At 66.8% G+C, this 54,000-nt stretch carries 57 protein-coding genes (1 of these 57 only partly in view); 25 read left to right on the top strand and 32 right to left on the bottom strand.

Features of this window, described 5'->3' with window-relative positions; genetic code table 11:
- The 4 genes from L1088_RS06195 to L1088_RS06180 form a co-directional block, all read right to left on the bottom strand.
- A protein-coding gene (locus L1088_RS06195; protein WP_234554178.1) for an acyl-CoA dehydrogenase family protein crosses the window boundary here: on the bottom strand, positions 1-640 show its 5' portion. The gene continues 518 nt to the left of window position 1, outside the view; 640 of the gene's 1,158 nt are visible here — the first part of the coding sequence; the start codon lies at positions 638-640; the stop codon falls past the left edge of the window.
- Between the two features lie 68 nt (positions 641-708).
- On the bottom strand, positions 709-918 hold the full coding sequence (locus tag L1088_RS06190; protein ID WP_038045921.1) for a hypothetical protein: 210 nt from the start codon (positions 916-918) through the stop codon (positions 709-711).
- A gap of 4 nt (positions 919-922) precedes the next feature.
- Complete coding sequence (locus L1088_RS06185) at positions 923-1,348, bottom strand: DUF1999 family protein (protein ID WP_234554177.1); 426 nt, start codon at positions 1,346-1,348, stop codon at positions 923-925.
- Between the two features lie 7 nt (positions 1,349-1,355).
- Entirely contained in the window at positions 1,356-2,690 is a 1,335-nt protein-coding gene (locus tag L1088_RS06180; RefSeq protein WP_234554176.1) for a vWA domain-containing protein, read from the bottom strand.
- Positions 2,691-2,843: 153 nt separating this feature from the next.
- Between L1088_RS06180 and L1088_RS06175 the strand changes: the two genes are divergently transcribed.
- The 4 genes from L1088_RS06175 to secA are packed head-to-tail and all read left to right on the top strand — an operon-like array spanning position 2,844 to position 7,486.
- Positions 2,844-3,131, top strand: coding sequence for a ribbon-helix-helix domain-containing protein (locus tag L1088_RS06175; protein ID WP_038045925.1), 288 nt, complete (start codon positions 2,844-2,846; stop codon positions 3,129-3,131).
- A complete protein-coding gene (locus tag L1088_RS06170) occupies positions 3,097-3,477 on the top strand; it encodes a type II toxin-antitoxin system VapC family toxin (protein WP_234554175.1) in 381 nt (126 codons plus the stop codon). The genes L1088_RS06175 and L1088_RS06170 overlap by 35 nt, the downstream gene beginning before the upstream one ends.
- Positions 3,478-3,479: 2 nt before the next feature.
- Positions 3,480-4,451 (top strand): tRNA (adenosine(37)-N6)-threonylcarbamoyltransferase complex transferase subunit TsaD, encoded by a 972-nt coding sequence (tsaD, locus tag L1088_RS06165; protein WP_234554174.1) that lies wholly within the window; start codon positions 3,480-3,482, stop codon positions 4,449-4,451.
- Between the two features lie 38 nt (positions 4,452-4,489).
- Positions 4,490-7,486 (top strand): preprotein translocase subunit SecA, encoded by a 2,997-nt coding sequence (gene secA / locus L1088_RS06160; RefSeq protein ID WP_234554173.1) that lies wholly within the window; start codon positions 4,490-4,492, stop codon positions 7,484-7,486.
- Between the two features lie 44 nt (positions 7,487-7,530).
- Here the strand turns inward: secA and L1088_RS06155 are convergent, their stop codons facing one another.
- The 7 genes from L1088_RS06155 to L1088_RS06125 all read right to left on the bottom strand — a co-directional run bounded on the left by L1088_RS06155 (position 7,531) and on the right by L1088_RS06125 (position 15,170).
- Positions 7,531-8,265, bottom strand: a complete 735-nt coding sequence (locus L1088_RS06155) for a YebC/PmpR family DNA-binding transcriptional regulator (RefSeq protein WP_234554172.1) — start codon at positions 8,263-8,265, stop codon at positions 7,531-7,533.
- On the bottom strand, positions 8,252-9,787 hold the full coding sequence (locus L1088_RS06150) for a cation:proton antiporter domain-containing protein (protein ID WP_234554171.1): 1,536 nt from the start codon (positions 9,785-9,787) through the stop codon (positions 8,252-8,254). Before L1088_RS06150 ends, L1088_RS06155 begins: the two co-directional genes overlap by 14 nt.
- A 69-nt stretch (positions 9,788-9,856) precedes the next feature.
- On the bottom strand, positions 9,857-10,492 hold the full coding sequence (locus L1088_RS06145) for a DsbA family protein (RefSeq protein WP_234554170.1): 636 nt from the start codon (positions 10,490-10,492) through the stop codon (positions 9,857-9,859).
- 34 nt (positions 10,493-10,526) lie between these two features.
- Positions 10,527-11,471 carry a polyamine aminopropyltransferase gene (speE, locus tag L1088_RS06140; RefSeq protein WP_234554169.1) on the bottom strand — a complete coding sequence of 315 codons (945 nt, stop codon included), beginning with the start codon at positions 11,469-11,471 and terminating at the stop codon, positions 10,527-10,529.
- A gap of 2 nt (positions 11,472-11,473) precedes the next feature.
- Entirely contained in the window at positions 11,474-11,875 is a 402-nt protein-coding gene (gene speD, locus L1088_RS06135) for an S-adenosylmethionine decarboxylase (RefSeq protein ID WP_038045932.1), read from the bottom strand.
- Positions 11,876-11,897: 22 nt separating this feature from the next.
- A complete protein-coding gene (locus L1088_RS06130; RefSeq protein WP_234554168.1) occupies positions 11,898-14,537 on the bottom strand; it encodes a DNA translocase FtsK in 2,640 nt (879 codons plus the stop codon).
- Positions 14,538-14,678: 141 nt separating this feature from the next.
- A complete protein-coding gene (locus L1088_RS06125) occupies positions 14,679-15,170 on the bottom strand; it encodes an OmpH family outer membrane protein (RefSeq protein ID WP_234554167.1) in 492 nt (163 codons plus the stop codon).
- Positions 15,171-15,267: 97 nt separating this feature from the next.
- On the opposite strand from L1088_RS06125, the gene L1088_RS06120 reads away from it, so the two are divergent.
- The gene (locus L1088_RS06120) at positions 15,268-15,705 is read left to right on the top strand and encodes a hypothetical protein (RefSeq protein ID WP_234554166.1); all 438 of its coding nucleotides are present in this window, start codon (positions 15,268-15,270) and stop codon (positions 15,703-15,705) included.
- A 187-nt stretch (positions 15,706-15,892) separates the two neighbouring features.
- The gene (locus tag L1088_RS06115) at positions 15,893-16,525 is read left to right on the top strand and encodes a CBS and ACT domain-containing protein (protein WP_234554165.1); all 633 of its coding nucleotides are present in this window, start codon (positions 15,893-15,895) and stop codon (positions 16,523-16,525) included.
- Between the two features lie 96 nt (positions 16,526-16,621).
- Here the strand turns inward: L1088_RS06115 and pheA are convergent, their stop codons facing one another.
- Positions 16,622-17,443: a prephenate dehydratase gene (gene pheA, locus L1088_RS06110; RefSeq protein ID WP_234554164.1), complete on the bottom strand. Its 822-nt coding sequence runs from the start codon at positions 17,441-17,443 to the stop codon at positions 16,622-16,624.
- 63 nt (positions 17,444-17,506) lie between these two features.
- On the opposite strand from pheA, the gene L1088_RS06105 reads away from it, so the two are divergent.
- The 5 genes from L1088_RS06105 to L1088_RS06085 are packed head-to-tail and all read left to right on the top strand — an operon-like array spanning position 17,507 to position 21,701.
- Positions 17,507-18,256, top strand: a complete 750-nt coding sequence (locus L1088_RS06105; protein WP_234554163.1) for a response regulator — start codon at positions 17,507-17,509, stop codon at positions 18,254-18,256.
- 3 nt (positions 18,257-18,259) lie between these two features.
- The gene (locus tag L1088_RS06100) at positions 18,260-19,282 is read left to right on the top strand and encodes a lipid II:glycine glycyltransferase FemX (RefSeq protein WP_038045939.1); all 1,023 of its coding nucleotides are present in this window, start codon (positions 18,260-18,262) and stop codon (positions 19,280-19,282) included.
- Between the two features lie 45 nt (positions 19,283-19,327).
- A complete protein-coding gene (locus L1088_RS06095; RefSeq protein ID WP_234554162.1) occupies positions 19,328-19,888 on the top strand; it encodes a hypothetical protein in 561 nt (186 codons plus the stop codon).
- The gene (locus L1088_RS06090; protein WP_234554161.1) at positions 19,885-20,742 is read left to right on the top strand and encodes an LptA/OstA family protein; all 858 of its coding nucleotides are present in this window, start codon (positions 19,885-19,887) and stop codon (positions 20,740-20,742) included. The genes L1088_RS06095 and L1088_RS06090 overlap by 4 nt, the downstream gene beginning before the upstream one ends.
- Before the next feature lie 8 nt (positions 20,743-20,750).
- Positions 20,751-21,701 carry a hypothetical protein gene (locus tag L1088_RS06085; RefSeq protein WP_234554160.1) on the top strand — a complete coding sequence of 317 codons (951 nt, stop codon included), beginning with the start codon at positions 20,751-20,753 and terminating at the stop codon, positions 21,699-21,701.
- A 3-nt stretch (positions 21,702-21,704) separates the two neighbouring features.
- Here L1088_RS06085 and L1088_RS06080 read toward each other — a convergent pair whose 3' ends face one another.
- A complete protein-coding gene (locus tag L1088_RS06080; RefSeq protein WP_234554159.1) occupies positions 21,705-23,195 on the bottom strand; it encodes an ABC transporter ATP-binding protein in 1,491 nt (496 codons plus the stop codon).
- Positions 23,196-23,260: 65 nt separating this feature from the next.
- Positions 23,261-24,385: a BMP family lipoprotein gene (locus L1088_RS06075; RefSeq protein ID WP_234554158.1), complete on the bottom strand. Its 1,125-nt coding sequence runs from the start codon at positions 24,383-24,385 to the stop codon at positions 23,261-23,263.
- A gap of 60 nt (positions 24,386-24,445) precedes the next feature.
- On the opposite strand from L1088_RS06075, the gene ligA reads away from it, so the two are divergent.
- Positions 24,446-26,491 (top strand): NAD-dependent DNA ligase LigA, encoded by a 2,046-nt coding sequence (gene ligA / locus L1088_RS06070; RefSeq protein ID WP_234554157.1) that lies wholly within the window; start codon positions 24,446-24,448, stop codon positions 26,489-26,491.
- Positions 26,492-26,565: 74 nt separating this feature from the next.
- On the opposite strand, the gene thyX is transcribed toward ligA, so the two are convergent.
- Positions 26,566-27,378 carry an FAD-dependent thymidylate synthase gene (gene thyX / locus L1088_RS06065; RefSeq protein WP_234554156.1) on the bottom strand — a complete coding sequence of 271 codons (813 nt, stop codon included), beginning with the start codon at positions 27,376-27,378 and terminating at the stop codon, positions 26,566-26,568.
- A gap of 182 nt (positions 27,379-27,560) precedes the next feature.
- Between thyX and trpB the strand changes: the two genes are divergently transcribed.
- The 4 genes from trpB to L1088_RS06045 all read left to right on the top strand — a co-directional run bounded on the left by trpB (position 27,561) and on the right by L1088_RS06045 (position 31,265).
- Positions 27,561-28,778, top strand: coding sequence for a tryptophan synthase subunit beta (gene trpB, locus L1088_RS06060; protein ID WP_038045948.1), 1,218 nt, complete (start codon positions 27,561-27,563; stop codon positions 28,776-28,778).
- Complete coding sequence (gene trpA, locus L1088_RS06055; protein WP_234554155.1) at positions 28,775-29,554, top strand: tryptophan synthase subunit alpha; 780 nt, start codon at positions 28,775-28,777, stop codon at positions 29,552-29,554. Before trpB ends, trpA begins: the two co-directional genes overlap by 4 nt.
- A gap of 114 nt (positions 29,555-29,668) precedes the next feature.
- Entirely contained in the window at positions 29,669-30,448 is a 780-nt protein-coding gene (locus L1088_RS06050; protein ID WP_234554154.1) for an ABC transporter ATP-binding protein, read from the top strand.
- Positions 30,438-31,265, top strand: coding sequence for an ABC transporter permease (locus tag L1088_RS06045; protein WP_267961082.1), 828 nt, complete (start codon positions 30,438-30,440; stop codon positions 31,263-31,265). The genes L1088_RS06050 and L1088_RS06045 overlap by 11 nt, the downstream gene beginning before the upstream one ends.
- A 5-nt stretch (positions 31,266-31,270) precedes the next feature.
- On the opposite strand, the gene mqnC is transcribed toward L1088_RS06045, so the two are convergent.
- Complete coding sequence (gene mqnC, locus L1088_RS06040; protein WP_234554153.1) at positions 31,271-32,413, bottom strand: cyclic dehypoxanthinyl futalosine synthase; 1,143 nt, start codon at positions 32,411-32,413, stop codon at positions 31,271-31,273.
- Between the two features lie 55 nt (positions 32,414-32,468).
- On the opposite strand from mqnC, the gene L1088_RS06035 reads away from it, so the two are divergent.
- The 4 genes from L1088_RS06035 to metG all read left to right on the top strand — a co-directional run bounded on the left by L1088_RS06035 (position 32,469) and on the right by metG (position 36,190).
- Entirely contained in the window at positions 32,469-32,954 is a 486-nt protein-coding gene (locus tag L1088_RS06035) for an adenosine diphosphatase (protein WP_234554152.1), read from the top strand.
- Between the two features lie 21 nt (positions 32,955-32,975).
- Positions 32,976-33,452 (top strand): thioredoxin-dependent thiol peroxidase, encoded by a 477-nt coding sequence (gene bcp / locus L1088_RS06030; RefSeq protein ID WP_234554151.1) that lies wholly within the window; start codon positions 32,976-32,978, stop codon positions 33,450-33,452.
- Positions 33,452-34,135 (top strand): ribose-5-phosphate isomerase RpiA, encoded by a 684-nt coding sequence (gene rpiA / locus L1088_RS06025; protein WP_234554150.1) that lies wholly within the window; start codon positions 33,452-33,454, stop codon positions 34,133-34,135. Before bcp ends, rpiA begins: the two co-directional genes overlap by 1 nt.
- A gap of 165 nt (positions 34,136-34,300) precedes the next feature.
- Complete coding sequence (gene metG / locus L1088_RS06020; protein ID WP_038045955.1) at positions 34,301-36,190, top strand: methionine--tRNA ligase; 1,890 nt, start codon at positions 34,301-34,303, stop codon at positions 36,188-36,190.
- A 52-nt stretch (positions 36,191-36,242) separates the two neighbouring features.
- On the opposite strand, the gene L1088_RS06015 is transcribed toward metG, so the two are convergent.
- A complete protein-coding gene (locus tag L1088_RS06015; protein WP_038049370.1) occupies positions 36,243-37,565 on the bottom strand; it encodes a S41 family peptidase in 1,323 nt (440 codons plus the stop codon).
- 77 nt (positions 37,566-37,642) lie between these two features.
- Between L1088_RS06015 and L1088_RS06010 the strand changes: the two genes are divergently transcribed.
- Both L1088_RS06010 and hpf read left to right on the top strand, forming a co-directional pair.
- On the top strand, positions 37,643-38,371 hold the full coding sequence (locus tag L1088_RS06010) for a cell division ATP-binding protein FtsE (protein ID WP_038045956.1): 729 nt from the start codon (positions 37,643-37,645) through the stop codon (positions 38,369-38,371).
- Positions 38,368-38,928, top strand: a complete 561-nt coding sequence (hpf, locus tag L1088_RS06005; protein WP_038045957.1) for a ribosome hibernation-promoting factor, HPF/YfiA family — start codon at positions 38,368-38,370, stop codon at positions 38,926-38,928. The genes L1088_RS06010 and hpf overlap by 4 nt, the downstream gene beginning before the upstream one ends.
- A gap of 42 nt (positions 38,929-38,970) precedes the next feature.
- Here hpf and L1088_RS06000 read toward each other — a convergent pair whose 3' ends face one another.
- From L1088_RS06000 to L1088_RS05960, 9 genes are all read right to left on the bottom strand, one after another.
- A complete protein-coding gene (locus L1088_RS06000) occupies positions 38,971-40,251 on the bottom strand; it encodes a murein hydrolase activator EnvC family protein (protein ID WP_051913544.1) in 1,281 nt (426 codons plus the stop codon).
- Complete coding sequence (locus L1088_RS05995) at positions 40,251-41,105, bottom strand: cell division protein FtsX (protein WP_038045958.1); 855 nt, start codon at positions 41,103-41,105, stop codon at positions 40,251-40,253. The genes L1088_RS06000 and L1088_RS05995 overlap by 1 nt, the downstream gene beginning before the upstream one ends.
- A gap of 160 nt (positions 41,106-41,265) precedes the next feature.
- Positions 41,266-41,751: a peroxiredoxin gene (locus L1088_RS05990; RefSeq protein ID WP_234554149.1), complete on the bottom strand. Its 486-nt coding sequence runs from the start codon at positions 41,749-41,751 to the stop codon at positions 41,266-41,268.
- A 348-nt stretch (positions 41,752-42,099) separates the two neighbouring features.
- Complete coding sequence (locus L1088_RS05985) at positions 42,100-43,032, bottom strand: vWA domain-containing protein (protein ID WP_234554148.1); 933 nt, start codon at positions 43,030-43,032, stop codon at positions 42,100-42,102.
- On the bottom strand, positions 43,029-43,949 hold the full coding sequence (locus L1088_RS05980; RefSeq protein ID WP_234554147.1) for a vWA domain-containing protein: 921 nt from the start codon (positions 43,947-43,949) through the stop codon (positions 43,029-43,031). Before L1088_RS05980 ends, L1088_RS05985 begins: the two co-directional genes overlap by 4 nt.
- Positions 43,916-44,785: a DUF58 domain-containing protein gene (locus L1088_RS05975; protein ID WP_234554146.1), complete on the bottom strand. Its 870-nt coding sequence runs from the start codon at positions 44,783-44,785 to the stop codon at positions 43,916-43,918. The genes L1088_RS05980 and L1088_RS05975 overlap by 34 nt, the downstream gene beginning before the upstream one ends.
- Positions 44,745-45,782, bottom strand: coding sequence for an AAA family ATPase (locus L1088_RS05970; RefSeq protein WP_234554145.1), 1,038 nt, complete (start codon positions 45,780-45,782; stop codon positions 44,745-44,747). Before L1088_RS05970 ends, L1088_RS05975 begins: the two co-directional genes overlap by 41 nt.
- Before the next feature lie 58 nt (positions 45,783-45,840).
- Entirely contained in the window at positions 45,841-46,935 is a 1,095-nt protein-coding gene (locus L1088_RS05965; protein WP_234554144.1) for a zinc-dependent alcohol dehydrogenase, read from the bottom strand.
- Positions 46,932-47,993 carry a class II aldolase/adducin family protein gene (locus tag L1088_RS05960; RefSeq protein ID WP_234554143.1) on the bottom strand — a complete coding sequence of 354 codons (1,062 nt, stop codon included), beginning with the start codon at positions 47,991-47,993 and terminating at the stop codon, positions 46,932-46,934. The genes L1088_RS05965 and L1088_RS05960 overlap by 4 nt, the downstream gene beginning before the upstream one ends.
- Positions 47,994-48,037: 44 nt before the next feature.
- Between L1088_RS05960 and L1088_RS05955 the strand changes: the two genes are divergently transcribed.
- Positions 48,038-49,027 carry a P1 family peptidase gene (locus L1088_RS05955; protein ID WP_234554142.1) on the top strand — a complete coding sequence of 330 codons (990 nt, stop codon included), beginning with the start codon at positions 48,038-48,040 and terminating at the stop codon, positions 49,025-49,027.
- Between the two features lie 54 nt (positions 49,028-49,081).
- On the opposite strand, the gene L1088_RS05950 is transcribed toward L1088_RS05955, so the two are convergent.
- From L1088_RS05950 to L1088_RS05925, 6 genes are read right to left on the bottom strand one after another with little or no spacing between them, the layout of a single operon-like run.
- Positions 49,082-50,104, bottom strand: a complete 1,023-nt coding sequence (locus L1088_RS05950; RefSeq protein WP_234554141.1) for a S1C family serine protease — start codon at positions 50,102-50,104, stop codon at positions 49,082-49,084.
- Positions 50,105-50,159: 55 nt separating this feature from the next.
- Positions 50,160-51,257 (bottom strand): YwiC-like family protein, encoded by a 1,098-nt coding sequence (locus L1088_RS05945; protein WP_234554140.1) that lies wholly within the window; start codon positions 51,255-51,257, stop codon positions 50,160-50,162.
- Between the two features lie 31 nt (positions 51,258-51,288).
- A complete protein-coding gene (locus L1088_RS05940; protein ID WP_234554139.1) occupies positions 51,289-51,666 on the bottom strand; it encodes a hypothetical protein in 378 nt (125 codons plus the stop codon).
- Complete coding sequence (locus tag L1088_RS05935; protein WP_234554138.1) at positions 51,663-51,959, bottom strand: cupin domain-containing protein; 297 nt, start codon at positions 51,957-51,959, stop codon at positions 51,663-51,665. Before L1088_RS05935 ends, L1088_RS05940 begins: the two co-directional genes overlap by 4 nt.
- Positions 51,956-52,153, bottom strand: coding sequence for a DUF542 domain-containing protein (locus L1088_RS05930; protein WP_234554137.1), 198 nt, complete (start codon positions 52,151-52,153; stop codon positions 51,956-51,958). Before L1088_RS05930 ends, L1088_RS05935 begins: the two co-directional genes overlap by 4 nt.
- Positions 52,154-52,200: 47 nt before the next feature.
- Positions 52,201-52,626, bottom strand: coding sequence for an RrF2 family transcriptional regulator (locus L1088_RS05925; RefSeq protein WP_234554136.1), 426 nt, complete (start codon positions 52,624-52,626; stop codon positions 52,201-52,203).
- Positions 52,627-52,838: 212 nt separating this feature from the next.
- On the opposite strand from L1088_RS05925, the gene L1088_RS05920 reads away from it, so the two are divergent.
- The gene (locus L1088_RS05920; RefSeq protein ID WP_234554135.1) at positions 52,839-53,504 is read left to right on the top strand and encodes a c-type cytochrome; all 666 of its coding nucleotides are present in this window, start codon (positions 52,839-52,841) and stop codon (positions 53,502-53,504) included.
- Between the two features lie 10 nt (positions 53,505-53,514).
- Positions 53,515-53,946, top strand: coding sequence for a cbb3-type cytochrome c oxidase subunit I (locus L1088_RS05915; RefSeq protein ID WP_234554134.1), 432 nt, complete (start codon positions 53,515-53,517; stop codon positions 53,944-53,946).
- Positions 53,947-54,000 lie beyond the last annotated feature (54 nt).

The following is a 54,000-nucleotide window of genomic DNA, read 5'->3' as shown; positions in this document are numbered from 1 at the left end:
CGCTGGTGACCGAGGCCCTTAGGCTCATCTTGTGCTTCACCTCCCGGGCCTGGAAGCCCGGGGTGTCGGTGGGGACGATGAAGCCCAGAACCTGCCCCTCCTCGTCCTTGGCCCAAACGATGGCGATCTGGGCCAGGTTGCCGTTGGTGATCCACATCTTGGTGCCGTTTAGGACCCAGGTGTCCCCCTCCCGGCGGGCCTTGGTCTTCATGTTGCCGTAGGGGTCGGAGCCCCCGTCGGGCTCGGTGAGGCCGAAGCACCCCACCATCTCCCCCCGGGCCAGCTTGGGCAGGAACTCCCGCTTCTGCTCCTCGCTGCCAAAGGCGTAGATGGGGTACATGACCAAGGAGCTCTGCACGCTCACGAAGCTCCTGAGCCCCGAGTCCACCCTTTCCAGTTCGTAGGCGATGAGGCCGTAGGCGGCGCTGGAAACCCCTGCCCCCCCGTACTCCGGGGGCAGGGTGGGGCCTAGGAAGCCCAGCTCGGCGAACCTGGGGATGAGGTGGGTGGGGAAGACCCCTTCCTCCCACCACTCCCGGATATAGGGCAGGGCCTCCTTTTCCAGGAAGCGGCGGGCGGCCTTCCTAATCTCCTTCTCCTCCGGGGTGAGGAGGTCTTCTATGGCGTAGAAGTCCAGCATGGGGCACCTCGGGTACCAGTCTACCCTGCCCCAGGATCCCCACCGCGGCCTTGGACGCGGTGGGGCCTTTAGAGCATGCCCGCTAGGAAGCCCTCCTCCCGGATGGTGCGGATGAGGTCCATCACCGTGAGGGCCTGGGGGTCGTACTCCACCAGGAGCTGGGCGGGGCCGGTGGCCTGGGCGGTCTGCACCCCTTCCAGGCCCCTTAGGGCGGCCAGGATCCGCTCCATCCCCTCCGGGGTGGGTTCCCCCCGGATGCCGATCATCACGCGGTTCATGCCCCTATTCTAAGACCCCCCGGGTCTCCCCCCGCGCTCCCCGGCTTCCCAGGACCCGCACCGCCAGGACCAGGGGGCCGATGGCGAAGCCCTGGGCCCTTAGGGCCTCGGCCAGCGCCTTGCGCTCGGGGTCCAGGTGCAGGGCCACCTCGTAGACCCCGGCGTCGTAGGCGCTCTTCACCACCGCGGCCAGGAGGCCTTCCAAGGTGGCTTGGTCCTTGCCCTCGAGGCGGGTGATGAGGACCGTGGTGGCCTCCCCCTGCCACACCGCCTGGGCCAGGGCGAAGCCCAGGGGCTCCTCCCCCTCCTCGGCCAGGAAGGAGTGGCCGGTGCGAGCGAAGTGGCGCACGGCGCCAGGGCTCAAGGGGCGGCTTCCCGCCACCCGGTTCAGGAGGTCCAGGTCCAGCTCGGTAAAGGGACGGAAGCGCATGGGTCCATTATCCCTCGGGGGCGGGCTGGCCTCGGGGACGGAAGAGGAGGACCTCCAAAAGGAGCACCAGGGCCGCCAAAAGCGCCAGGAAGCGCCCGGCCCCCCCTGGGTTTCTGGGCAGGAAGCTGGCCTCCGGGGTGGGGAGGAGGGTTTCCCCGGGGGAGAGGAGGCCGCTGCGCACTTCCCGGTAAGGCTTGAGGAAGTTGTAGACCAGAAGGGGGAAGAGGGGCCGCTCCTGGACCGCCTCCAGGGGGGGCAGGTAAAGCCCTTTTTCCGTGAAGTAGAGGAGGCCTGCCCCCTCCTCCCCCTCCGCCAGGGCCTGCCAGGGGGCGGGGGGCCTGGGGGGCGGGGGGAGCTTCTCCCCCAGGAGGGCTACCCCTTCCAGGAGGGGGTGGGGGGCGGTGAGGAGGACGGGGGTGGGGGGGCCTCCGGTGGGGGCCAGGTAGAGGGTGGGGCGCTCCGGGGCTCCCTCCGGCACCCCGATCCGCACCCGCACCTCGGCCCCCGGCGCCGCCCCCAACAGGCGGAAGAGCCGTTCCAGGGCGGGGAGGGGAGGGTAGTCCACCCCCAGGCGGCGGAGGCCGAAGGCGGCCTCGTCGTCCAGGTCCAAGGCCCCTCCGTTCAGGAGGCGGGCGCTAAAGCTTGGGGGGAGGCCCTCGAGGCGGGCGAAGCCCCGGGGGGGCACCCTTACCTCCCGCACCTCCCCCGCCACCTCCACCCGGGCGGCGAGGGGGCGGCTGGCGCTATTCCCCAAGGCCAAAAACCCCTGGGCCACCGCCACGATGCCCAGGTTCTCCTGGGGGGTGCCCACCCCTATATACCCCTCCACCCCGGGAGGGGCGGGGCCGTCGGTGGCCACCACCACCGGGGCCCTGAGGAGCCTGCGGCCCAGGGCGATGGCCGCCTCCAGGTCCGCCTCCCGGTCCCCTGCCTCCATCTCCGAAAGCCTCCCCCGCAGGGCCACCCCGGGGGCGGGGCCAAAGGCCTGGGGCGTTTCCCCGGCCCGCACCAAGACCGCCTCCGGGGCCCGTTCCAGGAGGGGGAGGAGCCTCTCCTTGGCCAGGTCCAGCCGGGTCCTGGCTCCTTCCCGGGCGGCCATGCTGGCGGAGGCGTCCACCACGAAGACCATGGGGGAGGGCCCCAGGGGAGGGTCCTCGAGGGCCAGGACCATCAAGGCGGCGGCCAGGAGAAGGAGAAGAAGCCTCAGGTCCAACCGGGGCCGGAACCGCCTCCGCCTCCCCCTCTGCCAAAGCCACACGCCGGCCCAGGGGCGCACCTTGGGCCTCCTCGCTCGGTAGAGGAGGTAGACCAGGAGGAGCACCGGAAGGAGAAGCCAGAGCATTGCCCTTAGCCTAAGTACCCCGTCGCGGCTTGCGCCACGACGGGGGCCCCAAAGAGGCCACGAGCAAGCCGCTTTGGCTGATGGGGCAACCTTTGCGTGCGGATACGGAGTCCCTTCTTAAGGGTATCTGCTAGAGTAGCAGGAGGTGATACCATGCCCGGGGTGCTGGTGCACTTGAGGCTTCCGGAGGAACTGGTAAAGCGCCTGGACGAGGAGCGGAAAGGGCGTTCGCGAAGCGAGGTGGTGGCGGAGGCCCTGGAAGACTACCTCAAGCGGGTGCGGCTTCTTTCCCTGGTGGAGGAGGTGGCGGGTTCCGTGGGTTTTGAGGAGGCTCCCCACTGGGCCACGCCGGAGGATGTGGTGGGCTATGTCCGGACTTTGAGAGGGGAAGCGGAGGCCCGTTTGGATGCGTTATCTCCTGGACAGCACGGTGATCATTGACCTCTTTCGGGGCCATCCCCGGGTGGTGGCCTGGGTGCGGGGGAGTCTGGCCCAGGGGGCGACCCTATGGGTTACGCCCATTACGGTGGCGGAGGTGTTGGCGGGCGTTCCGGAGAGGGGATTGGAGGCCCAGCGCCGCTTTCTCCGGGAGCTGGGTTTTGCGCCTTTGGACTTCGCGGTCGCCGAGCGGGCCGCCAGGCTTTTTTGGGAGAGGAAGGTCCAGGGGGCTGGGCCTCCTTTAGCGGACCTATTGCAATGGGCAGCGGCGGAGGTGCACGGCCTCACCTTGGTCAGCTCTAATACCCGCCATTACCCGGGCCCGGTGCTGGATCCGAGGGAAGGATAGCCATGTGGATTTTGGGCATAGACACCTCCTGCGACGACACCGGGGTGGGCCTGGTGCGGGATGGGGAAGTGGTGGTCAACCTGGTGGCGGGCCAGGTGGCCTTGCACGAGGTCTACGGCGGGGTGGTGCCGGAGCTGGCGAGCCGCGAGCACCTGAAGGTCCTCCGCCCCCTGGCGGAAAGGGCCCTGGCCGAGGCGGGGATAGGGCCTAAGGACCTTTCCCTCATCGCCGCCACCCGGGGCCCGGGGCTCATCGGGGCCCTTTTGGTGGGCTACACCTTCGCCAAGGGCCTGGCTTGGGCCCTGGGGCGGCCCTTCAACGCGGTGCACCACCTCGAGGCCCACATCGCCGCCGCTTGGCCCGAGGGGCTAGAGCCTCCCTTCCTGGCCCTGGTGGCCTCGGGAGGGCACACCCACCTCTTTGAGGTTCGGGGCCTGGGAAAGTACCGCCTTCTGGGGGCCACCCGGGACGACGCCGCTGGGGAGGCCTTTGACAAGGTGGCGAGGCTTCTGGGCCTGGGCTTTCCTGGGGGACCCGAGATCGAGCGCCTGGCCCAGGAAGCCAGGGAGAAAGTGCCCTTCCCCGTCCCCCTCAAGGACCAGAAGGGGTACGAGTTCAGCTTCTCCGGCCTAAAGACGAAGGCGGTGCAGCTGGTGGAGGCTGGGCATCCCGCTCCAGCCTTGGCCAGGGGGTTTCAGGAGGCGGCGGTGGAGCACCTGGCCCAGGTGGTCATCCGGGCTGCCCAGGACACGGGCCACAGGGTGCTTCTGGTAGCGGGAGGTGTGGCCGCCAACCGGGCCCTGCAGGCTCGCTTCCAGGAGGCGGGGCTTACCGTGTACTTTCCTCCCAAAGGCCTTTCCCAGGACAACGGGGCCATGGTGGCCCTGGCGGCCTGGCGCCGTTACCAAGGAGGCTTTCCCCCCAGCTCCTTGTCGCTTGGGGCCACCGCCTACTGGCCCCTCGAGGAGGCCTGAAGGCTTTCTCATCCTGTAGGGGTACAATCGGCCTTAGGATGCTGGGCCTCATACGGAAGCTTTTCGACAACAATGAGCGGGAGATCGCCCGCTACTACAAGCAAGTGGTGGAGCCCACCAACCGGCTGGAGCCGGAGGTGGAGCGGATCGCCGACCTACAGGCGGCTTACGCCGAGCTAAGGGAGAAGCACGCGAGGGGTGCCAGCCTGGAAGAGCTCCTCCCCATGGCCTTTGCCCTCACCCGGGAGTCGGCCAAGCGCTACCTGGGCATGCGCCACTTCGACGTGCAGCTCATCGGCGGGGCGGTCCTCCACGAGGGTAAGATCGCCGAGATGAAGACCGGGGAGGGCAAGACCCTGGTGGCCACCTTGGCCGTGGCCCTCAACGCCCTCACCGGTAAGGGCGTGCACGTGGTCACGGTGAACGACTACCTGGCCCGGCGCGATGCGGAGTGGATGGGGCCCGTGTACCGCGGTCTTGGCCTCTCCGTGGGGGTCATCCAGCACAGCTCCACCCCCGAGGAGCGCCGCAGGGCCTACCTCTCGGACGTTACCTACGTGACCAACTCCGAGCTGGGCTTTGACTACCTCCGGGACAACATGGCCATCAGCCCGGACCAGCTGGTGCTCCGCCACGACACCCCCTTGCACTACGCCATCATCGACGAGGTGGACTCCATCCTGATCGACGAGGCCCGCACCCCCCTCATCATTTCCGGCCCGGCGGAAAAGGCCACGGACCTCTACTACAAGATGGCGGAGATTGCCAAGAAGCTGGAAAGGGGCCTTCCCCCGGAGCCTGGGGTGCGCAAGGAGCCCACAGGGGACTACACCATCGAGGAGAAGAACCGCTCCGTGCACCTCACCCTTCAGGGGATCGCCAAGGCGGAAAAGCTCCTGGGGGTGGAGGGGCTTTTCAGCCCGGAGAACATGGAGCTTGCTCACATGCTCATCCAGGCCATCCGGGCCAAGGAGCTCTACCACCGGGACCGGGACTACATCGTCCAGGATGGCCAGGTCATCATCGTGGACGAGTTCACGGGCCGCCTCATGCCGGGCCGCCGCTACGGGGAGGGCCTTCACCAAGCTATCGAGGCCAAGGAGGGGGTCAAGATCGAGCGGGAGAACCAGACCCTGGCCACCATCACCTACCAGAACTTCTTCCGCCTCTACGAGAAGCGGGCCGGGATGACCGGTACCGCCAAGACCGAGGAGAAGGAGTTCCAGGAGATCTACGGCATGGACGTGGTGGTGGTGCCCACCAACCGCCCCATGATCCGCCAGGACTTCCCCGACGTGGTCTACCGCACGGAAAAGGGGAAGTTCTACGCGGTGGTGGAGGAGATCGCCGAGAAGTACGAGCGGGGCCAGCCCGTATTGGTGGGCACCATCAGCATCGAGAAGTCGGAGAGGCTTTCCCAGATGCTCAAGGAGCCCCGCCTCTATCTGCCCCGGTTGGAGATGCGCCTGGAGCTTTTCAAGAAGGCCAGCCAGAAGCAACAGGGGGAGGAGTGGGAGCGCCTGAGGAAGCTTCTGGAAAAGCCCACCCAGCTCAAGGACGAGGACCTCGCCCCCTTTGAGGGCCTCATCCCCCCCAAGGGCAACTTGCGGGCTGCGTGGGAAGGCCTGAAGCGGGCGGTGCACACCCTGGGCATCCTGCGCCAGGGTATCCCCCACCAGGTGCTCAACGCCAAGCACCACGCCAAGGAGGCGGAGATCGTGGCCCAGGCGGGCCGGAGCAAGACCGTCACCATCGCCACCAACATGGCGGGCCGGGGCACGGACATCAAGCTGGGGGGGAACCCCGAGTACCTGGCGGCAGCCCTATTGGAGAAGGAGGGTTTTGACCGGTACGAGTGGAAGGTGGAGCTCTTCATCAAGAAGATGGTGGCAGGCCAGGAGGAGGAGGCCCGGGCCCTGGCCCAGGAGCTAGGCATAAAGGAAGAGCTCCAGGAAAAGATCCGCCAGATCCGGGAGGAGTGCAAGGCGGATGAGGAAAGGGTGCGGGCTTTGGGGGGCCTTTTCATCCTGGGCACCGAGCGGCACGAGTCCCGCCGCATCGACAACCAGCTTCGGGGCCGGGCTGGGCGCCAGGGGGACCCGGGGGGAAGCCGCTTCTACGTGAGCTTTGACGACGATCTCATGCGGCTTTTCGCCTCGGACCGGGTCATCGCCATGCTGGACCGCATGGGGTTTGACGACTCTGAGCCCATCGAACATCCCATGGTGACCCGCTCCATCGAGAGGGCGCAGAAGCGGGTGGAGGACCGCAACTTCGCCATCCGCAAGCAACTTCTCCAGTTTGACGACGTCATGGCCCGCCAGCGGGAGGTCATCTACGCCCAGCGCCGTCTGATCCTCCTGGGGAAGGACGAGGAGGTGCGGGAGGCCGCCCTGGGCATGGTGGAGGAGACCGTGGCAGGGATGGCGGAGAACTTCCTGAACCCCCAGGTGCACCCGGAGGATTGGGACCTCGAGGGCCTCAAGGCCGCCCTTCTGGACACCGCGCCCCAGCTGGCCGACTTCCCCTTTGAGGAGCTGAGGCGGCTGAAGCCCGAGGAGGGGGTGGAGCGCTTGGTGGCGGCGGCGCTGGAGGCCTACGAGGCCCGGGAGCAGGAACTTTCCCCTCCTTTGATGCGGGCGGTGGAGCGCTTTGTAATCCTCAACGTGGTGGACTCCGCCTGGAAGGAGCACCTGCACAACCTGGACGTGCTCCGCCAAGGCATCTTCCTGCGGGGCTATGGGCAGAAGGACCCCTTCCAGGAGTACAAGATCGAGGCCACCCGCCTCTTCAACGACATGGTGGGCTTCATCAAGGGGGAGGTGGCCAAGTTCCTCTTCCGCCTCAAGGTGGAGGCGGAGCCAGTCCGCCCGGTGCGGGAGGCGCCCTACGTGCCCGTTCCCCAGGCCCAGGCCGAGACCCCGCCCTTCGGGGTGGAGAGGAAGCGGCCCGCCACCCCGCCGCCCCAGCCCGGGCTTTCCCGCGCCGAGCGCCGGCGGCTAATGCGCGAGGAGAGGAAGCGCAAAAAGCAGTAGGAAAACCGGCCCAGGGCTAGCCCTGGGCCGGAAGGCTTGTGGAGCTAAGCTTCCACCTGCAGGCTAGCGGGGTCCAGGTTGGTGTAGACGTGTTGCACGTCGTCCAGGTCCTCCAGGGCCTCCACCAGGCGCATGACCTTGGCGGCCTCCTCAGGAGGCAGGGCCACGGTGTTCTGGGGATGCTGCACCACCTCCACCGCCTCCACGGGGATGCCCCGCGCCTTTAGCTCCTCGGCCATGCGGTAGGCCTCGGCGGGGTCGGTGTAGATGGTGAGGCTTTCCCCTTCCTCCTCGAGGTCCAAGGCCCCTAGTTCAATGGCTGCCTCTTGCGCCGCCTCGGAGTTCGCAGAGACGATCACCCCTTTGCGCTCAAACTGCCAGGCCACGCTGCCACTGGCCCCCAGGGAGCCCCCGTATTTGTTGAACACGTGGCGCACCTCTCCGGCGGTCCGGTTGCGGTTGTCGGTGAGGGCGTAGACCAAAAGGGCCACACCCCCTGGGGCGTATCCCTCGTAGACGATCTCCTCGTACTGCTCGGCCCCGTCCCCGCCGCCTTGCAGCTTTTGCAGGAGGCGCTCGATGTTTTCCATGGGGACATCGTCGGCGCGGGCGGCTTCAATGGCGTTGCGAAGCTGGACGTTGGCCTCCGGGTAGGGGCTTCCTCCCGCTCGCGCTGCCGCCTGGATGGCCCGTAGGTGCTTGGAGATGATCTTGCCGCGTTTGAGGTCGTTGGCGGCTTTTTTGCGCTTGATCTGTGCCCACTTGCTATGACCGGCCATGGCTCACCTCACCCATTATAGCGACCTCTTTCAGCACCCTTTCCGCCAGGCGCTCCCCCGCTTCCCGGAAGGGGTGGAAAAGAAGGGACACCCCGGCGGCCTTAAGGACGGGGTCTTCCTCCAGGTGGAAGCTGGTAGCGGCGAGGATGCCGGAAAAGCCCCTTTCCTTCAGCCAGCGGGCGGCCAGGAGTTTGGCCTCGAGGTCCGGCAGGGCCAGGACCACCGCCTTGAGGCCCCTTAGGTCCAGCCGCTCCCAAAGCTCAGGGTCCTCGGCATCTCCGTAGAGCACCCGCCTGCCCTTGGCCCGGTGGCGCTCCACCTTCTCCGGGTCGGCATCCAGACCAAAGGGCCTCTCCCCGTTCTCCTCCAGCACCCGGTAGACGGCACCCCCCGTACGGCCCATGCCCACGATCAGGACCGTGGCCCCTTCCAGGCGCTCGGGTTCCTGGTCGGGGTGTGTGCCCCGGCGCTCCAGCCGCAGGAGCCGGGGCTCTAAGCGCTTATACAAGGTGTGGCTGTACCGGGCCAGGGGGGCGGATAAGGCCATGGAGAGGGCCACGGTCAGGGCCAGGCTGGTCAGGTTCACGGGGAGGTGGCCTGCCCGCTCCAGGACCACCCCCACGATGAGGGCGAACTCCGAGTAGTTGCCCAGGTGCATTCCGGCCACGAAACCGGTCCGGGCCCGTAGGCCCAGGAGCAGGAAGAGGGCGAAAAAGAGGGGAGCCTTGAGCCCCAAGAGGAGGAGAAGGCCTCCCACCACGCCCGCCTCCACACCGCGGATACCTTCCCTCAGGCCGATGTCCAGGAAGAAGGCCACCAGAAAGGCCTCTTTGAGGGCCCACAGGGCCTTGGCCATCTCCGGACCTTTGGCGTGCCCGGAGAGCAGGGCGCCCGTGAGGAGGGCTCCCAGCTCGGGGGAAAGACCCACCTGCCGGAAGGTCTCTCCGCCCAAGAGGGCGAGGCCCAGGCCAAATAGCACCAGAAGCTCTTCGTGTCCGCTCTTTTCCAGGAGCCAGGCAACCCCTTGCCGCACCAGGGGGAAGAGGAGGAGGAGGACGGCCCACGGGCTCGGCGTCCCGCCCCCGTAGAGGCTGATTAGACCCACGGCCACTAGATCCTGGAGGACCAGGATGCCGATGGCAAGGCGGCCGTGGTAGGTGGTGAGCTCCTTCTTGCCCTCGAGGACCTTCGCCACCAGCACCGTGCTGGAAAAGGCCAAGGCCATGGCCAGAGGAAGGTTGCGCAGGAGGAGGAAGGCCAGGAGGGAGAAGAGCAGGAGGTGGAGCCCCCCCGCCACCAGGACTCGAGGCTCCAACAGGTCCTGGAAGCGGAGCTTTAAGCCCACGGTGAAGAGCATAAGGAGCACGCCGATCTCCGCCGCATAGTGCAGGAACTCGGTTTCCCTCAGCCCCAGTCCGTGAAGGGCAAAGCCTGCCCCCAAATAGCCCACCAAGGGGGGAAGCCCCAGGCGGCTGGCCAGTAGACCCAGGGCGAAGGCGGCGGCCACCCAAAGGGCTTCCATGGGTTCCAGGGTAGCAAAGAACCCAAAACACGGCGAGCTTTACCCTGCCGTGTTTCTACACCTACCCCTTCACTTTTGCTCGGCCAAGGCTTTATCCAGGAGGTTTTTCCACTCCTCGTAGCTCAGAAAACCGGTGTGCTTTTCCCCACCGATGAAGAAGGTGGGGGTACCGGTGAGGCCCAGGTCCGTGGCCAGCTTCTGGTCGGCTAGGACCCCCTCGCGGTGCTTATTCGAGGAGAGGCACTGGCTAAAGGCGTTCTCATCCAGCCCCATCTGCCCCGCCAGGTCCGCCAAATAGCGGTCCAGCACGCTCCCCTGGAGGTTCCCCCAGCTGGAGGCGGCCCGGAAGAGAACCTCGTGGTACTCGTAGTAACGCCCTTGGTCGGCGGCACAGGCGGCGGCCTCGCTGGCCCGGATCACGTGGGCCTGGCCGGGGAAAGGGAAGTCGCGGAAGAGGTAGCGCACCTTTCCGGTGTCCATGTACTCGGCTTTAAGCCGGGGGAGGACGTTTAGGGCGTGGTTTTGGCAATGGGGGCAGAGGTAGTTGGAAAAGTCCACCACCACCACGGGGGCGTCCTCGGGGCCCAGGGCAAAGCGGGCTCCTTGGGCAGGGTCCAGGCCCGCCTTGCCCTTGGGGCCCAGAAGGATCCAGCCCAGGCCCAAAAGGGCCAGGACCACCACTACGAGAACTATAGCGCGCGGCATGGGCCTACTCTACCACGCTCCAGGTGAGAAGTCCTTAGCCCCGGTAGGGGGCCTGCCGGGCCTCGCCCTCAGGGGTGAGGTAGAAGGGGTTTTCGTCGGTGGACACCATGGTCTCTTCTTCCACCGCCTCCTGGATATCCTTGGGCAGGACGAACATGGCCTCCAGGTAGGGGGCGGAGAGGTGGCGCAGGGCCAGGTTCCGCTCCCGGATGCGGGCCTCGATGACCCCTTCGGAGAAGGCGGCGGGGTCAAAGGCGTCCGAGGCCAGGAGGAAGCCGAAGTTCAGGAAGAAGCCCGGGATGTGGTTCTTGTAGCTCCGCACGTAGCGGAAGGCCTCCCGCACGGTGCGGTGGACCACCGGGTGCACCCGGTGGTGGGTGAGCATGATCATCCCTGCCTGCATGCCCATCACCCCCCCTGGGTTCAGGTGGGCCTTCACCAGGCGGTAGAACTCCACGGTGTAGAGCAGCCTTGCGGGGTTGTCCTCCCCCACGGGGTCGGTGAGGTCGATCAGGACCACATCGTAGGTGTCCTGGGTGCGTTCCAGGTAGGCCCGGGCGTCATCGATGAGGAGGACCGTGCGGGGGTCGTCAAAGGCCCCCTGGTGCCACTCAGGCATGTGGGCCTTGGCCAGCTCCACCAGCTCCCCGTCGATGTCCACCATGACCGCCCGTTCCACGCTGGGGTGCTTGAGGACCTCCCGCAGGGTGGCCCCTTCCCCTCCGCCCACGATGAGCACGGTCTTGGGCTCGGGGTGGGAGAGCATGGCGGGGTGGACCAGGGTTTCGTGGTAAACGTACTCGTCCTTCTCCGTGCTCTGCACGTCCTTGTCCAGGACCAGGACCTTACCGAAGCCTTGGGTTTCGAAGAGGAAGTAGTCCTGGTAGCGGGTGCGTCCTGAAGCGATGACCCGCTCCATGCGCCGCACCATGGTCTCGTAGGGGGTGATGTGTTCAAAGAAGTACATGCCGTAGTCCATACCTAACCTCCTTGTCCTGCGCTAAAAGCGCGCCGCCGGATGGCGTGTTCCGTGCCCCGCCAGTAGCGGAAGGCGGACTCCTCCTTGGCCCCGAAGGCCCGGGAGAGGCCTTGGAGCACCTCCTCGGGGTTTACCCCGTCCCGGTAGAAGTAGAGGTCCAAGGTGGCGGAGGCGTTGTCCTCGGGCCAGGTGTGGATCATCACCGCGGCCACCGGGCTCACCACCGCCGCCGAGAGCCCCTGGGGGTGGAACTTGTACACCACCGACTGAGCGGAGCCCTTAGGCGCTCCCAGACGCATCACCGCGTCCAGGAGGGCCGCCTCCACCATCCTGGGGTTCTCCAGCACGTCCAGATCGCAGCCGTAGATCTCCGCCACCCAGCGCCCGCCCGGCACCGTTTCCACAAAGGGCCATCATAGCACAGCCCTAGCCGAAGAAGTCCTTGAGCTGGTCCTTGGTGATGAGGACTTCCCGCGGCTTGGAACCTTTGGAGGGTCCCACGATGCCCATGGCCTCGAGGGCGTCCATCAGCTTCCCGGCCCGGGCGTGGCCGATGGAAAGCCGCCGTTGCAGGCGGCTTACGGAGCCGTAACCCTCCTCCACCACGATCTCCGCCGCCTTCTTGAGAAGGGGATCCGAGAAGTCCACCTCGCCGGGGCCCGCGCCTTCCGGCCCCTTGGGGGGCTCAAAGTCCTGGCCGTAAGCCTCGGCGAAGCGGTCCTCGTAGCTCTGGCCCCTGAGGAAGCCGGCCAGGCGGCCCACCTCATCCTCTGAGAGGTAGGGCACCTGCAGGCGCACGGGCTTGGGAAGCCCGGGCTGGTGGAAGAGGGCATCCCCCTGGCCGATGAGCTTCTCCGCCCCCTGGGTGTCCAGGATGGTGCGGGAGTCAAACCCGCTGGAGACGGCGAAGGCCAGGCGGGCGGGGATGTTCACCTTGATGAGGGAGGTGAGGATGTCCACGCTGGGGCGCTGGGTGGCGAGGATGAGGTGCATGCCCGTGGCCCTGCTCATCTGGGCCAGGCGCAAAATGGCCGACTCCACCTCCTTGGGGGCGGTCATCATCAGGTCGGCCAGCTCGTCCACCACGATGACCAAGTAGGGGAGGGTTTCCCCGCCCTCCCGTTCCATCTTGGCGTTGTACTGCTCCAGGTTCCTGGCCCCCACCTGGCTCATGAGGCGGTAGCGGCGCTCCATGTGGGCCACCGCCCCCTGCAGGACCCCTGCCGCCTCCTCGGGACTCGTCACCACGGGGCGCACCAGGTGGGGGATGCCCTCGTAGGGGGTGAGCTCCACCATCTTGGGGTCGATGAGGAGGAGGCGCAAGGAGGTGGGGAGGTGCTTAAAGAGGAGGCTGGCGATGAGGACGTTGATGGCCACGCTCTTGCCGCTTCCCGTGGAGCCAGCGATGAGGAGGTGGGGCATCTTGGCGAGGTCCTTGACCCAGATCTCCCCCTCGATGCTCTTGCCCAGGACCAGGGGGAGGAGGGCCTTGGCGTTTTGGAAGGTGGGGGAAAAGACCGCTTCGGAAAAGCGCACCAGCTCCCTTTTGGGGTTAGGCACCTCCAGGCCCACGGTGTTTTTCCCGGGGATGGGGGCCTCGATGCGCACCGCTCCCACCGCCAGGGCCCGGGCCAGGTCGTTCTGCAGGCTCTGGATGCGGCTGATTTTCTCCCCGGGAGCGGGGAGGAGCTCGTAGCGGGTCACGGTGGGCCCGCGGGCGTGGCCCACCACCTCCGCCTGCACCCCGAAGTGCTTGAGGGTTTCCCCGATGGCCCGCTTGAGGCGCTCGGCCTCCTCCTCGAGGCCCCGGGAGGCGCCCTTGGACTCGGGGGGATCCAGGAGGTCCGGGGTGGGTAAGGCTAAGGCGGTAGCGGTCCTGGGCGCTGGCACCGCCAGGGCCTTCCCCGCGGGCTCGGGCCGGGGCGGGGGGTCTTGGCGGGAGGGGGTGGGTTCCGGGAAGACCAGGTCCAGGTCTAGGTCCAAGGGCTCGGGTTCTGGTTCGGGCGGCACTGAGGGATGGAGGGCGGCGGGTTCCGGGGGTGGGCTGCCCGTGAGGAGGGCCCGGAGGGCTTCCGCCTGGACTTCCGGGGGTTGGTGCAGAAAACGGAGCCAACGGACCAGCTCTTCCTGGCGCCCTTCCAGGTCCTCCAAGAGCCCGGAGAGCTCTTCCCAGCGGGCCTTGCGCTCTTCCCGGAGCCGCATCCCCCGGAGGAGGCCCAAAAGGGTTTCCCGCACGGGGGGTAGGGGAAGGAGGGCTTTCAGGCGGGCGGTGAGGGCCTGGGCTTCCAGGAGGAGGGCGGCCCGTCTTTCCTCCAGGGCGTCCCGGAGGGAGCCTTCTCCGGGTAAGGCGGTCTTGAGGGCCTCGAGGAGGGCCATGAGGCGGGGTTCCAGGGGGCGGTTGTCCTCCTCCATGCGGCGCTTGAGCTCCGCCACCCGTTCCTGCACGAAGGCCTGCAGGGCCTTCTCCACCTGGGGGAGCTCGGCGGGGGAAAGGTTGGCCGCCAGGGCCCTCAAGGTGGTGTGCTCCGGGTAGACCCGGGCCAAGAGGGCCACCCTGCGGCGGAGGAGGAGGGCCTTCAACCGGTAGCGGAGCCGCCGGACCCCCTCCACCCCCAGGCGTATGGCGCTGAGGAGGAGGTGGGCTATGGGCCTGCGGCGCCACCCGTCCAGGACAAAGGTAGCCAGGAGGAGGGGCAGGGCCAGGCCCAGGGCTCCGGCCTTAACCAAGAGGATCGAGCGCACGCCGCTTCCCAGCCTGCCCGAAAGGGGACCTAGAAGGGGGGAGAGGGTAAAGGCCAGGAGGAAGAGGAAGAGAAGGTGGCGGAGGAAGGCCTTGAGGGGTTGGCCTCGGAAGAGCAAGGTCCCCATGAGGAAGAGGCTGGGGGAGACCAGGTAGGCGGGAAGCCCCAGAACCTCGTAGAAGTTCTCCCGCAAAAAGGCGCCAAGCACCCCCGTGTCCACGGGGTAGTGGGGGGCGAGGAGGAATACGCCCGTCCCCAGGAGCACTAGGGCCAGGACCTCGAGGTCCCCTTTGGAGGCGGGCTTGGCGGGCTTCCGCTTGGCCATCGGAAGGATTATATCCGCCCAGCGCTCGGGAACGGCAAAGCTAAGCGCCCATGCGCGCAGGCCGCTTCTTTGGCAAAAGCGGAAGCGGCCTGTCCGTGGCCTTTGGGGGCCTAGGTCGTGGCGTGCGCCACGAAAGGGGTCTTAGCGCTTGAGCTCCCGGACCACCGCCTGGGTCAGGTCGGTGTCCTCGTCCGCGTAGACCACCAGTCCCGACTGGGCGGCCACTTGGCGGCTCATGACCACGGCGAAGCCCTGGGCCTTGGCCACCTTGGCGATGGCTTGGTCCACATCCTCCAAGATGGGCTTTAGCAGGGGGTTTTGCCGGTCCTGCCACTTCTTCACCGTGTCCTGGTAAGTCTTGAGGAGGGCGTCGTAGTCCTGCCGTTCCTTGGCGGTGGCCTGGCCCGACTGGACCTTCTGGGCTAGGGGCTTCAGCTTGTCCTCCAGGGGGGCGATCTCCTTGCGGGCTTGGGCCTGGAGGTCCTGCACCTTCTTGTAGTCGGGGTGAGCCTGGACCAGGGCATCCGCGTCCACAAACCCCACCCGGGTGGCCACGTTCTTGTTTTGGGCCAGCATGGGGGTGAGGAGAGCGCCGAGGGCCAGGAAGAGGGCTGCTAGGGAAAACCGCTTCATGGGACCAAGCCTAACGCCCCCGGGTGAAGCGCGCGTGAGAGATAGCTTGCTTTCGCCTGGACCTGGGGAAGGGTATTCTGCCCCAGGAGGTGAGCGCATGCGCAAAGCCACCTGGGTTTTACTGCTGATGGCGTTGGGGATGGGAGCCTTGGCCCAGCGGGCGGTTTCGTTCCGCCTCTCCCTGCCCCCGGCGGGGCTGGGGTTGGGCCTCGAGGCGCCCCTGGAGCGGAACCTGGCCTTCCGCGGCTTCGTGGACCTATTCCCCGGGGCTCCCAGCTTCCTGGCGGCCGGGGAAGTCCTCTTCAAGCCTGACCTGGGCCAGCTGGACCGGGACCTGCGGGGGATTAGGCCCTACTTCGGCGGCGGGCTGGCAGGCCGTTTCGCGTCCGGGAGCGAGGTGGGGCTGCACCTCTCCTTGGGGGTGGAGTTTCTGCTGGATGCCCGTACGGGCATCTTCCTGGATGGGGAGTACTTCTACCCCTTCGGCAGCTCGGGCCATTTCGGGCGAACGGTGATCGGGGCCAACCTGCGCTAAGCACCCCGTTGCGGCTTGGGCCACGACGGGGCCCCCAGAAGGGCCATGGGTAAGCCCTTGCTTCCCATTGGCTTGGGTGCTCCCCCATTAAAGTGCTTGGGGCTTTGGGTGTGCCGCGTCCGGGAAAGCCGGACAGGGGACATCTTTCTCCTCGGGCTGGGGTAGACTGAAGCCCGGAGGTGAACCCATGTTGGTCAGGGACTGGATGACCGAGGACCCCCTCACCGTTAGCCCGGACACCCCTGTATTGGAGGCCATCAACCTTTTGAAGCACAAGGGCTTCCGCCGCCTGCCCGTGGTCAAGGACGGGAAGCTTTTGGGCTTGGTCACGGACAAGGACCTCAAGGACGCCATGCCCTCTAAGGCCACCACCCTTTCGGTGTGGGAGATGAACTATCTCCTCTCCAAGCTCACCGTGCAGGAGGTGATGGCCAAGCCGGTGATCACCGTGGGGGCCGACGAGCCCCTGGAGCGGGCCGCCCTCCTCATGGAGGAGAAGAAGATCGGCGGCCTGCCGGTGATGGAGGGGGATAAGCTGGTGGGCATCATCACCGTGACCGACGTCCTGCGGGCCTTTATTGAGATGCTAGGGTTGAAGCAGGGGGGCTTCCGCATCACCGTGGACATTCCCGATGTGCCCGGGGCCCTGGCCCAGATGGCCCAAGCCGTGCCGCCCGCCAACATCGTTTCCATCGCTACCGCCGCTCACCTGCAGGGGTACCAGCGCCTGGTCATGCGGGTGGTGGGGGAGGACGTGGTTGGCGTCCCCGAGCGCTTGAAGGCGGCGGGGGAGCGGGTGGTGGACGTCCGCCCTGGCTAAGTACCCCGTCGTGGCCTGTGCCACGACGGGCGCCCCAGAAAGAGCTCGAGCAAAGGGCTTTGGCCCTTATTGGTGCGGCAATCGCCCTGCGTAGGTTTAGGTTCCGTTGCGGTAGGCGGGGTAGGAGCCCAGCACCTTCAAGAAGGCGGCCCGCCGCAAGAGGCCCAGGAGGGCCTGGGCGGGTCCTGGTTCTTCCAGGTGGCCCTCGAGGTCCAGGTAGAAGAGGTAGCTGAAGGGCTTATCGCGTCTGGGTCGGGATTCCAGCTTGGTAAGGTTGACCCCGGCCTCGGCGAATACGGAAAGGGCTTCCAATAGGCCTCCGGGTCGGTGACGGACGGCGAAGACGATGCTGGTCTTGTGGGGGCCTTCCCCCCGCTTGGCCTCTTCCCGGGCGATGATGAAAAAGCGGGTGTAGTTGTGGGGATAGTCCTCGATGTTCTCGGCTAGGACCCGAAGGCCGTAAAGCTCCGCCGCGCGTCGGCTGGCGATGGCCCCTACCCCGGGCTCGGGGTGCTCTGCCAGGGCCCGGGCTGCCCCAGCGGTGTCGAACACGGGGATGGGGGTGAGGCGCATCCGGGCCAGGAAGCCGTCGCACTGGGCCAGGGCCTGGGGGTGGCTCTTTACGGCCTTGAGGTCTTTGAGCTCCGCTCCTTTGGGAGCCAACAGGCAGTGCTCCACCCGGTGGACGATCTCCCCCACCACGTGCAGGTCGCTCTCCAAGAGGAGGTCATAGGTCTGGTTGATGCTTCCCGCGGTGGTGTTTTCCACCGGCACCACGCCCTTTTCCGCCTCCCCCGTTTCCACCGCCTCAAACACCTGGTGGAAGGTGGGGAAGCCTACCGGGGTGGCCCCAGGGAAAGCTTTAAGGAGGGCTTCCTCGCTGTAGGCTCCCTCCGTGCCCTGGTAGGCGATCCGCATGTTCCCCATGGTACATCACCCCGTGGGCGTGCCCGTAGACAGGGGGAGGACCGGCTCGGTAGCATGGCCCTCGTGGCGCGGATTCTCGTGGTGGACGATGACCCTCGCATCCGGCACCTTTTGGAGGTGCTCCTTTCCGGTTCGGGCCACGAGGTGGTGCTGGCCGACTCCGCCCGGGCTGCCTTGGAGCACCTGCGTAAGGCAACCCCCGACCTCATCCTTCTGGACATCATGATGCCCGACATGGACGGCCTCACCCTCCTGGGCCGCATCCGGGCGGTGCGCCGCCTGGCTAAGGTGCCGGTGATCATGTTCACCGGGGGCAGACGGGAGTTGGAGGGGCCGAGCCGCGCCCTGGGGGCGGACCTCTTTTTGGAAAAGCCCATCACTGGCCGCCGCCTCAAGCAGGCGGTGGACAACCTCCTGGCCCGGGAAGGGTACCTCTTGCCCGAAGGGGAGCGGGTGGCTTCCTTGGAGGAGGTGGGGATTCGCCTGCGGCAGGCCCTTCCGGAGGAGGCCCGCTTTAAGGCTCTCTGGCTCAAGACCCCAAGCCGCCGTGCCCTTCTGCACAACCTGGTGGCCAAGGGTTGGACGGAGGCCCTGGTGCGGCGGATTCTGCCGGGGGAGTACGACCTCTATGACCTCCTGGGCCACCTGGCCTACGGCTGGCCCCTGGTGCCCTTAGGGGACCGGGCGGCTAGGGTCCAGGATCCCCGCTTGGCCCCCCTGCTTCAGGCTTACCGGGAGGTGGGGCGGCTGCCCCTCGAGGGCAACGGCCTCCTGGAAGAGCTGGCCCGCACCCTGTACGCTTGAGGGGTGCCGGAGCTACTGGAGATCCAAGAACCCGAGGCCTGGAACCGCCTGGTGGCCGCATTCCCCATCACCAGCGCCCTGCAGTCCTGGGGCTGGGGGGAGGTGAAGCGGCTCTCAGGATGGAAGCCGGTACGCTTCGCCGTATACGGCGAAGAAGGCCTTCTCGGTGCTGCGCAGGTGCTCCTTAGACCCCTGCCCGGGGGGCTAAGGCTGGCCTACGCCCCCCGGGGCCCGGCCCTCTACCGCCTTGCCGACCTTCCCCAGGTAGCCCATCTCCTGGCCAAGGGGGTGCGGGGCACCCACCTGGTCTTGGAGCCGGAAGCGGGGCTTCCCGCGGAGGCGGAGCCTCCCCGCTACCCTGGCCTTCTCCCGGAGGAGCCCATCCAGCCTGGCTACTCCCTCTGGCTGGATTTGACCCAGGGGGAGGAGGCGCTCCTCAAGGGCATGAAGGAGATGCACCGCCGGAACGCCCGCTTGGCCCTGAAGCGCACCGAGCTTTCCGTGGAGGGGGAGGAGGCCTTCCCCGAATTTTTCCGCCTCTTTGAGGAGACGAACCGCCGGGCTAAGCTCCTGCAACACGCGGAAAGCTACTACCGGGCGGTGCTTAGGGAGATGAACCAGCCCTTGGGGGAGGCCTTCATCGCCCTGGCCCGCAAGGAGGGCGAGGTCCTGGCCGCGGGGCTCTTCGTGGCCTTCGCAGGCAAGGTGGACTACCTCTATGGGGGAAGCACCCGCGCCCACCCTGAGGCCAAGGCCCCCATGGGCATGCACCTGGCGGCCATCCGCCAAGGCCTGGCCCGGGGCTACCGGGTCTACGACCTCTGGGGTGTGCCCAGGAACCCGGAGGGAAGCCACGCCGAGGGCATTTTCCGCTTCAAGGAGGGGTTTGGTGGGCAGAGGGTGCAGTTTCCCGCTTACGCCCTGCCCCTCTCCCCCCTTTACCGGCCCCTGAAGGCCCTTCTGCGCTTGCGCAAGACCTGGGTGAACCTGCGGGTGCGGGGCAACCCCAGGGACGTGCTGGGGTAAAGCGATTTGTCATCTTTCTCAAGGGCTTCTGGGTAAGGTGAGGGCGTGGCGCGGCCGCTTCTCCTTCTCGCATCCTTGCTCCTCATCTCCTTGGCACTTTGGCTCCTGCGCTTGGGGCCTGGACGCGCGCCGGAGCCCGCAGGGGTGCGCCTTCAGGGGGTGGAGTTCCTCCTTTTCCCCGAAGAAGAGGGGGTGGAGTGGCGCTTTACCGCCCAGGAGATGGTGGAGGAAGAGGGGGTGTTCCGCATCCGGGGAGGGCTTAGGGGGGAGCGGTACGTGGGGGGGAGGCTGGACCTCCGCCTTTTCGCCCCCGAGGTGGCGGTGGAGCCGGGGGACAACCTGCGGGCCCCCTACGCCCGAGTGGAGATCCTCCGGGGGTGCTACCGGCTGGTGCTCTCCGCTCCTGGTAAGGGGGAGGTGCTCATCCGCCAGAAGGAAGGGTTCACCGCCCCTTGGGTGCGCATCGAAGCCCCCAACCTGCGGGGGGAGGCCCAGGCCTTCCGCTCCGACTTTGCCTTGGAGCGGATAGAGGCCGAGGGGCCGCGGTTTGAGTTTCCCGCGGGGGGCGCTTTCGGACCTTGCACCGTGGAAGGAGGGAGTTCATGAAGCGTTGGGTGTGGCTGTCCCTATTGGGCTTGGCGCTGGCGGCTTCCGGGGTTCGGGTCATCCAGGTGGAGGGGGGAAGGCTTTCCGGGGACCTGCGCTTTGGCCCCTGGACCTTTGAAGGGGAAGTGCGGGGCCGGGTGAAGGACCTGGAGATCCGCGCCCCCAAGGCCACCCTCACCGCCCCCAAGGGCAAGACCATGCAGGAGGCGGAAGGTGAAAGGGAGGCCCGTTTTGAGGGCGGGGTGGTGGTGAGGCGGGGCCGGGTGGAGGCCCGGGGGCCCATCCTGGTGTACCGGGAGCGGACTGGGGAGGGGGAGCTTTTGGGCCCAGCCCGCATGCGCCAGGAGCCCAAGCCCGGTGAGGACCCGGTGGAGGTGGAGGCCAGCCGCATGACCTTCCAGGTGGACACCGACACCTCCACCAGCGAGGGGGCCCTTCTCAGGAGCGGCAACCAGGAAGGGCGGGCGGGCTTCGTCTACTACGAGGAGGAAAAGGGCCTGGCCGTCTTCAGCGACCCTAAAGAGGTGGTCCTGGTACGCAAGCGCAAGGACGGGGACCTAGTCATCCGGGCCAAGGAGGTGCGGAGCCTCACCGGCTCCAAGAAGCTCATCGCCACCGGGGGTGTGCGCCTTCAGGATGGGGATTTGGTCACCACCGGGGAAAGCCTCTACTACGACGACACCACCGGCGAGGCCCTGGTGCTGGGCCGGCCCGCAGTGAGCGAGAACAAGAAAGAGGGGTTCAAGCTCTCGGGAAGCACCCTCCAGCACAACGTGAACCGACACCAGGTGCGGGTCTACGGCAAGGCCTTCCGCTTGCCGGTGGAAGAATTCCGGAAGCTCGGGGAGAAGTAGGCTAGGGCATGGGCCGCCTGCGCCGCCTGGCCGGGGGGAGGACGATCCTCCTGGGGGTGGCTTTTGCCCTCCTCTTGGCCCTGGCCCAGGAGGTCTTCCGCCCCCAGGTGGAGCTCGTCCGCAAGGAGAAGAAGGTAGTGGCCTGGGTGAGCGGGGAGGAAGGGAGCCTCTTCTACGCGGACTACGGGGACCTCTTCGTGGGGGAGCTCAAGGCCTTGGCCCCCGGGCGGGTGGAGGTGGGGGACAAGGCCTTCTACCGGGACGCTGGAAGCGGGGTGGAGGAGGGCTTGCGGGTGGGGGATAGGGTGGAGGCCGCCTTCAACCCCGACCTGGAGCGGGAGGGCCTGCCTTACCTCATGCGCCTAAGGCGGGCGGGGGAGGGCCAGGCGGAGCGCTACCTGCGCCTGGTGCTCTTTGACCCCAAGGGGGTCGAGGTGCGCTTGGGGGAGGAGGTGCGGGCCCAGGGGTCCCTGGCGCTGGTGGAGCGGGGGGGACAGGAGGAGCTGTTCCTTTCCGGAGGCGAGGCCCGCTTTCTGGAGGAGGAGGGGCGGCTAGAGCTCAGACCCGCTTCCGGGGAGGTGGCGGTGGAGCAGGGGGCGGTGTGGGTGCAAGGAAGCCGCCTCCGCTACCTGAACGACACCGGGGAGGCAAGGTTGGAAGGGCCTTTGCAGGTGCGGCGGGAGGGGGAGAGGCCCCTTTCGGGGAAGGCGGGGAGCCTGCGCTACCTCTTGGATGAGGACCAGCTCTGGCTCCTGGGTGGGGTAGAGCTCGCCCAGGGGGAAAGGACCACCCGGGCAGAGCGGGCCCTGGTGCGGGAAAAGGAAGGGTATGCCTACCTCTACGGGGGCGTGGAGAGCCGCGACGGCAAGGGCGTGGTGCGCGGGGAAAGGGTGCGCTACACCCTGAAGACCGGGGAGGTGGTGGTCTTGGGCCGGGTGGCGGGGGAGTTCCGGGAGTAGGCCCTAGGCGGGAATGCCCGCCATGAGGAGGCCCAGGCGTTCTTCGGTGGCCTCTTCCGGGGTGAGTTCCCCCATGATGCGCCCCTCGTACATGACCAGGATGCGGTCAGAGAGGGAAAGGACCTCGGAGAGGTCAGCGGAAACGAGGAGCACCGCCAGGCCCTGGTCCCGGGCTTCCACCAGGCGTTGGTGGATGAACTCGATGGCCCCCACGTCCACCCCCCGGGTGGGTTGTGCGGCGATGAGGAGCTTGGGCCTGCGGAGGAGTTCCCGGCCCACCACGATCTTCTGCTGGTTGCCCCCGGAGAAGCGCCGGGCGGAGAGCTCCGTGGAGCGAGGGCGCACGTCGAAGCTTTCTACAAGCTTTGCCGCGTGGGCCTCCACCGCCTCCCCGTTCAGGAAACTCAGGAAGCCTCGAAAGGGTGCTTGGTGCTGGTCGCCCAGGATGGCGTTTTCCCGCACAGAGAAGTCCAGGACCAGGCCGCGGGCCAGGCGGTCTTCGGGGATGTGGCTTACCCCGGCTTCCCGGACCTTACGGGCAGATGGGGGGAGGGGTTTACCCAGGTAGCGCACCACCCCACGGTGGGGGCGGAGCCCAGCGAGGGCCTCCACCAGCTCCGTCTGGCCGTTCCCTTCCACCCCGGCGATGCCCACGATCTCCCCAGCCCGAACCTGGAAGCTCACCCCCTTGAGCCTGGGGGCGGCCTCGAGGCCTTCCACCTCCAGCACCACCTCCCCTGGCCTTGCGGGGCCCTTCTGCACCCGCAACACCACCTCCCGCCCCACCATCATCCGGGCCAGCTCCTCCAAGGAGGTCTCGGGGGTCTTGACCGTGCCCACCACCTTGCCGTCCCGGATCACCGTGACCCGGTCGGAGACCTCCAGCACCTCCTTCAGCTTGTGGCTGATGAAGATGGCGGCGTTGCCCTTGGCCGCGTAGGCCCTCAGGAAACGGAAAAGCTCCTTCGCCTCCTGGGGGGTTAATACGGCGGTGGGTTCGTCCAGGATGAGGATTTTGGCCTCGCGGTACAGGGCCTTTAGGATCTCCACCCGCTGTTGCAGGCCCACGGGAAGGTTCTCAATGCGCTCGTCCAGAGGGACCTGGAAGCCCAGTTCCTCCATGAGGGCCTGGGCTTTAGCCCTGGCTTCGTCCAGCGAGAGGAAAAGGGGGCTTCCTGGCTCCAAGCCCAGCACCAGGTTTTCCAACACGGTGAAGGGCTCCACCAGCATGAAGTGCTGGTGCACCATGCCGATGCCGTGGGCGATGGCGTCCAAGGGGCTTTTGGGACGGTAGGGCTTGCCGTCCACCCAGATCTCCCCCTCGTCTGGGGGTTGCAGGCCGTAGACGATCTTCATGAGGGTGGACTTGCCCGCGCCGTTCTCTCCCACCAGGGCCAGGACCTCGCCCCACTCCAAGTCCAAGGAGATGTGGTCGTTGGCCAGGACCAGGGGGAAGCGTTTGGTGATGTCCTTGAGGACCAGGGCCTTCTCCACGCCCGGAGTATACACAAGGGCCGGGGGATGGCCCCGGCCCTTGGCCATGCCGCTAAAGCGCATGCCTAGCGCTTCTCGGGCACCTTGATCTGGCCCTTGATGATCTGCTGCTTCAAGACTTCGAGCTTACTCACCAGCGTGGCGGGGATCAGGGCCTTGTTGTACTCGTCCAGAGCGTAGCCCACCCCGTTGTTGGCCAGGCCGAAGTCCCGCACCCCGCCCTTGAAGCTCTTCTGCACCACGCTCTTGATGACCTCGTAGGTGGCCACGTCCACCCGCTTCATCATGGAGGTGAGGCCGTGGTTCAGGGTGGTGGGGTTGTTGTCGGTGTCGCCCAGGTAGTTCTGGTTGGCGTCCACGCCGATGAAGAAGAGGGGCGTGGCCTTGGTGCCGTCGGTGCCGCAGGTCTTGGTGTAGTCCGGGTACTTGGGCACCTTGGCGTAGGGGTCCGCTTTCCGCACGAAGCGGATGGCCCCGCCTTCCTTCAGGCACTTGGCCTGCTTCACGTAGTCGATGAGCCCGAGGCCCGAGCCGCCCGCGGCGGCGTAGATGATGTCGGCTCCCTGGCGCACCTGGCTGGCGGCGATCTCCTTGGCCTTGGCGGGGTCGTTCCAGGCGGCGGGGGTGTTGCCCACGTACCCCACCAGCACCTTGCCCTGGATCTTGTCCTCCTTGAAGGCGTACTCGGCCCCGGCCCGGAAGCCGGCCTCAAACTTGTGGATCAGGGGGATGTCCATGCCGCCGATGAAGCCCACCACCCCGGTGCGGCTCATCTTCCCGGCGATGTAGCCCACCAGGAAGCTCCCCTCGTGCTCCCGGAAGACCAGGCCCACGGCGTTGGCGAGCTTGCCTTCCCCGGGGACGGCGTCGATTACTGCGAAGTTCACCTTGGGGAACTCCTTGGCGGTGGCGGTGATGGCGGGTTCGTTGGCGAAGCCTACCCCGATCACAAGGTCAAAGCCCTCCTCGGCGAAGGTGCGGATGCCCTGGCCCACTTGGGAGGGGTCGGCGGGCTCGAAGTCGAAGAGCTTAACCCCGAAGTCCTTGACTGCCTTCTGGGCTCCTTCCCAAGCGGACTGGTTGAAGGAGCGGTCAAACTTGCCGCCCGCATCAAAGGCGATCCCCACGCGCACCTGGGCCAGGCTCAAACCTAGGGCCAATACCGCCAAAAGGGCCACAATACGTTTCATCTGCCACCTCCTATGGCATTTCGCCGTAGGGCATTATACCCGGTTCGGTAAACTCAAGGCATGACCCTGGAGGAGGCTCGCAAACGGATCAACGAGCTCCGGGACCTCATCCGCTACCACAACTACCGTTACTACGTCCTGGATGCTCCGGAGATTTCCGATGCCGAATACGACCGGCTTTTGAGGGAGCTTAAGGAGCTGGAGGAACGCTTTCCCGAGCTCAAAAGCCCCGACTCCCCCACGGAGCAGGTGGGGGCTAAGCCCCTTGGTCAGCCGCTAGGCTACCTTGAGGCGACCTTCCGCCCCATCCGCCACCCCACCCGCATGTACTCCCTGGACAACGCCTTCACCCTGGAGGAGGTGCGGGCCTTTGAGGAGCGGATCGAGCGGGCCCTGGGCAGGAAGGGGCCCTTCGCCTACGTGGTGGAGCACAAGGTGGACGGGCTTTCCGTGAACCTGTACTACGAGGAGGGGGTTCTGGTATGGGGGGCCACCCGGGGAGATGGGGAGACGGGGGAGGAGGTCACCCAGAACCTGCTCACCATCCCCACCATTCCCCGAAGGCTTAAGGGGGTACCGGAGCGCCTCGAGGTCCGGGGGGAGGTGTACATGCCCATAGAGGCCTTCCTCCGCCTTAACGAGGAGCTGGAGGAAAAGGGAGAGAAGATCTTCAAAAACCCCAGGAATGCCGCCGCTGGCTCCTTGCGCCAGAAAGACCCCCGGATTGCCGCCAAGAGGGGCCTCAGGGCTACCTTCTACGCCTTGGGTCTGGGCCTGGAGGAGGCTAACCTTAGGACCCAGCACGAGCTCCTCCTTTGGCTAAAGGAGAAGGGCTTCCCCGTGGAACACGGTTTCACCCGGGCGGTGGGGGTGGAGGGGGTGGAGGCGGTCTACCGGGAATGGCTTAAGGAGCGGCAGAACCTGCCCTTTGAGGCGGACGGGGTGGTGGTCAAGCTGGACGACCTCAGCCTCTGGCGGGAACTGGGCTACACCGCCCGGGCGCCCCGCTTCGCCATCGCCTACAAGTTCCCCGCGGAGGAGAAGGAGACCCGCCTGGTGCAGGTGGTCTTCCAGGTGGGGCGCACGGGAAGGGTGACCCCGGTGGGTATTCTGGAACCCGTCTTCATTGAGGGGAGCGAGGTCAGCCGGGTCACCCTGCACAACGAAAGCTACATCGAGGAGCTGGACGTGCGCATTGGGGACTGGGTCCTGGTGCACAAGGCGGGGGGGGTGATCCCCGAGGTTCTGAGGGTGCTCAAGGAGCGGCGCACCGGCGAGGAGAAGCCCATCCTTTGGCCGGAGAACTGCCCGGAGTGCGGCCATCGCTTGATCAAGGAGGGCAAGGTCCACCGCTGCCCCAACCCCTTGTGCCCGGCCAAGCGCTTTGAGGCCCTCCGCCACTACGCCTCCCGCAAGGCCATGGACATCGGGGGCCTGGGGGAGAAGCTCATCGAGAAGCTCTTGGAGAAGGGCCTGGTTAAGGATGTGGCCGACCTTTACCGCCTCAGGAAGGAGGACCTTTTGGGCCTGGAGCGCATGGGGGAAAAGAGCGCCCAAAACCTCCTTCGTCAGATCGAAGAGAGCAAGAGCCGGGGATTGGAGCGCCTGCTCTATGCCCTGGGGCTTCCCGGGGTGGGGGAGGTGCTGGCCCGGAACCTGGCGGCCCGCTTCGGCACCATGGAGCGGCTTTTGCAAGCTTCTTTGGAAGAGCTTCTGGAAGTGGAGGAGGTGGGGGAGCTCACCGCAAAGGGCATCCTGGAAACCCTCCGCGACCCGGCGTTCCGCGACCTGGTACACCGCTTGAAAGAGGCGGGGGTGGAGATGGAGGCCAAGGAGCGGGGCGGCGAAGCCCTCAAGGGCCTCAGCTTCGTCATCACCGGGGAGCTTTCCCGGCCCCGGGAGGAGGTGAAGGCCCTTTTGAGGCGCCTTGGGGCCAAGGTGACGGACTCCGTGAGCCGCAAGACGGGCTACCTGGTGGTGGGGGAGGCCCCGGGGAGCAAGCTGGAGAAGGCCCGGTCCCTGGGGGTGCCCATCTTGACGGAGGAGGAGCTGTACAGGCTCATAGAGGAGCGCACGGGGAAGCGTCTGGAAACCCTGGCCTCCTAAGTAGCCGCACGCAAAGGNGCCCCCGTCGTGGCGCAAGCCACGACGGGGTACTTAGGACGGGTGGCCGGGTGGGGTCAGTCTGGAAGGCCTGGGGTAAAGATCTTTTCCAGGGCCTCCTGGAGCCTGGAACCCGACAAACCAAGCTCTTTCAGGGCCTTTTCGTACAGCTCCGGGGTGAGAAGCCCTTGGAGCGCCTTAAGCTCCGTACGGGAGAGATGGGTTCCCTTCAAAACATGCTCCTCAAAGCTTTGCCAGGCCAGGGGCACATGGGCCTTGACGATCTCGGCGATGGCCTTGGCGTACTGCCTTATCTCCCACTGGGCATGGGGGTCCAGGCGCAGGGCCAGGAAGTGGAAAAGATTGTGGAGGTCCTGCTTCCAGTAGAACTCGGTGTAGAGGTTTAGGGGCAGGACCATGCGGGCCATCTCCCGGGCGATCCCCTTTTCCAGAAGGGTTTGGTAGGCCTGGTAGGCTTCCCGCTCCACGCCTTTGAGGAGAAGGGAGGCTTCCTCATCGGAAAGCTCCCCCTCGGAGCCCTGCTTGTTCCGCCGGGCTTGTTTCCGCCACGCTTGTGGCTCGTAAAACTCCTCCTTGAGGACGGAGTAGCGACCGGAGATCTCGTTGACGCTGGCGGTGCGGTGGCGGAACCACTGCCGCACCACGAAGATGGGAGCCTTCACGTGGAACTTGAACTCCACCATCTCGAAGGGGCTGGTGTGGCGGTGGCGCATGAGGTAGTCGATGAGGGCGGCGTCCTCCCGCACCGTCTTGGTGCCCTTCCCGTAGGACACCCGGGCCGCTTGCACGATGGCGCGGTCGTTCCCCATGGCGTCCACCAGGCGCACAAAGCCCTTGTCCAGGACGGGGATCTCCCTGGGATGCTCCATGCCCTAAAGTCTACTTGCCCTTTGGGCCAAAGGGCCCTACCCTAGACCTATGCGGGCGAGAACCCCCTTCGCTTTCAAGCGGAGGCACGGGCGCTACCGAGCCTGAGGCCGCTTTGCACTTGGGCGAAGAGGCTTTAGGATGAGTGGGCTTTGGGCACCCCGTGCCCTTTTTGGAGTAAGCCATGCTGAGGTTGCCGGATTTTCCCCTGCCCGACGCACGCGGGCGGTTTGGCCCCTACGGGGGGCGGTACGTCCCCGAAACCCTGATCCCCGCCCTCGAGGAGGTGGAAGCCGCCTACAAGGAGGCCAAGAAAGACCCCGCCTTCTTGGCGGAGCTGGACCATTACCTGAAGACCTTCGCGGGGCGCCCCACCCCGCTTTTCCACGCCAGAAGGCTTTCCCAGTACTGGGGCGGGGCCCAGGTGTACCTGAAGCGGGAGGACCTCCTGCACACCGGGGCTCACAAGATCAACAACACCCTGGGCCAGGCCCTACTGGCGAAGCGCATGGGTAAACGACGGGTCATCGCCGAGACGGGGGCGGGCCAGCACGGGGTCAGCGTGGCCACGGTAGCGGCCCTCTTCGGCATGGAGTGCGTGGTGTACATGGGAGAGGAGGATGTGAGGCGGCAGGCCCTGAACGTCTTCCGCATGAAGCTCCTGGGGGCCGAGGTACGGCCCGTGGCCGCGGGGAGCCGCACCCTGAAGGACGCCACCAACGAGGCCATCCGCGACTGGCTCACCCATGTGCGCACCACCTTCTACATCCTGGGCTCGGTGGTGGGCCCCCACCCCTACCCCATGATGGTGCGGGAGTTTCAGAGCGTGATCGGCGAGGAGGTGAAGGCCCAGAGCCTGGAGCTTTTCGGCCGCTACCCCGACGCCCTCATCGCCGCCGTGGGGGGTGGGTCCAACGCCATCGGCCTCTTCGCCCCCTTTGCCTACCTGCCGGAAGGGGAGCGCCCAAGGCTCATCGGGGTGGAGGCGGCGGGGGAGGGGCTTTCCACCGGCAGGCACGCCGCCAGCATCGGGGCGGGAAAGCGGGGGGTATTGCACGGGAGCTACATGTACCTCCTCTACGACCACGACGGCCAGATCACCCCGGCCCACTCCGTCTCCGCGGGCCTGGACTACCCGGGGGTGGGGCCGGAGCACAGCTACTACGCCGACCAGGGCATCGCCGAGTATGCGGCGGTCACCGATGAGGAGGCGCTGGAGGGCTTCAAGCTCCTGGCGCGCCTCGAGGGGATCATCCCCGCCCTGGAGTCGGCCCACGCCATCGCCCACGCCGCCAAGGTGGTCCCGGAGATGGACAAGGACCAGGTCGTGGTCATCAACCTCTCAGGCCGGGGGGACAAGGACGTGACCGAGGCCATGCGCCTTCTGGGAGGGGAGCTGTGACCACCCGCGAAGCCTTCCTCCGGGCCAAGGCCGAAGGGCGCGCCGCCCTCATCCCCTACCTCACCGCGGGCTTTCCCAGCCGGGAGGGGTTTTTGGAGGCGATGCGGGAGGTGCTGCCCTATGCCGACCTCCTGGAGATCGGCCTTCCTTACTCCGACCCCCTGGGGGATGGCCCCGTGATCCAGCGGGCCAGCGAGGTGGCCCTCAAGAAGGGCATGAGCGTGCAGGGAGTCTTGGAGCTGGTGCGGGAGGTGCGCGCCCTCACCCCTAAGCCCCTCTTCCTCATGACCTACCTGAACCCGGTGCTGGCCTGGGGGCCGGAGCGGTTCTTCAGCCTTTTCAAGCAAGCAGGGGCCACGGGCCTCATCCTTCCCGACCTGCCCCCGGACGAGGACCCGGCCCTGGTGCGCCTGGCCCAGGAGATCGGTCTGGAAACGGTCTTCCTCCTGGCCCCCACCTCCACGGAAGGGCGGATCGAGACCGTGGTCCGCTACGCCACGGGCTTCATCTACGCGGTGTCCGTGACCGGGGTGACGGGGGAGCGGGAGCGCTTGCCCGAGGAGGTGCGGGACCTGGTGCGGCGCATCCGGGCCAAAACCCCTTTGCCCGTGGCCGTGGGCTTCGGGGTTTCGGGGCGGGAGACCGCGGCCCAGGCGGCGGTGGCGGACGGCGTGGTGGTGGGCAGCGCCCTCATCCGGGCCCTCGAGGCTGGACGCCCCCTCGCCCCCCTCCTGGAGGAGGTCCGCCAGGGGCTTTTCCAGAAGGAGCCGGCTTAGCCCTGGGCCAGGGCAGGGGAGGCCCTTGCGGGTAGGGCCTCCCTCTGCTAGCGTGGGAAGGTTCTGCCAAGCTTCCCCTCCCTTCGGTGGAGGGTGGCTTTCGGGGAGGCGTGCGTGTGGGCCATTGAAGTGAAGAACCTATCTAAAGTCTTTCGCAAGACCACCTTCGGACGTAGGCAGGAGGAGTGGGCCTTAAAGGGCGTTTCCTTCCAGGTGGGGGTAGGGGAAACCTATGCCCTTTTGGGGCCGAACGGTTCGGGGAAGTCCACCCTGATCCGCATCCTCTCCACCCTGCTGTTGCCCGACGCGGGCCGGGTGCACATTCTGGGGCACCCCCTCCCTCAGGAAGAGCGCAAGGTGCGGGAGAAGATCGGTCGGGTGAGCGTGGACGCCGCCTTCTACAAAAAGCTCTCCCCGCAGGAGAACCTCCTCTTCGCCGCCCAGCTCTACGGCCTTTCCCCCAGGGAAGCAGAGGCGCGGGCCATGGCCATTCTGGAACGGCTGGGCCTGGAAACCCGGCGCTTCGGTGACCCCCTGGAGGAGATGAGCCGGGGGATGCAGCAGAAGGTGGCCATCGCCCGCGCCCTCCTCATCCGCCCCCCCTTGCTTCTCCTGGATGAGCCCACCACGGGCCTGGACCCCAAGAGCCGCAGGGACGTGCAGGCCTTCTTGGAGGAACTGCGGCGGGAAGAGGGTACCACCATCCTCCTCACCACCCACGACATGGTGGAGGCGGAGCGCCTGGCCCACCGCTTGGGCTTTCTCGCCCGGGGGCAGCTGGTGGCGGAGGGGACGGCGGAGGAGTTGAAGCGGCTTGCGGGGGCTTTGGACCTGGAGGAGGCCTTCATCCGCCTCACGGGGGAGGGGCTCCAGGAGGAGGCGCATGCTCCGTAGGTTTCTGCTCCCCATGTGGGCCTTTGTGTTCCGGGACTTCCACCTCACCCGGCGCTACTTTTCCTGGGTCTTGGTCTTCACCTTCTACGCCATCGTTAACGCCGCCACCATCGCCCTCATCGGCGTGGCCCAGGGGGATTTCCGCCTGACCCTCACCCTGGTCCTGGGGGCGCTCCTTTGGAGCTACCTCTCGGCCATGTACCAGGAGATCGCCAACTCCATAGCCTACGAGCGCTGGGAGGGGACGCTGGAGTACACCTTCATGGCCCCGGTGTCCCGCTTGGTCCACCTCCTGGGGGTGAGCCTCTTCGCCACCTTCTACAGCGTGGTGCGCACCGCGGTCATCCTCTTGGGTCTTGCCCTTTTCGTGGACCTGAACCTTCAGGGGGCGAACCTCTTGGGGGTCTTGGTGGTCCTCTTGGTGGGCAGCCTAGCCTTTATGGGCCTAGGGCTCATGGCCGCCATTTTGCCGGTGATGAGCCCGGAGAACGGGGCTCAGGCCACCAACATCCTCCAGGGGATCCTTCTGTTGGTTTCGGGCATCTACTATCCGGTGTCTGTGCTCCCCGCCTGGGTCCAGCCCCTGGCCTACCTCTCCCCAGCCACCTATGCCCTCGAGGCCAGCCGCAAGCTTATGGGCATCCAGCACCCGGCCTCGAGCCCCGAGGGCTTGGTGGGCGCTCCCCTGAGCGCGGTGGTACCCGAGCTCCTCGTCCTCCTCCTCATGGGCCTGGCCTTCATTCCCTTGGGCCTCCTCGTCTTCAGCCTGGCGGAACGCTGGGCTAAGCGTACGGGGAAGCTGAAGCGCACCGGCTAGGGCCTTCAAGCCAGGGGTAGTTCCCTTTCCTCGGCCTCGGCCAGGATGGCCCCGGGGTCCGGGTAGCGCAGGATGCGGTAGAGGGGATCCCGCTCCGCCGGCTTGAAGCCTGCGTCCACGATATGGCGCACGATCTCCCGCACCGTGGCATGGGTACGCCCGTGCCCCCCTGCCGCCGAGACCACGTTTTCCTCCAGCATGGTGCTCCCGAAGTCGTCGGCCCCGTAGTAGAGGGCGGTTTGGGCTACCTTGAACCCCAGGGTGGGCCAGGAGGCCTGCAGGTGGGCAAAGTTGTCCAGGACGAGCCGGGCGATGGCCAGGGTTTTCAGGTACTCATGGGCCGTGGCTCCCGGGGCCTTGCCCTTCAGGCGGGTGTGCTCCACCTGCAGGGTCCAGAGGGCAAAGGCGGCGAAGCCGTTTCCGTAGCGCTCCAAGGCCCGGTCCTGCTGGGCCCGGAGGCCCAGGAGGTGGAGGGTGCGCTCCTTTGCGCCTTCCCCGAAGCCGATCACCATGCTGGCCAGGGTGTAGAGCCCCAGGGATTGGGCAGCGTCCACGATGCGGTACCAGTCTTCGGTCTTGATGCGGGCTGGGGCGGCCTTCTTGCGCACCTCGTCCACCAGGATCTCCGCCCCCGCGCCCGGCATCCCGTCCAGGCCTGCTTCCTTGAGCCGCTCCAGGACCTCTTCCGCTCGGAGGCCCGTGAGCCTTTCCAAGCCCAGGATCTCCTCCGGGCTGAAGGCGTCGATGCGCAGGTCGGGGAAGCGCCCCTTGAGGTAGCGCAAAAGGTCCACATACCACTCCAAGGGTAGGTCCGGGTTCACCCCTCCTTGCATGAGGATGCGCTTTCCCCCCACCCGGTAAAGCTCCTCCACCTTCCTGGCGATCTCCTCGTAGGAGAGGGTGTAGGCGTCCTTCTGCCGCCTCGTGCGGTAGAAGGCGCAGAAGGCGCAGCCCACAGTGCAGACGTTGGTGTAGTTGATGTTGCGGTCGATCAGGTAGGTGACCACCTGGGGATCGGTTTTCTGCAGGCGCACCTCGTGGGCGGCGGCGGCCAGCTCGGGGAGGGGAAGGTCAAAGAGGGCGAGAACCTCCGCCTCGGTAAGCCTCTTCCCCTCCACGGCCTTCTCCAGGACGTCCATGGGCTTCATCCTACACCTTCCCTAGGCTTTCGGGTGGGGCCTGGGCCACGGGTAGAATGGGGGTATGGAACTCAAACTGATCCCCATTGAGAAGCCGGAAAACCTGAACGTCATCCTGGGCCAGGCCCACTTCATCAAGACCGTGGAGGACCTGCACGAGGCCCTGGTGACGGCGGTGCCAGGTATCAAGTTCGGCCTCGCCTTCTCCGAGGCCAGCGGTAAGCGGCTCATCCGCCACTCCGGCACCGACCCCGAGCTCACCCAGCTGGCGGTGAGGAACCTCCTGAACCTGGCCGCGGGGCACAGCTTCCTCATCGTCTTGGGGGAGGGTTTCTACCCCATCAACGTCCTGCACGCGGTGAAGGCCTGTCCCGAGGTGGTGCACATCTTCGCTGCCACCGCCAACCCCCTGCAGGTGGTGGTGGCGGAGGAGGGGGAGCAAAGGGCCATCCTGGGGGTTATGGACGGGTTCAAGCCCCTGGGGGTAGAGGACGAGGCCGAGGTGGCCTGGCGCAAGGACCTTCTCCGCCGCTTCGGGTATAAGCTCTAGCCCCAAACCGGGTGCGGTATCATGCCCTACATGGAAGCGGGAAGCCTCGCGCCGGATTTTGCACTCCCCGACCAGGATGGCAGGCTCCACCGCCTTGCCGATTACCGGGGGAGGTGGGTGGTGCTCTACTTCTACCCCAAGGACGATACCCCGGGGTGCACCAAGGAGGCCTGCGGCTTCCGCGACCGCATGGGGGACCTTCAGGACCTGGGGGCCGTGGTCCTCGGGGTTTCCGCGGACGGCGTGGAAAGCCACAAGCGCTTTGCCGAGAAGTACGGCCTGAACTTTCCTCTCCTCGCTGACCCCGAGCGCCAGGCCATCCTGGCCTACGGGGCCTGGGGCAAGAAGAAGCTTTACGGCAAGGAGTACGAGGGGGTTTTGCGCCAGACCTTCCTCATCGACCCGGAGGGGCGCATCGTCAAGGTGTGGCGGAAGGTGTCGCCTGAGGGCCACGCCGAGGAGGTGGCCGAGGCCCTTAAGGCCCTAAGGGGGTCGTGATGGAAAGGCCTTTGGAAAGCTACAAGAAGGAGGCCGCCCACGCTGCGGTGGCCTTTGTGCAGGACGGCATGGTGGTGGGCTTGGGTACGGGGTCCACCGCCCGGTACGCCGTCTTGGAGCTGGCCCGCCGCTTGCGGGAGGGGGAGCTTAGGGGGGTTGTGGGGGTACCCACCTCGGAGGCCACCAAGGACCTGGCCTCGAGGGAGGGGGTCCCCGTGGTGGACCTCCCTCCGGAAGGGGTGGACCTGGCCATCGACGGGGCCGATGAGATCGCCCCAGACCTTTCCCTCATCAAGGGCCTGGGCGGGGCGCTTTTGCGGGAGAAGATCGTGGAGAGCACCGCCAAGGAGTTCATCGTCATCGCCGACCACACCAAGAAGGTGCCGGTCTTGGGCCGGGGGGTGGTGCCGGTGGAGATCGTGCCCTTTGGCCACCGGGCTACCTTAAGGGCCATCGCCGCCCTTGGGGGGGAGGCTGAGCTCCGCATGGACGGGGACGAGTTTTACTTCACTGACTCCGGCCACCTCATCGCCGACGTGCGCTTCGGGCCCATCGGCGACCCCCTTGGGCTCCATCGGGCTCTCTTAGAGATCCCCGGGGTGGTGGAGACCGGGCTCTTCGTGGGCCTGGCCACCCGGGCTTTGGTGGCGGGGCCTTTGGGGGTGGAGGTGTTCCTTCCCTAAGCGCCCCAGAAGGCCCGGGCCCCCAAAAGGGCATGGGGAAGCGCCGAGGGGGGCGACCTTCCTTTAGGTGTTAAGATGGAGGCCATGAAGGGCATGCCCCAGGGGTAGGGCGGGGAGGGCTTCCCCGCCCGGGGCGCATGCCCCGGGTTTTTTTAGGAGGCGAGCGTGGAAAAGGTCTTCTACATCACCACCCCCATCTACTACGTGAACGCCGAGCCCCACTTGGGCCACGCCTACACCACGGTGGTGGCGGACTTCCTGGCCCGGTGGCACCGGCTGGACGGCTACCGAACCTTCTTCCTCACGGGCACCGACGAGCACGGGGAGACGGTGTACCGCGCTGCGGAGCGGGCGGGGGAGGACCCCCAGGCCTTTGTGGACCGGGTTTCGGAACGCTTCCGGCGGGCGTGGGAGCTTCTGGGCATCGCCTATGACGACTTCATCCGCACCACGGAGGAAAGGCACAAGCAGGTGGTGCAGAGGGTGCTCCAGAAGGTCTACGAGGCCGGGGACATCTACTACGGGGAGTATGAGGGGCTTTACTGCGTAAGTTGCGAGCGTTTCTACACGGAAAAGGAGCTTCAAGGGGACCTTTGCCCCATCCACGGGCGGCCCGTGGAGAGGCGCCGTGAGGGGAACTACTTCTTCCGCATGGAGAAGTACCGGGAGTGGCTCATCGACTACCTGCAAACCCACCCCGACCTCATCCGCCCCGAGGGGTACCGCAACGAGGTGCTCTCCATGCTCTCCGAGCCCATCGGGGACCTTTCCATCTCCCGGCCCAAGGCCCGGGTGCCCTGGGGAATTCCCCTGCCTTGGGACGGGGAGCATGTAACCTATGTCTGGTTTGATGCCCTCCTCAACTACGTTTCCGCCCTGGGCTACCCCAAGGGGGAAAGGTACCGGCTCTTCTGGTCCCACGCCTGGCACCTGATCGGCAAGGACATCCTCAAGCCCCACGCGGTCTTCTGGCCCACCATGCTCAAGGCGGCGGGCATCCCCATGTACCGGCACCTCAACGTGGGGGGCTTCCTCTTGGGCCCGGACGGGCGCAAGATGAGCAAGACCCTGGGGAACGTGGTGGACCCCTTTACCCTGGCGGAGAAGTACGGGAAGGACGCGGTGCGCTACTACCTCCTCCGGGAGATCCCTTACGGCCAGGACACCCCCGTGGGCGAGGAGGCCCTCAAGACCCGGTACGGGGCCGACCTGGCGGACGACCTGGGGAACCTGGTGCAACGCACCCGGGCCATGCTCCTGCGCTACGCCGGGGGGCGGGTGCCGGAGCCGGTGGCCGGGGAGGGGTTGGAGGAAGGCGCCCAGCTTGCGGGACGCCTGCGCCCCCTAGTCCGGGAGCTGAGGTTCCACGTGGCCCTCGAGGAGGTCATGGCCTACGTGAAGCGCCTGAACCGCTACATCAACGAAGCGCGCCCTTGGGAGCTCCATAAGCGGGATCCGGAGGGGGCTAAGGCGGTGCTCTACCGGGTGGTGGAGGGGTTGCGCATCGCCTCCATCCTCCTCACCCCAGCCATGCCCGAGAAGATGGCCGAGCTCCGCCGGGCGTTGGGCCTTAAGGAGGAGGTGCGTCTGGAGGAGGCGGAGCGCTGGGGCCTAGCGGAACCCCGCCCCATTCCCCAGGAGGCCCCCGTGCTCTTTCCCAAGGAAACGGCTGGGAGCGGCCTGTCCCAGGCCAGGAAAGGAGCCCAGGTGGAAGCGGAAAAAGTGGAAAGTGCCCAGATCGGCATCGAGGACTTCGCCAAGGTGGAGCTAAGGGTGGCGGAGGTGGTGGGGGCGGAAAGGCACCCCAACGCCGACAAGCTCCTGGTGCTTAGGCTCTCCCTGGGGAACGAGGAGCGTACCGTGGTTTCCGGCATCGCCCGCTGGTACCGCCCCGAGGAGCTCTTGGGGAAGAAGGTGGTGCTGGTGGCCAACCTGAAACCGGCCAAGCTGCGGGGCGTGGAGAGCCAGGGCATGATTCTGGCAGCTTCAGAAGGGGATAAGCTCACCCTGGTCACCGTGGAGGGGGATATCCCCCCAGGGGCGGTGGTCAAGTAGAGGGCGCAAGCAAGGGGGCCGGGGAAACCCGGCCCCCTTGCCCTTTTGAGGGCTAGCGGGCGCCCAGCACCTCCAGGGCCTGCTTGAGGATGGCGTCGTTTTCCAAGTCCAAAACCGCCTGGCCTCGTTCCTCGGGCAGGGGGCGCTGGCGCTGGGGCTCGGTGTAGGTGAACTTGCCCTCGGCGTCGGCCTTCAGCTTGACGGTTTTGCCGTTCAGGGTCACGGTGACCTCGGCCCCCGCGGGGGCCCCGGCCCCCTGCAGGGAGAAGGGGGTGGGGAAGCGGGTGTCCTTCACCTCGAGGTCCGGCTTCAGGCCCTCCTTGTTGATGGCCCGGCGCTTGGGGGTGAGCCACTCAAAGGTGACCAGGGTGAGCTCGCCCCCGTTGGCCAGGGTGTAAGGGGTCTGGCCCACGCCCTTACCAAAGGTTTTCTCCCCGATGACCTTGGCCCGGCCGTAGTCCTGGAGAGCCCCGGCCACGATCTCGCTGGCGGAGGCGGAGTTGCCGTTTACCAATACCACCATGGGGCCGTCCCAAAGGGGCCGCCCGGAGGCCTCGCACCAGACCCGGGTGAGGTTTTTGGTGCGGGTGTAGACGATGGGTCCCTCCTTAAGGAAAGCGCTGGCCACGGCGCAACCCTGGTCCAGGAGGCCCCCTCCGTTATCCCTAAGGTCAAAGATGAGCTTCTTGATCCCCTGGGCCTTGAGCTCGTCGATGGCCCGCTTCAGCTGGTCCTCCACCTTGAAGTTGGCGAAGGTTTCCAGGGCAATGTAGCCCACATCCCCGATCTTGCCGATGGAAACGGAAATGATCTCCACCTTTTCGCGGACGAGCTCAAAGACCAGGGGGGCGGGGGTGCCCTCCCGGCGCACCTTGATGGTGACCTTGGTGCCCTCGCGGCCGCGGATTCTGGCCACCACTTCCTGAAGAGGAAGGCCGGTCACGTCCTCCCCATCCACCTCGAGGATCACATCCCCCGCCCGCATCCCCGCCCGCTGGGCGGGCAGGCCCTTCATCACCCCCTCGATCTTGGCCCCCGTGCCGTCGGGGTTGGCGGGGGAGAGGGTGGCCCCGATGCCGAAGAACTCGCCCCGGAGGTCTTCCTGCCGGAGGCTTGCCCGCTGGGGTGGGGAGTAGCTGGTGAAGGGGTCCTTGAGGGCGGAGATCATGCCGCCGATGGCTCCCTCCAAAAGGGCGTTCAGCTTCTCCTTGGGCAGGGGCTCCAGGTAGTCCTGCTGAATCCGCTGGTAGACTTCCAACAGGGCCTGGCCGTTGGGGTTTTGCAGGAGGTTTTCCGCCTGAGGGCGGGGTAGCTGGGCGTAGACCAGGGCAGCTAGAACCCCAAGCCCCACGATGAGCCACGCGTGTCGTTTCATCTTCTCCCTCACCTGACCTCCACTATAGCGCCCCTCCATGAGAAGAAACCGTGGCCCGCTCCGCTTATAGTGGGGGCATGATCGCCTTCCACCGGGTGGGCCTGGAGTACCCGCGCACGGGGACCAAGGCGCTCTACAACGTGAGCCTCGAGGTCAAGAAGGGGGAGTTCGTCTACGTGGTGGGCCACTCGGGGGCGGGCAAGTCCACCCTGCTTTCCCTCATCCTTAGGCGGCTCGTGCCCACCCACGGGGCGGTCTACTTTGGCGGGCAGAACCTGAAGCTGCTCCGAGGGGACCAGGTGGCCTACCACCGCCGCCGCATCGGCATGGTGTTCCAGGACCACCGCCTCCTTTCCGACATGACCGTGGAGGAAAACCTGGCCTTCGTCCTGCGGGTGCAAGGCGTTCCGGGCAAGGAGTGGCCGGAGCGCATCGCCACCGCTTTGCGGCGGGTGGGCCTGGCCCACAAGAAGCGGGCCTTTCCCGAGGAGCTCTCCGTGGGGGAGGCCCAGCGGGTGGCCATCGCCCGGGCCCTCCTCCTGGACCCCCCGGTGATCCTGGCCGATGAGCCCACGGGCAACCTGGACCTGGAGAACGCCCTCCTGGTCCTGGACATTCTCAAGGCCGCCCACCAGCGGGGGGCCACGGTGGTGGTGGCCACCCACAGCCGGGAGCTGTTGGAGGCCTACCCCGCCCGGGTGGTGGCCCTGAAGGCGGGCCAGGTGGTGCGGGACGAGCGTCCCGGGGACGGTGGTAGCATAAGGGTAAGGGAAAGCCCTGACCGGGGCGGAAAGGAGGATGCATGAACGTCTACAAGCTCATCGGCCGTAACCTGGAGATCACCGACGCCATCCGGGACTACGTGGAGCGGAAGCTTTCCCGCCTAGACCGGTACCAGAACGGGGAGCTCATGGCCAAGGTGGTGCTTTCCTTGGCGGGGAGCGCCCACGTGGAGAGGAAGGCCAAGGCCGAGGTGCAGGTGGATCTCCCCGGGGGGCTCGTCAGGGTGGAGGAGGAGGACCCGGACCTGTACGCCGCTATCGACCGCGCGGTGGACCGGTTGGAAACCCAGCTGAAGCGCTTCAGGGAGCGCCGCTTCGTGGGCAAGCGCCACTCCTACCAGGGCCCCCCGCCCCCCGAGGTGCGGGACATGGAGGCTTTGCGTAAGCCCGAGGAGGAGGAGGGCCCCCAGATCGTGCGGGTCAAGCGCTTCGAGATGAAGCCCATGGACCCCGAGGAGGCGGTCTTCCAGATGGAGGCTCTGGGGCACGACTTCTTCGTCTTCCGCAACGCCAAGACCGACGAGATCAACGTCATCTACCGCCGCAAGGACGGCAACTACGGGCTGATCGAGCCTGCTTGAGGCTTTGGGGCCCCTGCCGCAGCTTTCGCTGCGGCAGGGCCTTTAGTAGTAGGCCGCCGGGTCCACGAAGCGGGTGGCGTCCCCTACCCGCACCGCCACCCGGAACTCCAGCTCCTCGGGGCGGATGAGGAGGCCACCCCCGGTGTAGCCCAAAAGCTGCCCTCGCTCCACCTTTTGTCCCTCTTGCACCAGGGGCTCTTGGAGGTTGGTGTAGACGGTGGAGAGGGTTTCCGTGTGAACCAGCATCACCGTGTAGCCCAGGTTGGGCAGGTAGAGGATGCCCGCCACATACCCCTCCGCCGCCGCCTGCACCGGGCTTCCCGGGGAAGGCCCTTGGAGGACCTGGAAGGGGCCTTCCTGCCCGTAGGGCACCAGCACCCGCCCCCCGGGGACGGGGAAGGCCAGACGGCCCACGGTGGCGGGGAGGGGTGGGGGAGGGACCACCACCTGCCCTGGCTCCTGGCGGGCCACGGGCCGGGCGGCCTGGCGGCGGGCCTCCTCTTGGCGCCTGCGCTCCTCCTCCTGTCGCCTGCGCTCCTCCTCCTGGCGCTTTAGGGTGAGGAGGCGTTGCCGCTCCGCCAGCACCCGGGCTTGGAGTTGGGCCAGCTGGGCCTGCAGGCGCTGGCGTTCCGAAAGGGCATCCCGCAGGAGGGCCTTCTTGCCCTCCGCTTCCTGCCTTAAGCCCTGCAGGGTGGCCTCGAGGGCCCGGCGTTCCTTCTCCAGGGCCTCCTGGGTCTTGGCCAGCCCGGCCTCCTTGGCGGAGAGGTCAGCCAGGAGGAGGCTGAGCCGTTCCCGCTCCTCCCGAAGGGCCTTCAGGGTGGCCTGGAGGGTGCGCACCAGATCCGCGTCCTGCTGGGAGAGGTAGCCCACCCAGCGCGCCCGCACCGCCAGGTCGGTGAAGGACTGGGCCCTGAGGAGGGGCAGGTAGCGCCCCGCCTTTTCCCGGTGGAGGCTTCTCATCAGGGCTTGGAGCCGCTCCTTAAGCACAGCCAGGTCCTTCTCCAGCTTGGCGATGCGGGCTTCGGTCTGGGCCACCTCTGCCTTGAGGCGGGCGATCTCTTGGCGGAGGGCGGCGCGCTCCCGTTCCAGGCGGGCGATCTCCCCCTCGAGGCGAGCCTTCTCGCTGAGAAGGTTCTGCACCCGCTGGGAAAGGCGGGCAAGCTCCTGGTTCAGGGCCTGGATGCGGGCCTGGCTTTGGGCCTCCAGGGCCTTGGCCCGGGCGGCCTGCTCCTGCAGGCGGCGAAGGGTTTCCTCCTGGGTGGCCAGGTTTTGCCCATGGGCCAGGAGGAGAAGCAGGAAGGAGGCGAAGACCCAGAAGCGCACTAGACCTCCCTCAAGTAGGCCCGGCTGGCGGCGTAGGCGCCTCCTGCCCCCAAAACCACGGCCAGTAGCAAGACCAGCCCCCCCGTGCGCCAGAGGTCGGGGGTGCCGAGGACGGGCAGGAAGGGTAAAAGGCTCTGGACCGCTTGGGCCAAGGCCCGGTAGAGGAGGCCTCCGAAGAGCACCGCCAGGACCCCGGCGCTCAGGGTGAGGAGCATGCCTTCCCACAGGAAGGGCCCCTGGATGAAGCGGCGGGTGGCCCCTACCAGGAGCATGATGCCCAGGGCTTCCTTGCGGCTTTCCACCGAAAGCCGGATGGAGCCCATGACGCTGAAGAAGGTGTTGAGGAGCAGCAGGCCGGCCAAAACCCCCATGGCCAGGCGGCTTCCCGAGAGCACCTGGACCAGGCGCTCAGTGAGCTCCCCACCGTACTCCACCCCTTCCACCCCGGGGAGCCTCCTGAGCCTCTCGGCCACCTGGCGCACCGCCCCGGTTTCCTTGAGCCTTAGGCGCAGGGTATCGGGCAAGGGGTTTTCCACCAAGTCCTTGGCCTCCGCCAGGTAGGGGTAGTCCAGGACCAGCTGAGCCAGGGCTTCCTCCCTGCTTTGCAGCCGCACCTCCCCTACCTCGGGCCAGCCCTGGATTTCCGTGAGCAAGGCCTCCACGTTGGCCCCGCTTTGCAGGAAGGCCGCCACCTCCAGCTCCCGCTCCAGGGTGACCACCACCCGCTCCAGGTTCCAAAGGAGGAGGCCCAGGAAGTAGAGGAGGGCGAAGGAGACCAGCGCGGTGAAGAAGGTGGCCAGGCTAGCGGTGGGGTGGCGGCGGATCTGCCGCAGGCCCTCGAGGATGGCGTACACGTCCCCTATCTTACGCCCCTTGCGTGAGAGGGGGCTTGGGCCGGTGGTGGGGGCTCTGCCAGAAGCCTGGGCGCGCAAGCGTCGGTGGCCTCAGGGAAGAGGGAGAGCCCTTTTGGCCTCGGCTACCCCTTCCGGGCTCACCCCAGGGGATAAAGAGGCCTCACCGAAGCCGCTCCTTGAGGTACGCCAGCACGGTGTCCGCATCCTTGAAGGGGTTCACCCCCCGCCATATGCGCTCTATTCGCCCCTCCGGGTTGAGGAGGATGGTGTCCCGGCTGTAGAAGCCGAAGAGGTCGCGCACCCCGTAGGCCCGGGCCAGGCGCCCGTCCCGGTCGGGGATCATCCCCCCCTTGAGGGCCAGCTTCTCCACGAAGTCGCACTGTTCGCTGGCGGGGTCGTGGCTTACCCCAAAAACCCGGGCCCCCAGGCGTTGTAACTCGGGGTAGAGTTCCGTGTAGCGCTTGGCTTGGGCGGTACAGCCGGGGCTTTTCGCCTTGGGATAGAACCAGAGGACCACATAGCTTCCTCGGAGGTCCACGGGGCGGCCGTAGCTGTCGGTGGCCTCGAGGATAGGGGCTTTGTCCCCCGGGGCGAGGGCTTGGGCTTTGAAGAGGCCCAAGAAGAAGAGCAGGGTCAGGGCGCGCATGGCTTCAGCCTAAGGAAGTTGGGGCAGGTCGGGTGTAGCCCAACGCCCCAAAGGTGGGCTGGCTTTCTTCCCCTGGGGCCCGGCCTGCTACCTTGGGAGTATGAAACCCTTCCTGCTGGGCCTGTGTCTGGGGGGACTCCTGGGGGTGGGGACGGCTTGGATGCATTGGTCGCCAGAGGCGCAGCCTGCGGCCTTACCTATACAGTTTCCCCCTCAAGGGGAGGGGGCCTGCGAGCCCCAGGTGTACCTTTTTCTGAACGGGGAGTTTTTCCGCATGCTCCCCGTGCCGGGAGGGGAGCCCCAGGAGCTTTTTCCGGTGGAACCTGTGCCCAACCCTTTTGGGGGGTCCTAGGCGGGGGATAGGTAGCGCCTTAGGGCCACGCCTCCAAGGGCCAGAACCCCTCCCAGGAGGCCCAGGAAACCGGTGGCTTCTTCCCGCCGGACTTCCAAGCGCACCGTCCGCGCCAACTGTCGGTAGAGCGCCGAAAGCTCCTTTTCCGATTCCACCAGGAAGTAGCGCCCCCCGGTGAACTCCGCCAAGGACCACAGCAGTTCCTCGTCCACCTCATAGGCCCCAGCGAAGAAGCCGAAGGCGCTCACCGGGTCCTCCGGGCCCGGGGTCCAGCCCGGCACCCCCACCCCCACGGCGAAGACCCGCACCCCCATCCGGGCGGCTTCCCCCGCGGCCTCCAGGGGGTCGGCGCCCGTGCGGTTGCGCCCGTCGGTGAGGAGGAGGATGTCCCCTTTGCCTCCCGCCTCCCGGATCTGGCGCAGGGCCTCCAGGATCCCCTCCCCGATGGCGGTGGAGCGGCCGAACTCCAGGCTCGCCAGGCTCTCCAGAAGGCGCTTTCGATCGGTGGTGGGGGGGTGGACGGTTTGGGCGGTGCCGCTGAAGGCCACCAGGCCCACCCTTAGGCCGCGGGGGGCCTCTTCCAAAAAGGCGCTTGCCGCCTGTTTGGCGGCCTCGAGGCGGCTTGGCTTGAGGTCCGAGGCCATCATGCTCCGGCTCACGTCCACCGCCAGCACCGCCACGTTTTCGCTCCCCCGCCCCGGCAGGGGGAGGAGGGGCCGGGCGGCGGCCAGGGCCAGGAGGAGGAGCCCGAGGAAGAAGAGGCCCGTGGGGAGCCAGGGGAGGGGTCCCCGAGCCTCTTTGGCCGCTTCCTGGAGGAGGGAGGCCAGGGGGTGGGGCAGGCGGGCCTTGGGGCGCCTGCGGTAGAGGCCCAGGAGGAGGAAGGCCAGAAGGAGGAGGAGGCTTAAGGCCTCGGGGGCCAGGAGGCTCACGGCCACCTCCCTTCTTGGGCCAGGTTCCTGTAGGCCCCGAAGGCGAGGAGGAGGAACCCCGCCACCACCAGGGCCTGGGAGAGGTCCTGCTCCTGGCTTCTCCAGACGTAGTGCAGCCTGAGCATGCGGTAGAGGGGGCGGAAGTCCTCCCCTAACACCTCTCCTCCCGTGGCCTGGGCCAAGCGCAGGAGGCGCAAGGGGTCGGCGGGCACGAAGAAAAGCCCTTCCCCAATGCGGCTTACGGTTCCCCTGGGGTCCCCCAGAAGGCGCACGAAGACGGGAAGCCCGCTCCCGGCCAGTTCCGCCGCCACCTCCAGGGGGTCCTGGCCGGCGTTGGCCGCCCCGTCGGAGAGGAGGAGGAGGGCGGCGGGGGGCTTAGCTTCCGGCAGGTCCCGCTCGGGGCCCTCGGGCCGCAGGGTCCGCTTGGCCTGGAGGAGGCCCTGGCCCAAGGGGCTTACCCCCCCGGGCCTGAGGGCCTCCAGGGCCTCGAGGAGGGCCCTGCGGTCGGTGGAGGGGGAGAGAACCAGGACCGCCTGGGGTCCGAAGCTCACCAGCCCCACCCCCACGGAAGGGTCCAGGTCCCGCAGAAAAGCCTTGGCCAGGGCCTTGGCCCGCTCTAGGCGGCTCGGGCGCTCGTCGTCCGCCGCCATGGAGTGGCTGGTGTCCACCACTAGGACCACCTGGGTGAGGTTCTGCCGCCACGGCAAGGGGGCCTCGGGCCGGCCCGCCGCCAGGAGCAGGAAAAGGGGGGCCAGGAGGAAAGGCCAGCCCAGGGGTCTGGGCCGGGGGGCGAAGCCGGGGTCCAAGACCCTTCGCAGCCGCTTCCCCCCGGCCCGCTCTCCCCAAAAGAGGAGAAGCCCTCCGGCGCCCAAGAGGAAAAGGCCTAGGAGGAGACCCTCGGGGCTCTTGAAGGCCACCTTCGCCTCCTTTCCACCAGCTGAAGGAGCAAGGGCACCAGGTCCGCCTCCGTGGAGGCCAGGAGGAGATCGGCCCCCGAGCGCCGGATGCCTTCCACCCGGGCCCGCCTCGAGGCCTCGGCCCGTCTCCAGTAGGCTTCCCGCACCCGCCTATCCAGGGCGTTCACCTCCACCGCCGCCCCTGTTTCCGGGTCGAAGAAGGAGAGCACCCCCGCCTCCGGCAGGGCCCGCTCCAGGGGATCTTCCACCAGGACCGCCACTAGGTCGTGCCGGGCGGCCAAGCGGGCCAAAGAGGCCTCGAAAGGGTCTAGGAAGTCGGAGAGGATGAGGAGGAGGCTCCGCCGCCTCGCCACCCGGCCCAGGAGGTCCAGCGACTCTCCCAGGGAACGGTTTTCCCCGGGCCTCAGGGCCTCCCGCGCCAGGAGGAGGGCCTGGGCCTTGCCTCCCCTGGGGGGGAGGAGCCCTCCGGGGAGGAGGGCCCCCACCCGGTTCCCATGCCGCAGGGCGATGTAGGCTACGCTGAGGGCCAGTTCCAGGGCCAGGGCGTACTTTTCCCGCCTCCTTGTGCCAAAGCGCATGGAGGGACTCCCGTCCAGCAGCAGCCAGAGGGTAAGTTCTCGCTCCTCGCGAAAGCGGCGCACGTGGAGTTCCCCCGTACGGGCGGTGGCGGGCCAGTCGATGCGCTCGGCCTCATCCCCAGGGTTATAGGGGCTGATCTCCGCAAGCTCCAGGCTCTTGCCGTAGAACACCCCCCGGTAGTCCCCGAAAAGGAGTCCGTCCAGGGGACGTACCACCTTAAGCTCCAGGCGGGCCAAGAGGGCTTCGGGCGTCTCCATAGGGGTCGTGAAGGGGCACAAAGGGTGGGGGAAGGTGCTTTAGGACGGCTTCCAGCACGTCTTCCACCCGCACGCCCTCCGCCAGGGCCTGGTAGGAGAGGATCACGCGGTGGCGGAGGGCGTCCAGGTACAGGTCCCGCACATCCTCCGGCAGGGCGTGGGCCCGCCCCCGGACCAGGGCCAGGGCCTTGGCCCCCTGTACCAAGGCCAAGGAGGCCCGGGGGCTTGCCCCATAGGCCACGAAGGGCTTGAGCTCCTTAAGCCCCGCCCTTTCCAGATCCCGGGTGGCCTGGACCAGGGCCACGGCGTGCTCGGCCACCTTGGGGTGGACGTAGACGCGGTTGGCCAGGCGGGAAAGCTCCAAAACCTCCTCCAGGGAAAGCACCTGGGCCACCTGGATCTCCTCCCCTGTGGTCATGCGCTCCACGATGAGGAGCTCCTCGTGGAAGGCAGGGTAGCCCACCACCACCTTGAGGAGGAAGCGGTCCAGCTGGGCCTCCGGCAGGGGATAGGTGCCCTCGCTTTCGATGGGGTTTTGCGTGGCCAGCACCAGGAAGGGCTTGGGTAGGGGGTAGGTTTCCTTGCCTAGGGTCACCTGGCGCTCCTGCATGGCCTCGAGGAGGGCCGACTGCACCTTGGCCGGGGCCCGGTTGATCTCGTCCGCCAGAAGGAGGTGGGCGAAGATGGGGCCGAGCTCGGTCTTAAACTCCCCCTCCTTGGGGTTGTAGATGCGGGTGCCCAGGAGGTCGGCGGGCACCAGGTCGGGGGTGAACTGGATCCTCCGGAAGCTTCCCCCCACGGCCCGGGCCAGGGTCTTCACCGCCAAGGTCTTGGCCAGGCCGGGCACCCCTTCGATGAGCAGGTGCCCCTGGGCCAGAAGGGCCACCAGCATCCTTTCCAGGAGGCGGTCCTGGCCCACGATAACCCGCTTTACCTCCTTAAGAAGGGCCCGGAGCCGCTCGCCCGCTTCCACAAAGGCTTCTTCCTCCCAGGCCATGCCCACCCCCTTCGGCTTTGGGGGGAGTATAGCCCCTTGGGGGAGGTACCGCCTTCTTCTAGGACACATTTGGCCGGAAGAGGGCCTTGCCCCGGGCCGAGAGGGCCTTCCGCCACCCCTCCAGGGGGAAGACCCCGCCCACCAGGCTTTCCAGGCCCCCAAGCTCCGGGAGGAGGGCCACCGCCTCTCCGAACTCCTCGCGGGTGTAGGTGTAGCTTCCCGAAAGGCTCACCTCCTTGAACCAGAAGGGGGAGAGGTCGGCCCACTCCAGCCCTGGGGCTCCCAGGAGGAGCATCCTGCCCCCTTCCTGGGCCAGGGCGAGGGCCTGCCGGAAGCCAGCCCCGCTTCCCGAGGCCTCCACCACCGCCTCATAGCCTCCCCGGTACCCCTCAAAGAGGAGGTAGCGGTAGCACCGGGTTCGCTCCAAGAGGGCCTCCCTGGCGCTCGGGAAGACCGCGTCGGCTCCGAAGGCTTTGGCCTTGGCCGCCTGGTGGGGGTACTTGGCCACCGCGTAGACCTTGCCCGTGAAGCCCAGCGCCCGCAGGAGGCGGAGGGCCATGAGGCCCAGGGTGCCCATGCCCAAGACCAGCGCCTCCTTCGGCCAAGGCCTTAGCTTCTTCAAGCCCCGAAGCACCACCGCCAGGGGCTCGGAAAGCACTGCCCTTGCCTCGGGCACGCCCTCGGGGATGGGGTAAAGCCTTTCGGGCCGGGCCAGGAGCCACTCCCCCCAGCCCCCGGGGAGGTCGCGGTTGTACCCCAGCATCCCCGGGGCCAGGCTCCCTTCGGCCACGTTCTGGCAAAGCCCCTCCTCCCCCCGCTGGCAGGCGGGGCAGGGGGGAAGCCCCCGGTCGGCGCAGGTGAGGAGAGGGTTCACCGCCACCAGGCTGCCCTCCACCTCCCCCAGGATCTCGTGGCCAAGGACCGCAGGAAAGGAGAAAAAGGGGCTGATGGAGGGGGGGCTTTTCCCGTAGAGGAGGGCCAGGTCCGAGCCGCAGACCCCGCTCAGGCGCACCTTGACCCGCAAAAACCCCTCCCGCTCCGGCAGGGGCACCTCCGCCAGGCGCAAGGGCAAAAGACCCTTGGGAAACCGCTTGCCCAAGGCCCTGGCGGCGAAGAAGCGGGGCAGGGAGGGAGTGTAGAGGAGGGCCTTCATGACATGGGCACGGTGCGGATGAGCTTGCCCTCGATCCTTTCCATGATCTCGTCCAGGCTACGCCCGGTGATGGTGAGGCCGTGGTTCTTGAGGCCCACCACCGCCCGGGTGGGGTCGGGGGCCTGGCGCACCTTCTCCGCCACCGCCTGGGCTAGCTCGTAGGTGCCGCAGGGGTAGTTGAAGGGGGTGGCGGGGACCCCTTCCATCCAGGCGTGCACGTGCAGGATGGCCCCTACCCCGGGGTGCTCCCGGTAGATCATCCAGTGTTCGATGGCGTCCACGCTCACCCGCCTAGGCTCCACGTGGGGGGGGACGGAGAGGAGGATGGCGTTTTGCTGGGGGTCGTAGTCCTTGACCATGAGGATGTCCCGGCCCACCTCCTTCAGGTTGGCCTTGTCCACCCCGCTTGCGGACATCCAGAAGCGGTGCTCGTCCTTGCGCACGGAGAGGTTGCCGTAGGAAAGACCCCCGATACCGTAAAGCCGTTTGACATGCCGTAGGTCCTCGGGGGGCAGGATCTCCTCGATGGGGAAGGGAGCAGGAAGGAGGTCCCACTCCTTGAGCTTTTTGCCCGCCCGGTACATGCTCCGCGTGAGCTCGTCCCCCTGCCACAGCTCGGGCTCCAGGTCGGGCTCGAAGACGTTGTTGATCACCAGGCGGCTACAGGCGATGGGCCTTAGGCGCGCGGCCACCCGTTCGTAGAACCCTTCCCCTTCTGGCTCGTCGTAGTGGCCGAGCTCCAGGGTGAGGAACTTGACCCCCTGGCCCGGAACGTAGGCCAGAAGCACGTTGGAAAGGGCCCGGACCAGGTAAGGGTAGAGCTCCTTCAGCGGGTCGGCAGGAAACCGGGGAAGCTCCAGCAGCGAGGCCACGAAGGTGGCCTGGGCCCGCCGGCGGTAGGGCCTGGGGTTTTCCGGGGTGATGGCGTTCAGCACCAGATTGGGGGCTTCGGCCTGGGGGTTATGGCGAAACCCCTGGGCTTCCAAAGCTTTTCCAATGCCTTCCAGAAAAGCTTGGACGTTAGGGGAAGGCTCGCCGTGGATCAGGTACTCCCACATGGCTCCTCCTTGTTCTGCCCCTTAGCCTACCCGATACTGGGCTCATGGCGGAAGCTTTGGCGGGTAGCGCGGCCCTCTTGGCAGGCCTTCGGATGGGGCAGTTCACGGACCTCGAGGCCCTCACCGGGTGCACCGTGGTCCTGGTAGAGGAGGGCTGGGTGGGGGCGGTGGACGTACGGGGGGCAGCTCCTGGCACGCGGGAGAGCGACCTCCTCCAGCCAGAGAACACCGTGGAACGGGTGCATGCGGTGGTGCTCACAGGGGGAAGCGCCTTTGGCCTGGCGGCGGCCGAGGGGGTGATGCGCTTCCTGGCGGAAAGGAGAAAGGGTTTCCCTACCCCGGGGGGTGTGGTGCCTATTGTTCCTGCCGCTGTGCTCTACGACCTGGGCCGGGGAAGGGTGAACCGGCCACCGGGGGAGGAGGCGGGCTACCGGGCGGCCCTGGCTGCCGGGGAGGAGGTGGAAGAGGGTAGCGTGGGGGCGGGCACCGGGGCGGTGGCGGGCGGGGTCAAGGGGGGCTTGGGCCTGGCGGGGTACCTCCTGGAGGAGGGGTACCGGGTCATGGCCTTGGTGGCGGTGAACAGCCTGGGGCGCCCCTTTGACCCCAAGACGGGCAGGCTCTACGCCGAGCCCCTTTTGGCCGAGGCGGAAAAGGACCTCCTCCCGAACCTCTCCCGCTACCGGGGGGAAGAGGAGGACTATCGCTTTCCCTACCTTTTGGGCCAGAACACCACCCTAGGGGTGGTGGCCACGGATGCCCCCCTCAGCAAAGCCCAGGCCAAGCGCTTGGCCATTATGGCCCAGGACGGGATCGCCCGGGCCCTCCGCCCGGCCCACACCCCCTTGGACGGGGACCTGGTCTTCGCCCTGGCCCTGGGGGACGGGCAGGGGGTGGACCCTATGACCCTCCTCCGCCTCGGGGCCTATGCCGCCGACGCCCTCGCCCGGGCCATCGCCCGGGCGGTGCTCCTGGCGGAGGGCTTTCCTGGAGTGCTGGCCTACCGCGAGTTTGTGGAGGCCAAGGAGTCCCAGTAAGCACTCTCCTTATTAAAGACCCCATCGGGCCGCAAGCCTAACGGGGCGGGGCGGCTAGCGGCCCGGAAAGGGGGCGAGGTCTGCCTCCACCTGGAAGACCTCCCCACCCCGCCGCACGGTGAGGCGGACCCGGTCCCCCACCTGGTAGCGGCGTACCTCCCGCAGGAGATCCTCGAAGCTGTTCACCTTGACCCCGTTGACCTCGAGGATCACATCCGGCACCCCTCCTGCCTCCAGGCCTCTCAACCCTGCCCGGTGGGCGGCCCCGCCCGGAACCACCTCGCCCACCAGCACCCCACCCGGGGGCAGGCCCAGCTCCCGAGCCAGCTCCGGGGTTAAGCCCCTGGGACCCCTTAGGCCCAGATAGGGCCAGTAGCTTCGCTTACCCCCTTCCATCTCCGCCAGGACCTGGTCCCGGCCCAGGAAGGGGGTGAAGAAGCTGCGGAAGCCCTCCTCCGTCTGGCCGATGGCCACCGCCACCCCCACCACCTTCCCCTCCAGATCCAGCACGGGTCCGCCCGAATCCCCTGGGGAGAGGGGCAGGCTGGTCTCCACCAGGCCCTGGGGAAGGAAAGGCGAGGGGTCCACGGAAACCCTGGTGATGCGCCCATAGCGGGGGGCGATGAACTGGCCCCGGCCGTTGCCGATGTGCAAGACCGCTTCCCCCACCTGGGGGCGCCTTTGGGTTTCCAGGGAAAGGAGGGCGGGGGCCCGGGCCTCCGTGGCCAGGATCGCCAGGTCCATGGGCTCGGCGAAACCGACAAGGGTGGCCGTGGCCCGCTTTTGGTTGGAGAGCACCAAGCTATAAGGCCCGCCCTCCGCCACCACGTGGTAGGCGGTGAGGACGAGGCCCTCCCGATAGAAGAATCCTGTGCCCCGGCCTCCCTCCGGGCCATCGATGCGTAAGACGGCGGGATGGGCCTGGGTGTAGACCTCCTGTAGGCGTTCGGGAGGCGCCTGAGCCAGTTCCCAAGCCACTTTCTCTGACCCACCCCAAGGCGGTGCGGGCTGGTTCCACAGGGCGCAGAGGGCCCCGGCCAAGGGAAGGAGGAGGAGAATCCCCCAGGCTTTCCTCATGCTCTTATTTTCCCAGGGGGCGGGGGGAGGAGGGTGGTTTCGGCCACCATGGGCCTCAGTGCCAAAGAAGGAGGAAGCCTAGGAGGAGGAAGCCAATCCCGGGCCAGGGATGGGGCTTTCTCAGGAGGAGGTGAAGGAGGATCACCCCGATGAGGGCCAAGAGGGGGTGAGGGAGGGGCTTCCAGAAAAAGGCCAGGTGGAGAAGGCCCAAGAGAGCATTCAGGTCGTAAAGGCCTAGGAGAAGGCGCACGGGCCTGTTGACCTCCTTTTCCAGGAGGAGGTAAAGCCCTACCAGAAAAGCCAGGCCCACCAGGGCCCATCCCAGGAACCGGTGCAGGAGCGGTACCCCCAAAAGGGCGGTGGGAAGGCCCTGGAGGGTGTAGCCCAAGGCGGTGGCCAGGACCACCAGAAGGCCAAAGCCCATCTGCGTCCAACCGATGATCCTGGCCTCCATCGGTGGCCTTAAGAGGGCCAGGTTTCCATACAGGGCCAGGGGGAGAAGGGCAAGGGTGGTAGGAGCGGGCAGAAGCCCCTGGCCTTGAAGAAAAAGGGCAAGGAGGAAGGAGGTCCAAAGGGCCAGGTGGGCGGGGTGATGCTTGGGGTTTTTTCCCCGGGCCCTGAGCACCTGGGTGCGGGCGTAGTAGAGGGCGGCGATGTCCCTCAGGGCCAGGGCCAGAAAGCTGCCCAAAGCTATATCCGGTTCCAAGCCCCCTGCCAAAACCCCTGCTGGGGCTAAGGAGGCCATGGCCAAGGCGGCGGCCATCTCCGGAAAAAGGTCCCGGGAGCGATTTAGGGCATCCGCCCAGAGCATGTAGGCCCCCAGGGGCAGGGCCAGGAGAAGGGGGAGGAGAAAGGGGCCTTGGGCGGTCCAGGCGGTGAGGAGAAAGCCCAGAAGGGCTAGGGCCACATAGACCCCGCCCACCTTCAAGGCCAGCTCGGTACGGGGGTAGCGCTTGCCCTTCCTTAGGTCCTGGTAAACCAGCTTCAAGGGGTGCCGGGCCAGGAAGCCGAAAAGGCCTAGGAGGAATAGCCCCAGGGTGTGGGGCCCTGGGGAGAGGAATAGGCCCAGGAGGATGGGTTCTAAGGTGAACCCCCAACCCCCGTGCTCCGTGGGTAGGGCTACAGACTTAAGGGGAACGCTGGTCGCACGCATGCCATTCTCCGAAGTAAGGCCCAGGAATTCCTTAGCCCCAGAGTACCTCCAGCATGAGGAGGACAAAAAGGCTTCCCGCCAAAACGGAGAGGAGAGCGAAAAGCCCCCATATTGGGATCCCAAGCCCCAGGCCCCAGGCTAAGGCCATCCCCAGAAGGCCAAGGTTGGCCAGAACTACCTGGAAAAGGGCCAGTCCTGGCCGGCGGAAGACCACCCCGCGAAAGCGGGGCAGGGCATGGTAGGCCACCCCGTAGATCATAAGGCTCACGAAGCCTAGAAGTTGCATGTGGGCGTGAGCGGGCCGCCAGGTGTAGGGAAGGAGGCCCAGGCCTAGGAGCAGGCCCCCTAGGCTGGCGGCCAAGAACCAGAGGAGGGCCGTGGTGAGGGCCAGCCGGCTCGCCGGGATCATGGCCTGGGGGTGATGATGCCGAGTACCAAAAAGGCTCCTTCTTTGGCCTTGGCCCCGTGGGCTTCCCCGGGCTCCGCGGCCAGCAGGGTGCCCGGGGTGGCGGGGAGGACCCGCTTCCCGGCCCATAGGATGCCCTCCCCCTCGAGGCAAAGGAGGTGCACCCTGGGCTCCCCTTGGCCCCGTACCTCCTGCCCTTGTTGCAGGCTAAAGAGGACCAGGCGCACCTCCGGGTGGTCGGCCAGGAGCTCCACCCCGCGAACCTCACCGTAGCGGGCCTTCTCCAGCAGGTTCATTCCTGCCTCCCCAGTAAGGCCAAAAGGGCCTTCAATACCTCTTCGGGATACTTGCCTGCTTGGCGGGAGGCTTCTTCCAGGGAATCGGCCCCGCCGCAGCAGGTATCGATGCCCATCTTGTTTAACAGGCTTACTGCTTCCGGATGGCGCTGTAGGACCTCGTTTACCGTGGCCTTTAAGGTGAGTTCCACCATACCCTCCTAAGCTTGGCGCCCGGGGGGCTGGACCGCCATGACCTGGGTCAAGCGGTATTGGTGGACTCTGGCAGGAGATCCTTCAAGGTAAAGCCCGCCAGGGTTTTACGGATTTCCTGGTTCATGCGCACTAGGCTGGGCTTGAGGTAGCAGAATCCCCGCCTTTCCTCGGTAGGGCAGCGCTTTAGGGTGGCGCAAAGGTCTATGGCCACGGGGCCGGAGAGGCTCTCCATCACCTTGAGGAGGGTGATCTCCTCCGGGGGAACCCGGAGCCACACCCCCCCGGCCCGGCCCATGCGGCTTTCCACCAGGCCGGCTTTGGCCAGCCTGGAGAGCACCTTGGCCATGAAGGCGGCCGGGGCCTTGAGCTTAGCGGCGATCTCCGCCGCCGAGAGCCCTGGCTCTTCTGCCAAGAGCAAGAGGGCGTGAAGGGCGTAGGACTCTTCCCGCTTTAGGAGACTGCGCAGGGCCATGGCCCCATGGTAAGCCCTCGGGCGGGGGGTTCCTCATGGAGGGCATCACTGGGGTCTGCCAGCCCCGGGGCAAGAAAGTGGCCTCCTGGGAGCCCCTGCACCAGCACTAGACGGGGCGGGCTTCCCCGGGGACTTTTGCCCTTGACCTGAGTCATGGAAAGAGCGCCCAAAAGGTCCGACTTTATGAGCTGGAGGTGAAAGGAGGTTGAGGTATGGAGGTCGGCTGGATAGAGACTACCGTTGGGGCCCTTTTCGCCACCGTGGTCCTCACCCTATGGCTTTCCCGCGGGTCTGGATGGCTGGAGCCCCGTTTCTGGCGCAATGCGGCTGTGGTGAGCTCCCTGATCATGACCGGGATCCTGGTTTACCTCACCATCGATTCCCTAAACCAGATCCGGGAGGGCTCGGCCAGGGTTCCCGCCTACAGCGTGATCAACAAGCAGATTGGGCTCCGGCGGGACTACGAGAAGCGGCGGGACATCCCGGTGGTTGGGGAAGAAGTGGGGTTCTTCGGAAAGGTTTGGAGCGAGGCCGAGGCCTACGCTCTGGTCAACAAGGGCAAGATGACCCTGCAGAGTCGCAACTGCATGGACTGCCACACCCTTCTGGGTAACGGGGCCTACTTCGCTCCCGACCTCACCCGCGCCTGGTTGGACCCCAAATGGGAAACCATGGTTAAGGGCATGACCGGTAAGGCCACCAAGGAGGAGGCCATGGCGGAATGGCTTCAACACCCAGACCGGTATCCCACCTTTGCCCGCCGGATGCCCAACCTGGGCTTGAGCGAAGAGGAGGCCAAAGCCCTGGTGGCCTTTTTGAAGTGGATGTCGGCCATCGATACCAACGGCTTCCCCGACCGCTTCGCTGGGGTGCAGTAGGAGGTGTCCCATGACCCAGGCTTTACCGCAAGGAAGGCTCTACGAGTCCCAGAAACTGGCCCTCTGGTACTTCTGGGTAGCCTTGGCCCTTTTTGGGGCCCAGGTCCTTTTCGGTTTGCTGGCGGCCTGGCAGTACCTGGATCCCAATTTTCTTCACGGCAAGCTTAACTTCATGACCAACCGGATGCTCCATATCAACGCCATGGTGGTGTGGCTCCTCTTGGGCTTCATGGGGGGGGTGTACTGGTTCCTGCCCCTGGAGCTCGGGCGGGAGGTGGTGGGCATCCGGCTTGCCCGCTTCGCCTTCTTTACCCTCATCGCTGCGGTGGGCATCGTGGTGTTGGTCTATCTCCTTGTGCAGTACGGGCCGGGCAACGCCTTTACCTTGTGGTTCATCACCGAGGGCCGGGAGTACATAGAAGCCCCCCGCTGGCAGACTTGACCGGTATACCCCTTTTGGGGTAGATGGTTCTCCATGACCCTGCGCGAAGCCCTA

The organism is Thermus caliditerrae (assembly GCF_021462525.1).
Classification (GTDB): Bacteria; Deinococcota; Deinococci; order Deinococcales; family Thermaceae; genus Thermus; species Thermus caliditerrae.
Note: the sequence above shows the minus strand (reverse complement) of the source record. Positions and strands in the feature narration are given on the sequence as shown.

What these genes read in the sequence shown, in the direction of transcription:
- L1088_RS05960 (WP_234554143.1), bottom strand. Translation starts at nt 47,993, where the DNA reads ATGTGGGAGTACCTGATCCACGGCGAGCCTTCCCCTAACGTCCAAGCT.
- hpf (WP_038045957.1), top strand. Translation starts at nt 38,368, where the DNA reads ATGAACGTCTACAAGCTCATCGGCCGTAACCTGGAGATCACCGACGCC.
- L1088_RS05915 (WP_234554134.1), top strand. Translation starts at nt 53,515, where the DNA reads ATGACCCAGGCTTTACCGCAAGGAAGGCTCTACGAGTCCCAGAAACTG.
- tsaD (WP_234554174.1), top strand. Translation starts at nt 3,480, where the DNA reads ATGTGGATTTTGGGCATAGACACCTCCTGCGACGACACCGGGGTGGGC.
- L1088_RS06120 (WP_234554166.1), top strand. Translation starts at nt 15,268, where the DNA reads ATGCGCAAAGCCACCTGGGTTTTACTGCTGATGGCGTTGGGGATGGGA.
- L1088_RS06045 (WP_267961082.1), top strand. Translation starts at nt 30,438, where the DNA reads ATGCTCCGTAGGTTTCTGCTCCCCATGTGGGCCTTTGTGTTCCGGGAC.
- L1088_RS05970 (WP_234554145.1), bottom strand. Translation starts at nt 45,782, where the DNA reads ATGGCCTGGGAGGAAGAAGCCTTTGTGGAAGCGGGCGAGCGGCTCCGG.
- L1088_RS06155 (WP_234554172.1), bottom strand. Translation starts at nt 8,265, where the DNA reads ATGGCCGGTCATAGCAAGTGGGCACAGATCAAGCGCAAAAAAGCCGCC.
- L1088_RS05920 (WP_234554135.1), top strand. Translation starts at nt 52,839, where the DNA reads ATGGAGGTCGGCTGGATAGAGACTACCGTTGGGGCCCTTTTCGCCACC.
- L1088_RS06145 (WP_234554170.1), bottom strand. Translation starts at nt 10,492, where the DNA reads ATGCCGCGCGCTATAGTTCTCGTAGTGGTGGTCCTGGCCCTTTTGGGC.
- L1088_RS06190 (WP_038045921.1), bottom strand. Translation starts at nt 918, where the DNA reads ATGAACCGCGTGATGATCGGCATCCGGGGGGAACCCACCCCGGAGGGG.
- L1088_RS06130 (WP_234554168.1), bottom strand. Translation starts at nt 14,537, where the DNA reads ATGGCCAAGCGGAAGCCCGCCAAGCCCGCCTCCAAAGGGGACCTCGAG.
- bcp (WP_234554151.1), top strand. Translation starts at nt 32,976, where the DNA reads ATGCCCTACATGGAAGCGGGAAGCCTCGCGCCGGATTTTGCACTCCCC.
- L1088_RS06180 (WP_234554176.1), bottom strand. Translation starts at nt 2,690, where the DNA reads ATGCTCTGGCTTCTCCTTCCGGTGCTCCTCCTGGTCTACCTCCTCTAC.
- speE (WP_234554169.1), bottom strand. Translation starts at nt 11,471, where the DNA reads ATGGACTACGGCATGTACTTCTTTGAACACATCACCCCCTACGAGACC.
- L1088_RS05940 (WP_234554139.1), bottom strand. Translation starts at nt 51,666, where the DNA reads ATGATCCCGGCGAGCCGGCTGGCCCTCACCACGGCCCTCCTCTGGTTC.
- L1088_RS06010 (WP_038045956.1), top strand. Translation starts at nt 37,643, where the DNA reads ATGATCGCCTTCCACCGGGTGGGCCTGGAGTACCCGCGCACGGGGACC.
- ligA (WP_234554157.1), top strand. Translation starts at nt 24,446, where the DNA reads ATGACCCTGGAGGAGGCTCGCAAACGGATCAACGAGCTCCGGGACCTC.
- L1088_RS06075 (WP_234554158.1), bottom strand. Translation starts at nt 24,385, where the DNA reads ATGAAACGTATTGTGGCCCTTTTGGCGGTATTGGCCCTAGGTTTGAGC.
- trpB (WP_038045948.1), top strand. Translation starts at nt 27,561, where the DNA reads ATGCTGAGGTTGCCGGATTTTCCCCTGCCCGACGCACGCGGGCGGTTT.
- L1088_RS05930 (WP_234554137.1), bottom strand. Translation starts at nt 52,153, where the DNA reads ATGGTGGAACTCACCTTAAAGGCCACGGTAAACGAGGTCCTACAGCGC.
- L1088_RS06085 (WP_234554160.1), top strand. Translation starts at nt 20,751, where the DNA reads ATGGGCCGCCTGCGCCGCCTGGCCGGGGGGAGGACGATCCTCCTGGGG.
- L1088_RS06105 (WP_234554163.1), top strand. Translation starts at nt 17,507, where the DNA reads ATGGCCCTCGTGGCGCGGATTCTCGTGGTGGACGATGACCCTCGCATC.
- L1088_RS05990 (WP_234554149.1), bottom strand. Translation starts at nt 41,751, where the DNA reads ATGCGCGCCCTGACCCTGCTCTTCTTCTTGGGCCTCTTCAAAGCCCAA.
- L1088_RS05935 (WP_234554138.1), bottom strand. Translation starts at nt 51,959, where the DNA reads ATGAACCTGCTGGAGAAGGCCCGCTACGGTGAGGTTCGCGGGGTGGAG.
- thyX (WP_234554156.1), bottom strand. Translation starts at nt 27,378, where the DNA reads ATGGAGCATCCCAGGGAGATCCCCGTCCTGGACAAGGGCTTTGTGCGC.
- L1088_RS05950 (WP_234554141.1), bottom strand. Translation starts at nt 50,104, where the DNA reads ATGAGGAAAGCCTGGGGGATTCTCCTCCTCCTTCCCTTGGCCGGGGCC.
- pheA (WP_234554164.1), bottom strand. Translation starts at nt 17,443, where the DNA reads ATGCGGATCGCCTACCAGGGCACGGAGGGAGCCTACAGCGAGGAAGCC.
- mqnC (WP_234554153.1), bottom strand. Translation starts at nt 32,413, where the DNA reads ATGAAGCCCATGGACGTCCTGGAGAAGGCCGTGGAGGGGAAGAGGCTT.
- L1088_RS05925 (WP_234554136.1), bottom strand. Translation starts at nt 52,626, where the DNA reads ATGGCCCTGCGCAGTCTCCTAAAGCGGGAAGAGTCCTACGCCCTTCAC.
- L1088_RS06175 (WP_038045925.1), top strand. Translation starts at nt 2,844, where the DNA reads ATGCCCGGGGTGCTGGTGCACTTGAGGCTTCCGGAGGAACTGGTAAAG.
- L1088_RS06150 (WP_234554171.1), bottom strand. Translation starts at nt 9,787, where the DNA reads ATGGAAGCCCTTTGGGTGGCCGCCGCCTTCGCCCTGGGTCTACTGGCC.
- L1088_RS06170 (WP_234554175.1), top strand. Translation starts at nt 3,097, where the DNA reads ATGCGTTATCTCCTGGACAGCACGGTGATCATTGACCTCTTTCGGGGC.
- L1088_RS06015 (WP_038049370.1), bottom strand. Translation starts at nt 37,565, where the DNA reads ATGAAACGACACGCGTGGCTCATCGTGGGGCTTGGGGTTCTAGCTGCC.
- L1088_RS06090 (WP_234554161.1), top strand. Translation starts at nt 19,885, where the DNA reads ATGAAGCGTTGGGTGTGGCTGTCCCTATTGGGCTTGGCGCTGGCGGCT.
- L1088_RS06035 (WP_234554152.1), top strand. Translation starts at nt 32,469, where the DNA reads ATGGAACTCAAACTGATCCCCATTGAGAAGCCGGAAAACCTGAACGTC.
- L1088_RS05955 (WP_234554142.1), top strand. Translation starts at nt 48,038, where the DNA reads ATGGCGGAAGCTTTGGCGGGTAGCGCGGCCCTCTTGGCAGGCCTTCGG.
- L1088_RS06115 (WP_234554165.1), top strand. Translation starts at nt 15,893, where the DNA reads ATGTTGGTCAGGGACTGGATGACCGAGGACCCCCTCACCGTTAGCCCG.
- rpiA (WP_234554150.1), top strand. Translation starts at nt 33,452, where the DNA reads ATGGAAAGGCCTTTGGAAAGCTACAAGAAGGAGGCCGCCCACGCTGCG.
- L1088_RS06185 (WP_234554177.1), bottom strand. Translation starts at nt 1,348, where the DNA reads ATGCGCTTCCGTCCCTTTACCGAGCTGGACCTGGACCTCCTGAACCGG.
- L1088_RS06125 (WP_234554167.1), bottom strand. Translation starts at nt 15,170, where the DNA reads ATGAAGCGGTTTTCCCTAGCAGCCCTCTTCCTGGCCCTCGGCGCTCTC.
- L1088_RS05945 (WP_234554140.1), bottom strand. Translation starts at nt 51,257, where the DNA reads ATGCGTGCGACCAGCGTTCCCCTTAAGTCTGTAGCCCTACCCACGGAG.
- L1088_RS05975 (WP_234554146.1), bottom strand. Translation starts at nt 44,785, where the DNA reads ATGGAGACGCCCGAAGCCCTCTTGGCCCGCCTGGAGCTTAAGGTGGTA.
- secA (WP_234554173.1), top strand. Translation starts at nt 4,490, where the DNA reads ATGCTGGGCCTCATACGGAAGCTTTTCGACAACAATGAGCGGGAGATC.
- L1088_RS05965 (WP_234554144.1), bottom strand. Translation starts at nt 46,935, where the DNA reads ATGAAGGCCCTCCTCTACACTCCCTCCCTGCCCCGCTTCTTCGCCGCC.